Below are 49,921 nucleotides of genomic sequence, written 5' to 3' on the forward strand. Positions count from 1 at the left end.
CGTCGTACATGATTCCGGCGCAGGTCGTGCACCTGGACACCCTCCCGCTGTCGGTGAACGGCAAACTCGACCGCAAGGCCCTGCCCGCACCGGAGGTCCGCTCGGCCGCCGCCGAGTACCAGCCGCCACGGACCGCGGCCGAACGGGCCGTCGCCACAGTGTTCGGCGAGGTCCTCGGTATCGACGGGGTCGGAGCCACGGACAGCTTCTTCGACCTCGGCGGCAACTCCCTGATCGCCACCCGGGTCGCGTCCGCGCTCGGGTCCGAACTGGACATCGACTTCCCGCTGCAGTGGATGTTCACCGACCCGACACCGCGGTCGCTGGGACAGCGCATCCAGAACGCGGCGACCGACGGAGCACACGACGCCGGTGCCTCGCTCGACGTGCTGCTCCCGATCCGCACCCGAGGGACGGCGGAGCCGCTGTTCTGCGTCCACCCGTTCATCGGGCTCGCCTGGAGCTACGCCGGACTGAGCCGGGAACTGACCGAGGACCGGCCGATCTACGGGCTGCAGTCGCCGGCGCTGACCGAGGACGAGCCGCACCCGGCGACGATCACCGACTTCGCGGATCGCTACGTCCAGGAGATCCGCTCGATCCAGCCGCACGGCCCGTACCACCTGGTGGGCTGGTCGCTGGGCGGGGTCATCGCTCACGAGATGGCCGTGCAGTTGCAGGCGGCGGGCGAAGAGGTGCGTCTGCTCGGACTCCTCGACAGCTACGTCGGACTCGACCGCAGCGTGGAGAACACCGCGACTACCGCGGATCTCCTCGGCGGTGCCGGCCTGGACCTGCCCGACGACGGTGTTCTCGACGAACTCGCGCCCGGCGGGCAATTCGACGCCGAGCGGGCGGCCGCGCTGCTCCGGGTCGTCGGCGGTCCACTGGCGGCACTCACCGCCCCGGAACTCGACCGGATCTATGGCAACGCGCTGCGGGCCCCCGACCTCATCGACGGACACCGCCCGAGAATGTTCGACGGCGAACTGGTGTTCTTCACCGCCGCCCTCGACGACGGCTTCCACATCGACCCGGTGACCTGCTGGGGCCCGTTCGTGCGCGGAAGGATCGACGAGCACCCGGTGGACGCGACGCACTGGACGATGACGACACCGGACGCTCTCGCCGCGATCGCGCCGCACCTCGAGCGTTCGCGGCGCCGGCCGCGGCACGCCGCGCCAGACACCGGCAGGGACACCGACCCGGACGACAGCGAGAACCGGCCGCACTCGGTGCGATGACCGCACCCCCCGCCGCTCAACCGACCGCAAGGTTTGGTTTGGGCGGTGATGGGGAAATACCACGAAATGTGAGCGGCTGTCGTGGAAATGAGCGGTTGACCACCCGGAACATCGTGAACGCCGGACCTGCCGTGGTTTCAGGGTGCCGGTTTCATACCCTAGGTGTGAGATTTGCCCGAAGAGAAGACCAAACCCTTGACTCCGCCGTACCGAATAGTAGATTGAGAGCGGTCATGTGACCTACCTCTCACACGGTATGGAAGCCCGGGAGGTCGGTCATACGTGGTTTCTTCGACTGCGTGTTCGGGGCGTGACGCTCGGTGCTTGGTGTGCTCGGAATGTAACGCGCCCGCGTTCAGCAGATCGGAGTACTTGGATGAGTCCTGTCGAGACGGTGACCAGCCCAGTGGCCTACAGAAGCTTGTCCGTGTCGAACATCCCGTCCCCGCCCGACATGGGGTCGCAGACCCCCCGGACCGCGCCGAAGGCGGGGTCGCAGGCACCCCGGACCACGCCGAAGGCGGGGTCGCAGGCACCCCGGACGCGGCGAACGCCGCCCCGGCAGGGCCGAGACGGCGTTCGTACGGTTCGGTGGCCTGTGTCAGGCTCCGCGGCGCTTCGCCTTCAGCAGGTCGAGGCGCTCCTTCAGCAGCTCTTCCAGTTCCTCCTTGGAACGGCGTTCGAGCAGCATGTCCCAGTGGGTACGCGGCGGCTTGACCTTCTTGGCCTCCGGCGCCGTGCCCTCGACCAGGGTTCCCTCGAGGCCGTTGCGGCACAGCCACGTACCGGGGATCTCGGCGTCGTCGGCGAAGGGAATGTCGAAGACCTCACCGTTGTCGCACCGGTACTTGGCCATCCGACGGGGCGCGAGGTCGTGGTCACGGTCGGTCTCGTAGCTCACCGCTCCGAGTCGACTCCCTCGAAGTACGCGATCTGCCATGGTTGTGTCCTCTCCTCGTTCGTCTCCGCGCGAGCACGCCTGGACCAGCACCAAGCGTTCACACTCATCTACAACGCCACGGCCTCCCGATTGGTTCCCGCACGCCGCGCAGATGCAACCTCGACATCTTACCGGGCGGGCTCGGGGGCGCCGCGCAGTAAGGTGGTCGACCATGACCAGCGCCTCCCGCAGACCGGATTCCTGTGTGTGGTGCGGACGCGAAGTGGCGGAGACGGGGATGGGCCGGCGTCGCCGGTACTGCCGCCAATCGTGCCGTCAACGCGCGTACGAGCAGCGCAACCAGGTCAAAGGCACCAGCATCCCCGCCGATGCGGTGGTGCTCACCTCGGAGGAAGCCTCCGCCATGGTCGACCGGGTTTTTCAGGTTCGATGTGCCGCCGAGGACGTGGCGACAGCCGTTGCCGAAGGTGCGGCGGCCCATGAGGTGGAGTCGCTGTGCGCCGACCTCGTGCAACTCGCACGTGAGGCCGAACGCTTCCGCTGAGCCTCGGACAGAGGCAGGGGAGCGTGGGACGCACTCTGCTCGACCGGTCCGACCGTCGCCGATCGATGGCGATTCCGAAACGAACATCACGAATCGACGCACATCGGGCCCGCACGTACAGCACGATCAGTACAGCGTGGGAGACCGGCGTCGGTTGGTCCGTCTCACGCGCAGGACTTGCGCATCCAAGGTCTTCTACCCGCTGGGGGAACGAGATGACGAGTGTGAATTCGCCGCAGCCGAATAACGGCGCCGAAGATGTGAACGTTCCCGAAGGGGCCTTCCCGCTCTCCTCGGTGCAACGGAGCATGTGGTTCGCCCAACAACTGAGCCCCACGGTCCCCAAGTTCATCGCGCAGTACATCGAGTTGCGGGGCGAGATCGACCTGGACCTGCTGAGCGAGGCCGCCGTGCGGGCCGGTCAGGAGTTCCAGTCGCCGTTCCTGCGTCTGCTCGACGTCGACGGGGAGCCCTATCAGGCGGTCGATTTCACGATCGACCCGTCGATCGGGTTCCTCGACTTCCGCGGCGAGGACGAGCCGATGTCCGCCGCGCAGGCGTGGATCGACGAAGACTACGCGACACCTCTGCGGTTGACCCGGGACCGGCTCGTCGAGATGAACGTCCTGCAGGTCGGTGAGCAGCACTACCTGTGGTACACCAGGATTCATCACGTCGCCCTCGACGGGTACAGCGGCATGACCATGGTGAACCGGATCGCGGCGCTGTACACGGCGGCGATCGAGGGTACCGAACCGGAACCGAACCGTGCGCTGGACCTGCGCGAGCTGTACGCACTCGACCAGAAGTACCGGAAGTCGACCCGGTTCGAGAACGACCGGTTGTACTGGGCCGAACGGATAGTCGGCATCGAGCACGGGTCGACGCTCGCCACCCACGACGCCCCCGCGGCGGCGAAGAGCAGGCTCGAGAGCGCGAAGATCTCCGAATCCGCGCTGGGTTTCCTCGGCGAGTCGGATCAGCGGGTCGGTGCCACGTCGGCGGCCGTCCTGCTCGCCGGGTTCGCCTGCTACCTGTCCCGCATGACGGGCAAGCGGGACGTGCTCATCAACCTGCCGGTGTCGGCGCGGACCACGGCGCCGCTGCAGCGGTCCGGCGGCATGCTCGTCAACGTCGCCCCGCTGCGGATCACCGTCCGCCCCGAGGACACCGTGACCGAACTCGTCCAGCGGACGCAGCTCGAACTGATGGGTGCGCTGCGGCATCAGCGGTGCAGCCTCGAGGACATCCGCCGCGACGCCGGACTCGCGGGGACAGCGGAGGGTCTCGCCGGCCCGATGGTGAATGTCATGCTGTTCCACCAGGCGTTCACGCTGGGGTCCGTCAGCGGCGAGTACCACATCGTGACGTCGGGACCGGTGGACGACCTGCTGGTCAACATCTATCAGGGCGGTGACGGCGAGACACTGCTCGATTTCCGCGGCAACCCCAACCGGTACGGCGCGGAGGAGCTGCGCGCGCACCACCGCCGGTTCGTGGAGCTGATCGAGGAGTTCGTCACCGCGGAGCCGCAGGCGCGGACCGCCGACATCCACGCCGAGAGCGCGCGACTCGGCGCGCGGTTCCTCGAACGGGAGTCCCAGCTCGAGTTCTGGAAGCGGGAGCTGGCGGGCCTGCCCGAGGTCACGGCGCTGCCGCTGGACCGGCCGCGCCCGGCCGAGCGGGCCGGCGCGGGCGAGGTCGTCGGGTTCGCCGTCGACGCCGGCGTGCAGCACCGGGCGGCACTGCTGGCCGAGGAGGCGGGCACCGGGATCTTCACCGCGCTGCACGCCGCGCTGGCCGTGTTGCTGGGCCGGCTGGGTGACACCGACGACGTCGTGGTCGGAACACCGATCGTCGGGCGCGACACGACCGACTCCGAAGACCCGGAAGCCGGAGCGTTCTTCAACAAGGCGGTCCTGCGGTCGCAGGTGGACGGGGCGTCGTCGTTCGTCGACCACCTGGGCCGGGTCCGGGACGCCGACCGGGCCGCGTTCTCGCACGCGGCGCTGCCGTTCGACGATCTCGTCGCCGCCGTGGTGGCCGAACCCGACCCGTCGCACACGCCGCTGTTCCAGGTGATGCTCGAGTTCACCGACGGCGGCCATCCGCACGACTCCTCGGGGACCGTGACGGTCAGCCCGATCCAGCGTGAACATCGAGCTCTGGGGCTGGATCTCGTGTTCTCCCTCACCGAATCGGAGACCGGCGGCATCAACGGCCGGCTGCGGTTCGCGACGGACGTGTGGGACCGCGACAGCGCGGAGGCGATCGCCGCCCGCTTCGTCCGCATCCTGCAGTCGGTGACGGCGGATCCGGCCGCGCCGATCGGGGACATCGATCTCCTCGAACCGGCCGAATACGCGGAACTCACACCGGTCCGCGACGAGCCCGCGGTGGAGCCCCGCACGCTTCCCGCACTGCTCGCCGGTGCCGTTGCGGCGGGCGGCGACGGGGACGCCCTCGTCTACGAGGGGCGCACCCTGACCTACGCCGAACTCGACGAGCAGTCGAACCGACTGGCCCGCATGCTGATCGGGCACGGGGTGGGGCCGGGTTCCGTTGTGGCGCTGGCGATCGCGCGCTCGATCGAGTCGGTGCTGGCCACCTGGGCGGTCGCGAAGTCCGGGGCCGCGTTCGTCCCGGTCGACCCGAACTACCCGGCCGACCGTATCGAGCACATGCTCACCGATTCCGGTGCGGTCGTCGGTCTCACCGCTGCGGCGCACCGCTCGTCGCTGCCGGCGATCACGCCGTGGCTGGTGATGGACGACGCGTCGTTCGGGCGGGAGCTGGAACAGCACACCGCCGGCGCGATCACCGACGCCGACCGCCTCCGGCCGTTGCGGACGGCGGATCCGGCTTACCTGATCTACACGTCCGGCTCCACCGGTACTCCCAAGGGTGTGGTCGTCACCCATGTCGGTCTGGCGAATTTCGCCGAGGACGAGCGGCAGCGGTTCGACGTCACCGCGGGGTCGCGCACCCTGCACTTCTCCTCCCCGAGTTTCGACGCGTCGATCCTGGAACTGCTTCTCGCAGTGGGCGCAGGCGCCACGATGGTGGTGGCACCGTCGACGGTGTACGGCGGTACCGAACTCGCCGACCTGTTGCGCCGCGAACGGGTGACGCACGCGTTCGTGACGCCGGCCGCACTGGCATCCGTCGATCCCACCGGGCTCGACCACATCCGGTGCGTCGTCACCGGTGGTGAGAGCTGTCCTCCTGCGCTGGTGCAGCAGTGGGCGCCGGGTCGCGTCATGTTCAACGCCTACGGTCCCACCGAGGCCACCGTCGTTGCGAGCGTCGCGGGACCGCTGACGGTCGGCGAACCGGTGACGATCGGCCGCCCGTCCCGCGGTTGCGGTCTGCTGGTGCTCGATTCGCGGTTGCGCCCCGTCCCCGCCGGGGTGCCCGGCGAGCTGTACATCACCGGCGACGGTGTGGCACGCGGGTACCACAACCGGTCGGTCCCGACGGCCGAGCGGTTCGTCGCAGACCCGCACGGGACACCCGGTGAGCGGATGTACCGCACCGGCGACCTGGCTCGGTGGAACGCCGCCGGACAGCTGGAGTACCTCGGCCGCACCGACTTCCAGGTGAAGATCCGCGGATTCCGCATCGAACTCGGCGAGATCGACGCCGTCGTCCGCTCGCATCCGAGTGTGGCGTTCGCGACCACCGTCGGCCGCACCGCACCGTCCGGCGACACGGCACTGGTGACGTACGTGCTGCCCGAGGACGGGGCGCAGATCGTCGTCGGCGACATCCTCGAACACGCCGCCGCCGCGCTGCCCGCGCACATGGTGCCCGCCAGGGTGATGGAGCTCCTCGAGGTCCCGCTGACCCCGGCGGGCAAGCTCGACCGGAAGGCGTTGCCGGAACCGCAGTTCGAGGCGACGTCCACCGTCTACCGGGCACCGGTGACCCCGACCGAGATGCAGATCGCGGAGGTATTCGCGACGCTGCTCGGAGTCGAGCGCATCGGCGTCGACGACAGCTTCTTCGACCTCGGCGGCGATTCCCTCGTCGCGACCCGCGTGGTGTCCCGGGTCAACACTGCCCTCGGCACGGAGATCGGGGTGCTGGATCTGTTCGAGGCGCCCAGCGTCGCGTTGCTCAGCGCCCGCGTCGACGCCTCCGGGCCCCGCTCCTCCGCCCGCCCCGTGCTCGCCCCGCGGCCCGGATCCGGCCCGGTGCAGGTGTCGCTGGCGCAGCAGCGGATGTGGTTCATCAACCAGTTGGACACCGCGTCGCCCGCGTACAACATTCCCGTCGGCATCCGGCTGCGCGGCACGCTCGACGTGGAGGCGTTGCGGACCGCGGTGAGCGATGTCCTCACCCGCCACGAATCGCTGCGGACCGTGTTCCCGAACACCCCCAACGGTCCGATCCAGGTGGTGCTGCCGGTCGCGGAGGTGAGCCCGCAGCTCGACGCGGTCGAGGTCGCCGAGAGTGAACTCGAATCCCGCCTGATTGCCGACGCCGCAACCGGATTCGACGTCACCGTGGAACCGCCGATCCGGGCGGAGCTCTACCGGACCGCGACCGACCACCACGTGCTGGTGTTCGTGGTGCACCACATCGCCGCCGACGGCCTGTCGATGACGCCGCTGACCCGGGACGTGATGGTGGCCTACCACGCCCGCGCCGCCGGCGAGGCCCCGCAGTGGGCGCCGCTGGAGGTGCAGTACGCCGATTTCGCGGTGTGGCAGCGCGAACTGCTGGGCTCCTCCGAAGATCCGACGAGTCTGCTGTCCCGGCAGCTGGCGTTCTGGGCCCGCACCCTCGACGGTGCCCCCGAGGTCATGGATCTGCCGACCGATCGCCCGCGCCCGGCCCGGCAGTCGATGATCGGCGCCACCGCCGACTTCACGATTCCGGCACGCATCCACACCGCGCTGCTCGACATCGCGGGCGCGAACGACGCCAGCCTGTTCATGGTGGTGCACGCGGCACTCGCGGTCCTGCTGTCCCGGTCGTCCGGGTCGGCCGACGTGTCGATCGGATCCCCGGTCTCCGGACGGGGAGAACGGCAACTCGACGACGTCGTCGGCATGTTCGTCAACACCGTGGTGCTGCGCACCACCGTCGACCCCGATCGCAGCTTCCCCGAGATCCTCTCGCACACCCGCTCCGTGGATCTGGAGGCGTTCAGCAACACCGATCTGCCCTACGAGCGGCTCGTGGACGAACTGAAACCGACTCGCTCCGAAGCGCATTCACCTCTGTTCCAGGTGATGCTGGTGCTGCAGGGATTCGCGAACACCAGGCTCGAGCTGCCCGGACTCGACGTGGAGGTCGAGGCACTCGAGACCGGTGCCGCCAAGTTCGATCTCCAGGTCATCCTCACCGAGCACATCGAGGACTCCGGCGCCCCGGGCGCGATCGACGTCCAGTTCTCCTACGCGTCGGAACTGTTCGACCCGCCGACGATGACGGCGCTGGCCGAGCGGTTCGTCACTCTTCTCGAGACCATCACCGCCGGGTCGGACGCGAAGGTCGGCGACCTCGACCTGATCGGCGCGGACGAGACGCACCGGATGCTCGAGCAGTGGATCGCCACCGACGTTCCCGTCCCGGACTCGGCGACCCTGGTCAGCCTGTTCGAGTCGCAGGTGGCCCGCACCCCGGACGCCGTGGCCGTGGTGTTCGCCGAAGAGGAACTGCTTTACGCGGAGTTCGACGCCCGCGCCAACCGGCTGGCCCGTGAACTCCTCGCTCGCGGCGTCGGACCCGAATCCCGGGTGGCCGTCGCGCTGCGCCGTTCCCTGGAACTGATGATCGCGATCTATGCGGTGGAGAAGACCGGGGCCGCGTACGTGCCGCTCGACCCCGACCATCCGGCGTCGCGGATCGCGTACGTGATCGAGAGCGCCGAACCCGCCTGCGTTCTCACCGCCTCCCGCGATCGATGCGAGGGCGTCGACAGCGCGGACGCCGCCGTGATCGAGATCGACACCCTGAACCTGTCCCGGCGGCGCAGCACCCCGATCACCGACGCGGAGCGGGGCGGTCCGATCCACCCCGATTCGACCGCCTACGTGATCTACACGTCGGGGTCGACGGGCAGGCCGAAGGGCGTCGCCGTCAGTCACCGGGCGATCGCGAACCGGCTGCTGTGGATGCAGGACACGTACCGAATGGATCACACGGACGTGGTCCTGCAGAAGACGCCGGTCACGTTCGACGTGTCCGTGTGGGAACTGTTCTGGCCCCTCGAGGTCGGTGCGCGACTGGTCCTCGCCGCGCCGGACGGTCACCGGGACCCGACGTACCTGTCCCACATCATCGCCGACCACCAGGTCACCACCATGCACTTCGTGCCGTCGATGCTCGCCGTGTTCACGGCGGGCGCCGAACCGGAACTGTGCGGTTCGCTGCGCCAGGTGTTCTGCAGTGGTGAGGCGCTGCCGCCCGCCACTGCCGACAGTTTCCGCGAATTCGGATCCGCGGCGCTGCACAACCTGTACGGCCCCACCGAGGCCGCCGTGGACGTCACCTTCTGGGAGTGCACGGAAGGCGACCGCGCCTCGGTTCCGATCGGCGCACCCGTGTGGAACACACAGCTGTACGTCCTCGACTCCCGGTTGCATCCGGTGCCGGTCGGGGTGCACGGCGAGCTGTACCTGGCCGGCGTGCAGCTGGCCCGCGGTTACGTCGGTCGCAGCGACCTGACGTCGGACCGGTTCGTGGCGAACCCGTTCGGCGCACCGGGACAGCGGATGTACCGCACCGGCGACGTGGTCCGCTGGCGCGCCGACGGCAACATCGAATACATCGGCCGCCGCGACTTCCAGGTCAAGCTCCGCGGACAGCGCATCGAACTCGGCGAGGTGGAGGCGGCCGTGCTGGCGCACCCGTCGGTGGCGCAGGCCGTCGTCACGGTGCACCGCAGCGAGGCCACCGGCGAAAGCCTCGTCGGCTACGTGATCCCGGTGGCGGGCGCCGACATCGACACCGCGGTCGTGCGGGACGCGGCGGTGGAGGCGCTGCCCGCCTACATGGTGCCGACCCGGATCATCGTGCTCGACCGGTTCCCGCTCGGCGCCACCGGAAAGCTGGATCGCGGCGCGCTGCCCGAGCCCGAGTTCCTCAGCCCGTCAGCGGAATTCGTCACGCCGCGCAACCCGATCGAGGAGATCCTCGCGTCGATCTTCGCGGACCTGCTCGACGCACCCCGCATCGGCGTGTACGACAGCTTCTTCGACCTCGGCGGCAACTCGCTGGTGGCCACCCGGCTGGTGGCGCGGGTCAACGCCGCCCTCGGCAGCCGGATCGGGGTCCGGGAGATCTTCGACGCCCCGACCGTGGCGACGCTGGCCACCCGGATCGAGTCCGAGTCCGTGCAGGGCGCCGAACGTCCGCCGCTGGTGGCCGGGGTGCGCCCCGACCACCTGCCGGTCTCGCTGGCGCAGAAGCGCATGTGGTTCATCAACCAGTTCGACCTCGATTCGCCGGCCTACAACATCGCGCTCGCGGTGCGGTTGACCGGCGATCTCGACGAGGACGCGATGCAGGACGCCGTCGCCGACGTGATGGACCGGCACGAGTCGCTGCGCACCCGGTTCCCGATGGTGGAGGGCGAACCCCTCCAGGTGATCCTGCCGACCGAGGACGTGGTGCCGGATCTGTCGCCGATCGATTCGACGGAAGAGCAGCTGCCCGAGCATATTTCGCGGCTGGCGGGCGCCGGGTTCGACGTCACGGTGTCGGTGCCGGTGCGCGCAGCCCTGTTCCGCACGGATCCCGGCGACCACGTTCTCGTCATCGTCGTCCACCACATCAGCGCCGACGGCTTCTCCATGGCCCCGCTCGCGCGGGACGTGATGACCGCCTACGCTGCCCGCACCGGGGGCCAGGCACCGGACTGGACGCCGCTGCCGGTGCAGTACGCCGACTTCGCGCTGTGGCAGCACCGGGTGCTCGGCAACGCCGACGACCCGGACAGCCTGCTCGCCGCCCAGCTCGACTACTGGACGCACACGCTCGCCGGGCTTCCGGAACTGCTCGCGCTGCCGACGGACCACCCGCGCCCGACGCAGCAGTCGATGCGCGGCGGCATCCACTCCTTCAGTATCGACCAGCAGATCCACAGCCGGTTGATCACGACTGCCCGCGAACACAATTCGAGTGTGTTCATGGCCGTCCACGCCGCGCTGGCCGTGTTGCTGGCCCGGTTGGGCGACACGGACGACGTGGCAGTGGGCACCCCGATCGCCGGCCGCGGCGACGCCGCCCTGGACGACATGGTCGGCATGTTCGTCAACACCCTGGTGCTGCGCACCCCGGTCGAACCGTCCGGCACGTTCACCGACCTGCTGTCCACGGTCCGCGACACCGACCTGAACGCGTTCCACCACGCGGATCTGCCGTTCGAGCGGCTGGTCGACGCGATCTCGCCGGAACGCGCGACGTCGCATTCGCCGCTGTTCCAGGTGGTGCTCGAGTTCCGCAACAACGAGCGGCCGCGGCTGGAGCTGCCCGGGTTGACCGTCACCGGCCTCGACCTGGCCACCGACATCTCCAACTTCGACCTGCAGCTCACCCTGACGGAGGAATTCGGGGTGTCGGGGGAGCCCGCCGGGATCTCCGCGGCATTCACGTACGCGTCGAGTCTGTTCGACGCGTCCACGATCGCCGGTTTCGCCGACTACCTGCAGCGGATCTTCGACGCGGTGACGTCCGAGCCGGGCATGGCGGTCGGTGACATCGACCTGATGGTGGCGTCCGAACGTGCCGCGCTCACCCCGGTGATGGACGGGCCCGACGCCGAACCGCGGACCCTGCCCGAACTCCTCGCATCGGCGGCGTCCGTGGACCCGAAGGCGGCCGCGCTGTCCTACGAGGGCAGTGAGGTGACGTACCGGGAGCTCGACGAGCGGTCGAACCGGCTCGCCCGCCTGCTGATCGGGCGGGGCATCGGCCCCGAATCGGTGGTCGCGCTGGCGATGGCACGTTCGCCCGAGTCGGTGCTGTCGCTGTGGGCGGTCGCCAAGACCGGCGCCGCGTTCGTGCCGGTCGACCCGAACTACCCGACCGACCGAATCGTCCACATGCTCAGCGACTCCGGTGCGGCGCTCGCGCTCACCGTCGCCGAGTTCCGGCCCACCCTGCCGGACTGCACCCCGTACGTCGTGGTCGACGCACCCGGCTTCGACGACCAGGTGAGTGCGCACTCTGCCGCCGTCGTCACCGACGCCGACCGGACACACCCGCTGGCGCTGGAGAACCCGGCCTACCTGATCTACACGTCCGGGTCCACCGGCACCCCGAAGGGGGTCGTCGTCACCCATCGCGGCCTGGCGAACTTCGCCACCGACGAACGCGTCCGGTTCGGGGTCACCCCGCGGTCGCGGACCCTGCATTTCTCGTCGCCGAGCTTCGACGCCTCGATCCTGGAACTGCTGCTGGCGGTCGGATCCGGCGCGACCATGGTGATTGCCCCTGCCTCCGTCATCGGCGGCACCGAACTCGCCGACGTGCTCCGCGAGGGCCGGGTCACGCACGCGTTCATCACTCCGGCGGCCATGGCATCCGTGGACCCCGCGGGCCTCGACCAGCTCGAGTGCGTCGCCACCGGTGGTGACGTGTGCCCGCCGGAGCTGGTGGCGCAGTGGGTGACCGGCGGCAGGCGGATGTTCAACGCCTACGGACCCACCGAGGCGACGGTCGTGTCGAGCGTGACCGGACCCATGCTGCCCGGTGAGGGCGTCACCATCGGCCGTCCGCCGATGGGCACCGGTGAGATGGTGCTCGATTCCCGGCTGCACCCGGTGCCCAACGGGGTGACCGGCGAACTGTACGTCACCGGTTCCGGTCTGGCCCGCGGCTACAAGGACCGGGCGGGCACCACGGCGGAGCGGTTCGTCGCCAACCCGTACGGCGGCCTCGGTGCCCGCATGTACCGGACCGGTGACCTGGCCCGCTGGAACACCGACGGCCAGCTCGAGTACCTGGGCCGCAGCGACTTCCAGGTGAAGATCCGCGGGTTCCGCATCGAACTCGGCGAGATCGAGAACGCCCTCACCCGATACCCGGGCGTCGCCCGCTCGGTGGTGTCCGCGCACAAGGGCAGCACCGGCGCCAACCGGCTCGTCGGCTATCTCGTCCCCACGGCGGGCGCGGAACTCGACTCGGAGGCCGTCCTCGATTTCGTCGGCGGATTCCTCGCGCCGTACATGGTGCCGTCCGCGCTGATCGTCCTCGACGAGTTGCCGCTCACCCCGGCGGGAAAGCTGGATCGTCGCGCGCTGCCCGAACCCGACTTCGGGGCCCGGGTGTCGACCGGCCGCGCGCCGGTGTCGGAGATGGAGGCGGTGCTCTCGGGACTGTTCGCCGAGGTGCTCGGTCTGGAATCCGCCGGTGTCGAGGACTCGTTCTTCGCGCTCGGCGGCGACAGCATCATGTCGATCCAGCTGGTGGCTCGCGCGAAGGGCGCGGGCGTGGTGCTGACCCCGCGGGACGTGTTCGAGGCCAAGACCGTCGCCGGTCTCGCCGCGGTGGCGTCGTGGGTGGGCGCCGCCGATGTCGTCGTCCTCGACGAACTGCCCGGCGGCGGAGTCGGCGACATGCCGACCACCCCGATCACGAAGTGGCTGCTCGAACGGGGTGGCGAGTTCAACCGGATGTCGCAGTCCGCGCTGCTGACCGCGCCGCCGAACCTGCGCGAACTCGAACCGCTGATCGGCACGTTCCAGGCCGTCCTCGACCGGCACGACATGCTGCGCGCGCAGCTGATGGTCTCCGCCGACGAATCGCATCTCGCCGTCCGCCCGGTCGGTGCGGTGGACGCGCAGGACCTGATCCGCCGGGTCGCGGTGTCCGCCGCCCCGGGAACACCGGCGTTCGCGGCCACCGTGATCGCGGAACTCGACGCCGCGCTGGACCGGCTCGATCCGGCGGCCGGGGTCATGATGCAGGTGGTGTGGTTCGACGCCGGGGAGTCCGGCGGCCGCCTGCTCGTGGTCGCGCACCACCTCGTCGTCGACGGTGTGTCGTGGCGCATCCTCGTCCCCGACCTCGCGACCGCGTGGGCGCAGATCTCGGCAGGCCAGGAACCGGTCCTCGACCAGGTCGGCACGTCCATGCGCCGGTGGGCGCACGGACTGGTCGACGAGGCGGCGAACCGGGCGGGCGAACTGGATCTGTGGCAGCGCATCCTCGACTGCGAGGACCCGCTCGTCGGCAGCCGTCCGCTCGACCCCGACGTCGACGTCAATGCGACCGTCGGCCGGGTCACGGTGCAGTTGCCCGCCGAGGTCAGCGAGGCCGTCCTCACGGCCCTTCCGGAGGCGATCCACGGCAGCGTCAACGACGGACTGCTCACCGCGCTGGCGATGGCGGTCACCCAGTGGCGGCGCACTCGCGGCCACACCCTGCACGGACGGTCCGTCGACGGAACCCTGGTGAGCCTCGAGGGCCACGGCCGTGAGGACCAGGTCGTGCCGGGCGCCGATCTGGGCCGCACGGTCGGCTGGTTCACGGCCATGTTCCCGGTGCGTCTCGACCTGTCGGGCATCGACCTCGACGATGCGTTCGACGGCGGCCGGGCCGCCGGGTCGGCGATCAAGGCGATCAAGGAACAGTTGCTGGCCATCCCGGACCACGGCATGGGTTACGGCATGCTGCGGTACCTCAACGCCGACACCGCACCGCTGCTCGCGGCACGGTCGCTGCCGCAGATCAGCTTCAACTACCTGGGACGCTTCGCCGCGGACCTGTCCGAGGCGGCCACCCGCGCCGGCTGGACGCCGACCGGTGAAGTCGACATGGACCGGGCGCAGGACCTCGACACCCCCGTCACCTCGGCCATCGACGTCAACGCCGTCACCACCGAGGTCGACGACCGGCCGCAGCTGCGCGCCACCTGGGCGTACGCGGCCGGCGTCCTCACCGTCGCCGAGGTGCGCGAACTCGCCGAACTGTGGGTCCGGGCACTGACCGCGCTCACGACGTACGCGGCCCGCCCCGACGCCGGCGGTGTGACCCCGTCCGACCTCGAACTGGTCAGCCTCGACCAGGACGCCATCGACCGCATCGAATCGCGCTTCCCGGCGCTGTCCGACATCTGGTCGTTGTCGCCGCTGCAGTCCGGGCTGCTGTTCCATGCGTTGCTGGCCGACGAGTCGATCGACTCGTACACGGTGCAGGTGACACTCGAACTGCGCGGCGCCGCGTCGTCCCGCCTGCGGGTGGCCGGGCAGGCCCTGCTCGACCGGCACGCGAATTTGCGGGCGTCGTTCGTCTACGACGAGGGCGGCACCCCCGTCCAGGCGGTCCACGGGTACGCGGAACTGCCGTGGACGGAGATCGACCTGTCCGCACTCGACGAGGAGAGCCGCGAAGCCGAGGTCCGGGAACTCCTCGACACCGACCGCCGCCGCGGGTTCGACATGGCCACCCCGCCGCTGCTGCGGTTCATGCTGATCCAGGTCGGTGCGGACGAGCAGCGCCTGATCATCACCAATCACCACATCCTGCTCGACGGCTGGTCGATGCCGCTGCTGATCCGCGACCTCCTGACCCTGTACGCCACGGAGGGGGACGCCACGGCCCTGCCGCGGGTGCACCCGTACCGCGACTACCTCGCGTGGATGTCGCACCGCAGCACCGAGGACTCCCTCGGGGTGTGGCAGCGCGCCCTCGCCGGAGTGGAGGAGCCGACGCTGCTCGCCCCGGCCGACGCCTCGGCCCAGAGCGACACGCAGTCCAGTGAACTGGTCGTCGAACTCGACGTCGACCGCACCGATCAGCTCGGTGTGCTCGCACGCGAACACGGCCTGACCCTCAGCACCCTGATCCGCACCGCGTGGGGAATCGTGCTGGGCGGCCTCGTCGGCCGCTCCGACGTCGTCTTCGGCGGGACGGTGTCGGGTCGGCCCCCGCAGATCGCGGGTATCGAGTCGATGGTCGGCCTGTTCATCAACACGCTCCCGGTGCGGGTGACCCTCGACCCGCGGGAAACGCTGGGGGAGTTGCTCGAACGCATCCAGGGCGAGCAGGCCGCACTGCTCGATCACCACTACGTCGGGCTGACCGACATCCAGTCGGTGGCCGGTCCGGGCGCCGGCTTCGACACGCTGACCGTGTTCGAGTCCTACCCCGTCGACCGGGAGGGGCTTACCGAGCAGACCGACATCGCCGGCATGCACGTCGTCGACGTGCACGACAGCGCGAACGCCGCGCATTACCCGCTCGCCCTGATCGCCTCGGCACACGACAATCTGCAACTGAAACTCGAATACGTCGAGGACCTGTTCGACCGGGCCGCGGTCGAGCGGATCGGCGACCGGATCGTCCGCGCGCTGATCGCGCTCGCCGAGCACCCCGGGATGAAGCTGGCGCAGCTGCGCCTGCTCACCGACGCCGAGGAAGCGGAACTGGTTCCGGCCCGCGGCAGGCCCGGCCGGTCCGTGCGCACACTGCCGCAGATGTTCGCCGAGACGGCCGCCGCGTCGGGCGACGCGACCGCGCTGGTGTTCGGCGACCGCCGGATGTCCTACCGGGAACTCGACGAACGGTCCAACCAGCTCGCGCGGCTGCTCATCGGCCGCGGCGTCGGCCCGGAAGACATCGTGGCCCTGGGTATCTCACGGTCCATCGAATCGGTGCTCGCCGTGTGGTCGATCACCAAGACCGGCGCCGCGTTCGTTCCGGTCGATCCGACCTACCCGCGGGAGCGGGTCGAGCACATGGTCACCGACTCCGGGTGCACGTTCGGCGTGCGGGTGGCCGCCGATCGCGACCGGCTGCCCGCCGCGGTGACGTGGCTGACCCTCGATGATGCCGAGACCGAAGCCTCCGTCGCGGCGATGTCCACCGACACCGTGACCGACGACGAACGCGTCGTGCCGCTGCGCTTCGCGCACCCGGCGTACGTCATCTACACGTCCGGGTCGACCGGCAAGCCGAAGGGCGTGGTGGTCAGCCACCGCGGTCTCGACAACTTCGCCGAGGAGCAGCGCACCCGCTACGCGACGGATTCGGCGTCGCGGGCCCTGCACTTCTCCTCGCCGAGCTTCGACGCCTCGATCCTCGAATACCTGCTGTCGTTCGCCGTCGGCGCGACCATGGTGATCGTGCCCCCGTCCGTGTACGGCGGTGAGGAACTCGCGGAGCTGATCCGGGCCGAGGGCGTCACCCACGGGTTCGTCACCCCCGCGGCGCTGGCCTCCGTGGACCCCGAGGGTCTCGAGGTGTTCCAGAACGTGGTCGCCGGAGGCGAGGCCGTCCCGCCGGAACTGGTGACCCGCTGGGCGCCGGGGCGCACGCTGTACAACGGCTACGGCCCCACCGAGACCACCATCATGAGCAACCTCAGCGATCACCTGCAGGTGGGGGAGACCGTCACCATCGGTGCCCCCGTCCGCGGCGTGTCCGAGGTGATCCTCGACTCGCGGCTGCAACCGGTCTCCGTCGGCGTCGCCGGCGAACTCTACATTTCCGGTGAGGGCCTGGCCCGCGGCTACCACGCCCGCGCCGGGCTGACCAGCGAGCGGTTCGTCGCCAACCCCTACGGCGACCCGGGCGACCGGATGTACCGCACCGGCGACCTCGCGCGGTGGCGGCCCGATCACACGGTGGAATACCTGGGCCGCACCGACTTCCAGGTCAAGATCCGGGGATTCCGCATCGAACTCGGCGACATCGACAGCGCACTCGCCGGACACCCGTCCGTCGCGTTCGCCGTCACCCTCGGCCGTCCCGGTCCCGCCGGCGACACCGTGCTCGTGTCGTATGTGCTGCCGGAGGCCGAGTCGGTGCTCGAACCGCCGGAGCTGAAGGAGTGGACGGCGAATCTGCTGCCCGCGCACATGGTCCCGTCGAGCATCATGATTCTCGACGAGATCCCGCTGACCCCGGTCGGCAAACTCGATCGGGCGGGGCTGCCCGAACCGCAGTTCCTGCCCACGTCGGACGCCTTCCGGCCGCCGTCCACGGTCCTCGAACACACGATCGCCGACGTCATCACCACCGTCCTGGGCATCGAACGGGTCGGCATCGACGACAACTTCTTCGACATCGGCGGCAACTCGCTGATCGCGACCCGGGTCGCCGCACGCCTGACCGCGGAACTCGACACCGACATCGGCGTCCGCACCCTGTTCGAGGCGCCGACGATCCACCAGCTGGCCCGCCTGATCGAGTCGACGGCCTTCGCCCCGGCCCAGGACGGCGACCACGTCCGGCTGCCGCTCGGCCCGATGACGCAGCCGGCACACGTGCCGGTGTCGCTGGCGCAGAAGCGGATGTGGTTCCTCAACCAGTTCGACACGTCCTCGGCGGCCTACAACATCCCGCTGGCGGTGCGCCTCACCGGTCACCTCGATGTCGACTCGCTGCGCGCGGCGGTGACGGACGTGTTCGTCCGGCACGAGTCGTTGCGGACAGTCTTCCCGTCCCACGACGGTGAACCGACCCAGGTGGTGCTCTCACCCGGTCAGTGGACACCGAACCTCGAGATCACCGAGGTGTCCGAGGCCGAACTCCGCGAGCACATCGCCGTCCTCGCGACCGCCGGTTTCGACGTCACGGCCGACGTGCCGATGCGGTCGGCGCTGTTCGCCCTCGCCCCCGACGATCACGTGCTCGTCATCGTGGTGCACCACATCTGCGCCGACGGGTTCTCGCTCACCCCGCTCGCCCGGGACGTCATGACCGCGTACGCCGCCCGCATCGCGGGAAGCGCACCGCAGTGGAACCCGCTGTCGGTGCAGTACGCCGACTACACGCTGTGGCAGCTGCAACTGCTCGGCGACGAGAGCGACACCGAGTCGCTGATCTCTCAGCAGCTCCGGTACTGGACGGACCAGCTGGCCGACCTGCCCGAACTCCTGCAGCTGCCGACCGACCGGGCGCGCCCGGTCCAGCAGTCGTTCCGGGGTGCGCAGGTCGACTTCACGATTCCGGCGGACGTGCACCGGGCGCTGTCCGCGCTGGCGCGCAAACACAACTCCACCATGTTCATGGCCGTGCACGCGGCGCTGTCGGTGCTGCTGTCCGCGCTGTCGTCCACCGAGGACATCGCGGTGGGAACCCCCATCGCGGGTCGGGGTGACGCCGCACTCGACGACATGGTCGGCATGTTCGTCAACACCCTGGTGCTGCGGAGCGCCGTCGACCCGGCCGCGGGTTTCGGCGCCCTGATCGATCAGGTGCGGGCCACCGACCTCGCCGCGTTCCACCACTCGGACCTGCCGTTCGAGCGGCTCGTCGACGTCCTGGCGCCGGAGCGTTCCACCGCGCACTCGCCGCTGTTCCAGGCGCTGCTCGAGTTCCGGAACAACGAGACACCGCGCCTCGAACTGCCCGAACTCACCGCGGCCGCAGTCGATTTCGACCTCGAGGTCGCCAAGTTCGACCTGCAGCTCAGCGTCGAGGAAGGATTCGACGCGGACGGGGTGGCGTCGGGGATCACCGCGTCGTTCATCTACGCCACCGACCTGTTCGATGCCGGCACCGTGCGCACGTTCGCCGACCGGTTCCTGCGAATCCTCACCGCCGTCACCGCCGACCCGCAGGCCCCGGTCGGGGACATCGTGATCACCGACGCCGCCGAGCGGTCGGCGATGGCGACCGTGTGGAACACCGCCGGAGTGGAGGCGGGCACCGACACCCTCGCGGACCGGTTCGCGCAGAGCGTGGCCCGGTTCCCCGACGCCACGGCCGTGACGTCGGAGGACGTGGCGCTGACGTACGCGGAACTCGACGCCCGGGCGAACCGGCTGGCCCGGCTGCTCATCGCCCAGGGGGTGGGCCCGGAAACGCTGGTGGCCGTGGCGCTGCCACGCACCTGCGATCTGATCACCGCCCTGCTGGCCGTGATCAAGTCCGGCGGCGGCTACCTGCCCGTCGACATCACCTACCCGGCGGACCGGCTGGCGTTCGTGTTCGAGGACGCCGCACCGAACTGCGTGATCACCACCACCGGCGACGTCTCCGCCCTGCCGGACTCGGAGACCCCGGTGATCCTGCTCGACGACCCGGAGACCACCGCGGATCTCGCGCAACAGTCGCCGGCGACGATCACCGACGCCGACCGGATCACCCCGCTCGACGCCGCGTCGGTGGCGTACGTCATCTACACGTCCGGGTCCACGGGCCGCCCCAAGGGCGTCGTCGTCTCGCACCGCAACGTGCTGACCCTGTTCGCGAACACCCAGCCGCTGTACGGGTTCGACGAGAACGACGTGTGGACGATGTTCCACTCGTACGCGTTCGACTTCTCGGTGTGGGAGCTGTGGGGTCCGCTGCTGTACGGCGGCCGGCTCGTCGTCGTCGACTACTACACGGCACGGTCGCCGGAGATGTTCCACGAACTCCTGCGCAACGAACAGGTCACCGTCCTCAACCAGACCCCGACCGCGTTCTATCAGCTCGCCGAGACCGACCGCATCGTCTCGGAGATCGACGTGAACGCGGCGGCGCTGGCGCTGCGGTACGTGATCTTCGGCGGTGAGGCTCTCGACCTCGGTCAGCTCGGCCGCTGGTACTCCCGGCACGACGACTCCGCCCCGACCCTGGTGAACATGTACGGCATCACCGAGACGACGGTGCACGTCAGTTACCTCGCGCTGGACCGTGCGTTCGCGGAGTCGGCCTCGGCCAGCGTGATCGGCCGCGGCATCGCCGGGTTGCACGTGCACGTCCTGGACCGGCGCCTGCACCCGGTGCCCCCGGGCACCATCGGCGAGATGTACGTCTCCGGTGACCAGGTCACCCGCGGCTACCTGGGCCGGGCGGGGCTCAGTTCCACCCGGTTCGTGGCCGACCCGCTCCGTCCCGGGGCACGGATGTACCGCACCGGCGACCTGGCGCGCTGGAACACCGACGGCCAGTTGGAGTACTTGGGCCGCAGCGACTTCCAGGTGAAGATCCGAGGGTTCCGCATCGAACTCGGCGAGATCGAGTCCGCGCTGCTCCGGTACCGCGGCATCGCGCAGGCCGTCGTCCTCACCCGCGACGACGGGCACGGCGGCCACCGGCTGATCGGTTACGTGGTGCCGGAATCCGGCGCCACCGTCGAGGTGTCCTCGGCCCTCGAGTTCGTCGGCACCCAGCTCACCTCGTACATGGTGCCCGCCACCCTCGTGGTGCTCGACGTGCTGCCGTTGACGAGCAACGGCAAACTCGACCGCCGCGCACTGCCCGAACCCGACTTCGGCGCCCGGGTGTCGGCGGGCCGCGCCCCGGCGACGGAGATGGAGACCGTCCTGGCCGGCCTGTTCGCCGAGGTGCTCGGTCTGGAATCGGTGGGCGTGGACGATTCGTTCTTCGCGCTCGGCGGCGACAGCATCATGTCGATCCAGTTGGTGGCCCGCGCGAAGGCCGCCGGTGTGGTCCTCACCCCGCGGGACGTGTTCGAGGCCAAGACCGTGGCCGCCCTCGCCGAGGCCGCGTCCTGGGCGGGCGCCGCCGACGTCGTGGTCCTCGACGAACTGCCCGGCGGCGGGATCGGCGAGATGCCGGTGACCCCGATCACGGCGTGGTTGCTCGAACGCGGCGGCGACTTCCGCCGCTACACCCAGACCGCGCTGCTGTCGCTGCCCGCCGCGGCCGACGAGACGCTGCTGAAGCGCACGATCGCGGCTGTCGTCGACCGTCACGACATGCTGCGGGCGCGTCTGATCGGGGCCGCACCGCAGTGGCGGATCGAGGTGCAGGCCACGGGCGCGGTCGACGTGGACGACGTGCTGCACCGCGTCGAGGTCGCGTCGGTGGTCGGTGCCGCGTTCGCGGAGATCGCCACCCACGAACTCGACGCCGCCGCAGGGCGATTGGACCCCGAGGCCGGGGTCATGCTGCAGATGGTGTGGTTCGACGCCGGCGCCGAGGGTGGACGGCTGCTGGTCGTGGCCCACCACCTGGTGGTCGACGGCGTGTCGTGGCGGATCCTGGTGCCCGATCTGGCGACGGCGTGGGCGCAGGTCTCCGCGGGTCAGGAACCGGCACTCGAGCCGGTCGGCACGTCGATGCGGCGCTGGTCGCACGGGCTCGTCGACGCGACCCGCGAACGCGGCGCCGAGATCGAACTGTGGCGCCGGGTGCTCGAGGCCGACGACCCGCTGATCGGATCACGTCCGCTCGACGCCGCGATCGACGTGGCGGGGACTGTCGAGAAGGTCACCGTGGAGGTGCCCGCCGACGTCACGGACGCTCTGCTGACCCGTGTTCCCGAGGCGTTCCACGGCGGCGTCAACGACGGGCTGCTGACCGCGCTGGCGCTGGCCCTGGCGCAGTGGCGGCGCACTCACGGCGACTTCACGCGTGAATCGCTGGTGAGCCTCGAGGGTCACGGCCGCGAGGACCAGGTGCTGCCGGGCGCCGATCTGGGCCGCACCGTCGGCTGGTTCACGGCGATGTTCCCGGTGCGCCTGGATCTGTCGGGTATCGACCTCGACGACGCCTTCGCCGGTGGCAGGGCGGCCGGGTCGGCGATCAAGGCGGTCAAGGAACAGTTGCTGGCCATCCCGGACCACGGCATCGGGTACGGCATGCTCCGCTACCTCGACCCGGAGAGCGCCGACCGGTTGCGGGCGCTCGCGAAGCCGCAGGTCACGTTCAACTACCTGGGCCGGTTGGGCGGCGCCACGTCCACCGACATCCACGGGCACGCCTGGGTCCCGGTGACGGACACCAAGCTCGACGACATCCCCGCCTCCGACATCCCGGTGGCGTCGGCGCTCGACATCAACGCCGTCACCGGCACCGGGGTCGACGGCAACCGGCTGCGGGCCACCTGGGCGTTCCCGACCGGGGTCCTCACCCCGTCCGAGGTGCGTGCGCTCGCCGACCTGTGGGTGCAGGCGCTGACCGCGCTGACCGAGCACGTCGCGCGGCCCGACGCCGGCGGTGTGACACCGTCCGATCTGGACCTGGTGACGCTCGACCAGGACGCCATCGACCGGCTCGAGTCCCGGTTCCCGGCGCTGTCGGACATCTGGTCGCTGTCGCCGCTGCAGTCGGGACTGTTGTTCCACGCCCAGTTCTCGGACGCCTCGGTCGACCCGTACCTGGTGCAGTTGGCGCTGAAGCTGCGCGGCGACGTGAACGCGGACCGGTTCCGCCGGGCGGGGCAGGCCCTGCTGGACCGGCACCCCAACCTGCGGGCCGCGTTCGTCCACGACAGTGCGGGCGCCTCCGCGCAGATCATCCAGCAGCACGTGGAACTGCCGTGGTCGGAGTTCGACCTGTCGGCCCTGGGCCCCGAGGAGACGGCCCGCGAATACGAGCGGATCGTGGCAGGCGACCGGTCGGTGAAGTTCGACATGGCGGACGCGCCGTTGCTGCGCCTCGCCCTGGTCCGGCTCACCGGGGACGAGTACCGGCTGATCCTGACCAACCATCACATCCTGCTGGACGGCTGGTCGACACCGCTGGTCATCCGCGACCTGCTGACGCTGTACGCCCTGGACGCCGACGGCGGCCTGCTGCCGCGGGTCCACTCCTACCGCGACTACCTGTCGTGGATGAAGCGCCACGACACCACGGACTCCCTCGACGCCTGGCGCACCGCGCTCGACGGTGTCGAGGAGCCGACGCTGCTGGCCCCGCTGGAGCGGGGTGAGGCGCACTCCGCCGTCGCGGAGGAAACCGCGTTCACGCTGTCCGAGGAACACACCACCCGGCTGCGGGACCTGAGCCGCGAACGCGGGCTCACCCTCAACACCGTCGTCCAGACGGCGTGGGGAATCGTGCTGGGCGGCCTGGTCGGCCGCTCCGACGTGGTGTTCGGCGGGACGGTGTCCGGCAGGCCGCCGCAGATCGCGGGCATCGAGTCGATGGTCGGTCTGTTCATCAACACCCTGCCGGTGCGGGTCACCCTCGACCCGTGGGAGTCGCTGGGCGAGTTGCTCGAACGCGTGCAGCGCGAACAGGCCGCACTGCTCGATCACCACTACGTCGGGCTGACCGACATCCAGTCGGCGGTCGGCGGCGGCGGCACGTTCGACACGCTGACCGTGTTCGAGTCGTACCCGGTCGACGAGGCGGGACTGACCGAGCAGACCGACATCGCCGGGATGTTCGTCCTCGGCATCGACGGCAAGGACTCCGCGCACTACCCGCTCGCCGTGGTCGCCTCTGGCGACGCCCGGCTGAACTTCAAGTTCGAGTACCTCCCCGAGGTCCTCGAGGAAAGCGCGGTCGACGAGATCGCGGACCGGCTGCGGCGGGTGCTCGACGCCCTCGCCGACCGGCCCGAGATCCCCCTGGCCCACATGCAACTGCTCACCGAGGCCGAACTCGCCGAGTTCGCGCCGGTGCGCGGCCGCCCCGGGTTCTCCGTCCGGACGCTGCCGCAGATCTTCGAGGACGCGGCGGCGCTGGATCCGAACCGCACGGCGCTGACGTTCGAGGGCCGCAATGTCTCCTACCGCGAACTCAACGAGCGCTCCAACCAGCTCGCCCGGGTCCTCATCTCCCGCGGCGCCGGCCCGGAGACGTTCGTGGCGCTCGGCATTCCGCGGTCGATCGAGTCGGTGCTCGCGGTGTGGGCGGTGGCCAAGACGGGTGCCGCGTTCGTCCCGGTCGACCCGAACTACCCGATGGACCGGATCGAGCACATGCTCACCGATTCGGGGGCCACCATCGGGCTGACCATGGCCGCGTACGAGAAGTCGCTGCCCGACACGGTGCCGTGGCTGCAGCTCGACTCGCCCAAGTTCGAGAAGGCGTGCCAGGCGAAACCGGCTCTGCCGGTAGCAGATTCGGACCGTCGGTCGCCGATAAGCCTCGACAACGCGGCGTACATCGTCTACACCTCCGGGTCGACGGGCAAGCCGAAGGGCGTCGTCGTCACCCACGAGGGCCTCGACAACTTCGCCGAGGACCAGCGGCAGCGCTTCGCGGCCGCGCAGACGTCCCGCACACTGCACTTCTCGACACCGAGCTTCGACGGGTCGGTGTTCGAGTACCTGCAGGCGTTCGGGGTCGGCGCCACCATGGTCATCGCGCCGCCCACGGTGTACGGCGGAGCGGAACTGGCCGAACTGATCCGGTCGGAACACGTCACCCACGCCTTCGTCACCACCGCGGCGCTGTCCACGGTGGACCCGCAGGGGCTCGACGAATTCCAGCACGTGGTGTTCGGCGGCGAGGCGTGCCCGCCCGAACTGGTGACCCGCTGGGCGCCCGGCAGGCAGTTGTCCAACGCGTACGGCCCCACCGAGACCACGGTGATGGCCAACATCAGCGACCCGATGACGGTGGGCGACCCGATCACCCTCGGCGGCCCGATCCGCGGCGTCGGCGAACTCGTGCTCGATTCCCGGCTCCAGCCGGTGCCCGTCGGCGTCCCCGGCGAGCTGTACATCACCGGCGCGGGACTCGCCCGCGGCTACCACCGGCGCCCCGAACTGAGCAGCCAGCGGTTCGTCGCCAACCCGTTCGGGGAGGCGGGGGAGCGGATGTACCGCACCGGCGACATCGTCCGGTGGCGCGCTGACCACACCGTCGAATACGTGGGCCGCAGCGACTTCCAGGTGAAGATCCGCGGGTTCCGCATCGAACTCGGCGAGATCGACAACGAGATCGCCACGTTCCCCGGGGTCGGCTTCGCCGCGACCCTCGGTGCCCCCGGCCCGTCCGGTGACACGGTGCTCGTGACGTACCTGCTACCCGTCACCGAAGGAGGCGTCGACCCCGCCGAGCTGACCGCGTACCTGTCGACGCGACTGCCCGCGCACATGGTGCCGACGAGCATCATGTTCCTCGACGAGATCCCGTTGACCCCGGTGGGCAAACTGGACCGGTCGGCGCTGCCCGCGCCGGAGTTCCACGTCACCACCGCGGAGTTCCAGCCACCGACCAACGACCTCGAACGCAAGATCGTGGACATCTTCACCGACGTCCTCGGACTCGAACGGATCGGAATCGACGACAACTTCTTCGATCTCGGCGGCAACTCGCTGGTCGCGACGCGTGTCACCGCGCGGCTGCGGGACGCCCTGGACACCGACATCGGTGTGCGGGCGCTGTTCGAGGCCCCCGACGCCCGGTCGCTGGCCGAACGCGTCGCCGACAGCGTCAGCGGCGGCGCCCGACCCGCTCTCGCCCCGGTCGAACGCCCCGATCGGATCCCGTTGTCGCTGGCGCAGAAGCGGATGTGGTTCCTCAACCAGTTCGACACGTCCTCACCCGCCTACAACATTCCGCTGGCGGTGCGGCTGACCGGAACCCTGGACGAGAACGCCCTGCGCCTGGCGATGGCCGACGTCCTCGAACGGCACGAGACGCTGCGCACCGTCTTCCCGACGGTCGACAACGAACCGACCCAGCGGATCCTGGCCGCCGCCGACGCCCAGCCGGACGTCGACACGGTCGAGGTGGACGCGGCGGACCTGCCGCGGCACATCATGGACCTGGTGTCCCGTGGGTTCGACGTCAGCACCGACGTCCCCGTCCGGGCGGCCCTGTTCCGGACGGCGCCCGACCATCACGTGCTGACGATCGTGGTGCACCACATCTGCGCCGACGGATTCTCCCTGGCGCCGCTCGCCCGCGACGTCATGGTGGCCTACACGTCGCGGCTCGCGGGCGCAGGCCCGCAGTGGGCTCCGCTGCACGTGCAGTACGCCGACTACACCCTGTGGCAGCACGCCGGACTCGGGTCGGAGAACGATCCCGAGTCGATGATCAACCGGCAGTTGCGGTTCTGGTCGAAGACCCTGGCCGGGTTGCCGGACGTCATCCAGTTGCCGACCGACCGTCCGCGCCCGATCCAGCAGACGTTCGAGGGTGATCGGGTCGAGTTCGCGATCGACGCCGATCTCCATCAACGGCTGACGGCTTTCGCCCGGGCCAACAACGCCACCATGTTCATGGCCGTCCATGCCGCGCTGGCCGTGCTGCTGTCGCGGCTCGGCAGCACCGACGACGTGGTCATCGGTACCCCGGTCGCCGGGCGCGGTGAAGAGGCGCTCGACGAGATGGTCGGCATGTTCGTCAACACGCTGGTCCTGCGGAACCGGATCGATCCGTCCGCGACGTTCACCGAGCTGGTGCAGCAGATCCGGGAATCCGACCTGGCCGCGTTCCAGCACGCGGATCTGCCGTTCGAGCGGCTCGTCGAGGAACTCAACCCGACCCGGTCCACGTCGTACTCGCCGCTGTTCCAGGTGGCCCTCGAATTCCAGAACAACGAGAACGCGACGCTGGAACTGCCGGACCTGCGGGTCGAGAACGTGGACCTCGAGACCCGGGTGGTGAAGGAAGACCTCGAGGTGATCCTGGCCGAGCGGTTCGACCAGGACGGCGCGCCCGCGGGTGTCGCCGGCGGCCTGGACTTCGCCGTCTCCCTGTTCGACCCCGACACGGCGCGTTCGATCGCGGACCGGTTCGTGCGGGTCCTCGCGGCCGTCGTCGCCGACCCGGACCGGCCGATCGGCACCGTCCCGCTGCTCGACGAGGCGGAGATCGACGAGATGGTCCCGGCCCGCGGCAAGCCCGACGTGCGGCCCGAGGTGTGGCCGGATCTGCTGACGGCCGCCGCAGCCCTCGACCCCGACTCGGTGGCGCTGTCGTTCGAGGATCGGCAGGTCACCTACCGGGAACTCGACGAATGGTCCAACCGGCTGGCGCGGGTGCTGTGCGCCCAGGGTGTCGGACCGGAGACGTTCGTGGCCATCGGTATGCCGCGGTCGATCGAGGAAGTGGTGTCGATCTGGTCGGTGGCCAAGTCGGGTGCCGCGTTCGTGCCCGTCGATCCGACGTACCCGCGGGACCGCATCGACTACATGCTCACCGACTGCCGGGCTTCGGTCGGCCTGACCGTCGCAGGCAGGCGCGACAACCTGCCCGACACGGTGCCGTGGCTGGTGCTCGACGACGAGACGTTCGCCGAGCAGGTCGCGGGCGTGTCCTCGGCGCCGGTCACCGACGCCGACCGCACGACCCCGCTGCACCTGGCGCACCCCGCGTACCTGATCTACACGTCGGGGTCGACCGGGAAACCGAAGGGGGTCATCGTCACTCACCGCGGCCTGGCCAACCTCACCGCGGAGGAACACGAACGGTTCCAGGTCACGCACGAGTCCCGGGTCTCGCATCTGGCGTCCCCGAGCTTCGACGCGTCGATCTTCGAGCTGATGATGGCGTTCGGCGCCTCGGCGCGGGTCGTGATCGTGCCGCCCACCGTCTTCGGTGGCGCCGAGTTGGCGGACCTGTTCCGGCGCAACGAGGTCACACACGCGTTCATCACGCCCACCGCGCTGTCCTCCATCGAGGATGTGGGGCTCGAGTCGCTGCGGGTCCTCGCGGTGGCCGGCGAGGCCTGCCCGCCGGAACTGGTGGAGATCTGGGGCAAGCACCGCAACATGCACAACGGGTACGGGCCCACCGAGACGACCATCCAGGCGAGCGTCAGCGCCCCGATGCGTCCGGGCGGGGTCGTGAACATCGGCGCCCCCGCACTGGGCTTCGGTTCGCTGGTCCTCGACGAACGCCTGCAGCCCGTCCCGGCCGGCGTGCCCGGCGAGCTTTACATCACCGGCCCCGGACTGGCACGCGGGTACCACAACCGGTCGGCGCTCACCTCGGAACGGTTCGTCGCCTGCCCGTACGGGGAGCCCGGCCGCCGGATGTACCGCACCGGTGACGTCGTGCGCTGGCGCGGCGACCACACCATCGAGTACATCGGCCGCACCGACTTCCAGGTGAAGGTCCGCGGCTTCCGCATCGAACTCGGTGAGATCGACGCCGTCCTCGCCCGGCACCCCGCGGTCGCTTTCGCGGCCACCATCGGTCACACCGGTCCGTCCGGCGACACGCTCCTCGCGTCGTACGTGCGGGCCGCCGAGGGCCACGACCTCGAGCCGGCGGAACTGCGCACCCACGCGTCCGACCGCCTGCCCGCGCACATGGTCCCGTCGGCCGTGGTGGTTCTCGACCAGATCCCGATGACCCCGGTCGGCAAGCTCGACCGCAAGGCGCTGCCCGCGCCCGAGTTCGGCACCACCGGCGCGGCCTTCCGGGCCCCGACGACGGCGACCGAGCGGATCATCGTCGAGGCCTTCGCCGAGGTGCTGGGCGTGGACCGGGTCGGCACCGCCGACAGCTTCTTCGACCTCGGTGGTAACTCGATCGTCGCCACCCGGGTGATCACGGTGCTGCAGGAGCGCCTCGGACGGCAGATCCCGTTGCAGTCCATGTTCCTGGATCCCACGCCCGCGGGGCTGGCTCTGCGGGTCGACACCGAGAACGCCGCCGGGTCGCCGGTGGACGAGGCGCTCGGCGTCGTCATCCCGCTGCGCCCGACGGGGGAGAAGCCACCGCTGTTCTGCATCCATCCCGGGATCGGTCTGTCGTGGGGGTATGCGGGACTGCTGCAGCACCTCTCGCCGGACCGCCCGGCGTTCGGCCTGCAGCTGCCGATCATCAGCGGCGGCCCGGCCGTCGACTCGATCGAGCAGCTGGCGCACCAGTACGTGCTGGAGATGCGCAAGGTCCAGGCGCACGGCCCGTACCACCTGCTGGGCTGGTCGCTCGGCGGCGTCATCGCGCACGCCATGGCCGTCGAACTGCGGCGGGAGGGGGAGGCCGTCGACACCCTCGCCCTCATGGACAGCTACGTGGCGAACGGGACCGATCAGGGCCCGGAGAGCCTCACCGTGCCCGAGTTGCTGCACGGTCTCGGGCTGGACCTCGAGTCCGTGTCCGGGGAGGAACTCACGTACGAGCGGGCGGTCGAGTTGCTGGACGACGCGTTCGGGCAGAAGACCGGACTGACTCCTCGGCACCTCGAGCGGATCAGCGCCGGGTTCACGAACTCCTCGCGGATCATGAACAACTTCCGGCCCCAGGTGTTCGATGGGGAACTGCTGTTCTTCACCGCCGCCGGGTCGGCGGCGACGGGCGAGCATTCACCGGAGGAATGGCGCGATTCGGTCACCGGCGGCATCCGGGAAGTCAAGATCGAGTGCGAGCACAACCAGATGATCGAACCCGAGGTCCTGGCCGTGGTGGGGCCTGTCCTCGAGGACTATCTGGGCACGCACTGACCCGCTTTCTCCGCGGGCGGGCCCGCCGTCGATTGCAGTGCAGTAACGGGCGGGCCCGAATCGCGATATCTCCTCCGAACTCGGTAACAATCGATCTCTACCCACACCAGGAGGCGACATGAAGCGCTCACGTATCACGAGCCTCACCGCGAGCGCTCTGTGTGCCGCATTCGTCGCCTGCACCGCGGTCGCGAACGCCGGAGTTGCCGCCGCCCTGCCGATCTATCCCGCCTCCGACCCCGATCCCTTCTACGGGCAGCCGCAGGGTCTGGCGGAGGCCGCGGTCGGTGAGCCGCTCGCGGTCCGTCCGATGCCGCCGCTGCTGGCCTTTCCCGACACCGACGTCTGGCAGGTGAAGTACCGCACCACCAACTCGGAGGACCACCCGATCTCGTCGGTCACCACCGTGCTGGTACCCCGCAACCGGCCGGTGAACGGGCCGTTGCTGTCGTATCAGCACATCATCAACGCGCTCGGGCCGCGGTGCGCACCGTCGCGGACGCTGTACTCGAACGATCCCGACCTCCAGATCAAGGAGGCACCGGCACTGAACCTCGCGTTGCAGCGCGGCTGGACCGTCGCGCTGCCCGACCACCTCGGCCCGAACAGTGCCTACGGCGCCGCCCGGCTCGGCGGAACCATCACGCTCGACGGCATCCGCGCGGTGCAGCGGGTACCGGAACTGGCGGTGGCGGAGAGCCCGGTCGCGCTGGCCGGGTACTCCGGCGGCGGCATGGCCTCGGCGTGGGCCGCGGCACTCGCACCGACCTACGCCCCCGAACTGAACATCGTCGGCGTCGCCGAGGGCGGTGTGCCCATGAACATCGGCAAGATGGCCAACGGTCTCGGCATGCAACCGCATCCGGCGTTCGGTCTCGCGATGGCGGCGGCGCTCGGACTCGAGCGGGAGTACCCGGACAAGCTGCCGATCAGCGAGCAGCTCAACGACCGCGGTCTGGCGATGCGCGACGAGATGGTCAACGCCTGCACCAACGGCATTCTCGCGGCCGGCGCCGGCCGCAGCGCCACCGAGGTCGCCAAGACCACGGATCTGATGAGCAGTCCGCAGGCCTGGGAGGTACTCAACGAGAACAGCGTCGAGTTGTACCCGGGCGTTCCGACTGCACCGATCTTCGAATGGCACAGCCCGACCGATGTGCTCATCCCGGTCGATTCGATCGAGGCGACCATCGCCCGGTACTGCGCCGCGGGCGCCACGGTGCAGTCGGACCTGTTCCCGAGTCCCGATCACCTGACCACGGCCGTTCTGGGTCTGCCGACCGCCCTGGATTACCTGGACGCTCGCTTCCGCGGCGACCCGGCGCCGTCCAACTGCTGACCCGGTAGGTGCCGATCGGCGGCGGGCCACCCAGGCTCGTCGCCGGATTGTGTTCTGCCCGTGCACAGTCCGAAATGTTGAGCGTTTGAGCAGATCTACCAGGGGGTATTCCGAACCCATGCACCCCAGCACACGCACCGCAGTCGTGACGGGATCTGATTCGCCGATGGGCCGCGCCGTCGCCCTGGCACTCGCGGGAGACGGTTTCGACGTGGGCCTCGCCTATGCCGCGGACCGGGCGAGCGCCGAAGCCACGGCCGCCGACGTCGAATCCAGATCGGTGCGTGCGGCCGTGCAGCGCATGGACCTGGCCGACCTGCCCGGCTCCGCTGCCGCCGTCGACGAGTTCGCCCGGGACCTGGGCGGAATCGGCGTCCTCGTCAGCTGCCCCGGCAGCACCGCGGTCGAGTGCATCCAGCGCGCCGTGCGATACATGATCGCCGGCGGCGGGGGCGGACGGATCGTCAACGTCACCACCTCCGCGTCCGGTCTCGGCGGGCTGACGGGTCTGCTCGCCGCCGAACTGGCGCGGTACTCGATCACCGTCAATTCGGTGGTGGTGCCCGCGGTCGAACCGGACTTCGCGGCGCCCGGCCCCGACGATCGGGAAGTCGCCGACGTGGCGTCGTATCTGTGTGCGCCGGCCGGAATGTTCGTGACCGGTGCCGCGTACGTCGTCGACGGCACGAGGATCGCGATGATCCCGCACAGCCTGACCGAGGCCGGTGCGTTGCGTCCGCCCCGCCGGGCCGGCCGCATCCGGTCCTACACCGGCCGCTGGGCGCCCACCCGCTGGACGCGGTGATCCCGACCGCGGGTCCATTCGAAACCCACGGACGCGCAGCCGAAAACACGGACGCGGAGCCGAAAGCGTCGTTGCCCCCGCACACCGGGAGTACCGTGTGCGCAGGGGGCTGCGAGTCGAGAGTGACGGTGTGATGCCGGCGGCAGTGAAGGGCACAGTGGGAAACCTGCCCCACGAACTGACGAGTTTCGTCGGCCGTCGCCGTGAGGTGACCGAGGCGCGACGCCTGCTGTCCGTGTCCCGTCTGGTGACTCTCGCCGGTATCGGGGGTGTGGGGAAGACCCGGCTCGCGTTGCGGGTGGCCGCCGATGCGAGCCGCGCGTTCGAGGACGGTGTGTGGCTGGTCGAGTTGGGAGAACTCGATGACGACACCACGCTCGTCGACGCCGTGTCGTCGGCGCTGCGACTGCGGGAGCAGCGCACCGGGAACCCGGAAGTACTGCTGATCGAGTACCTCGCCGACCGGCAACTGCTGCTGGTGCTCGACAACTGCGAGCACGTGGTCGCCGCGGCCGCGGCGCTGTCGGAGACGTTGCTGCGGAGCTGTCCGGAACTGCGGATCCTCGCGACGACCCGCGAACCCCTGGCGATCGGCGGGGAGGCGGTGCTCCGGGTGCCGCCGCTGACCGTGCCCGAACCCGAACGCACCTCCCTGCAGGGCCTGCCGCAATACGAGGCCGTGACGTTGTTCGTCGAACGGGCGGCCACCGCGGTGCCGGAGTTCGAACTCACCGAGGACAACCATGTGGCGGTGGCCCGGATCTGCCGCCAGCTGGACGGGTTGCCGTTGGCGATCGAGCTGGCGGCGGTGCGGCTGCGGGTGATGTCGGCGGAGCAGATCCTGCAGCGCCTGACGGACCGCTACCGGTTGCTGACGGTGGGGTCGCGGGGCGCGCCGAGCCGCCAGCAGACCCTGCGCTTGTGCGTCGACTGGAGTCACGAACTGTGCACCGACGAGGAACGCGAACTGTGGGCGCGACTGTCGGTGTTCGCGGGCGGCTTCGAACTGGACGCGGTGGAGGGAATCTGCGCCGGCGACCTGCCCGTCGAGAACGTCCTCGACGTGGTGGCGTCGTTGATCGACAAGTCGATCCTGATCCGGGAAGAGGTCGGGCCTTCGGTGCGGTATCACCTGCTCGAGACGGTGCGCGACTACGGCCGGGAGAAACTGCAGGAGACCGGCGAGCTCGTGGCGCTGCGGAGGCGGCACCGTGACTGGTACGAGCAGTTGGTGGTGCGGTGCGAGGCCGAGTGGATCGGACCCCGGCAGGTGATGTGGATCGGCCGGCTCGACGCGGAGAAGCTGAACGTGCGGGCCGCCCTGCATTTCTGCCTGACCGAGCCGGGGGAGGCCGAACCGGGACTGCGGATCGCCGCGGCACTGTACCCGTACTGGCGTGCCCGGGGATTGCTCCGCGAGGGGCGCCGCTGGCTCGGTCAGCTGCTGGGGCGGCACCCGGGAGGAGGGAGCCGGGAACGGATCGAGGCGCTGTACGTCGACAGTGTGCTCGCGGGCATGCACGGCGACCGGGAGGCCGCGAAGGCGCTGGTCGACGAGGGGGCCGTTCTCGCCGAGCGGAACGGTGACACACTGCTCGGCGCCCTGGTGGTCCACGCCGCCGGGTGCTGCGCCATGTTCGCCGGCGACCTGCCGCGTGCGCGGGCGTGCTTCGAGGAGGCCCTGCCCGTGTTCCGCGACCGGGGCAGCCTGCTCCAACTGACGTGGGGACTGCTCGGGGTGGCATTGGTCAGCGGCATGCAGGGCGACGGGGCGGTGGCGAAGATGTGCGGATCCGAGATCTTCGCGCTCACCGAGGCCCACGGCGAATCCGTGTATCGCGGCTGGTCGCTGTGGGCTGCGGGAATGGCGGCGTGGCAGCGCGGGCACCTCGCCCTCGCCGACGATTACGTCAAGCAGGGACTGCGGCTGTCGCACCTGGTGGACGACCGGATCAGCGCGTGCGGGGCGCTCGAGGTGCTCGCCTGGGTGGCCGTCGGCTCCGGCCGGGCCCGGAACGCCGCCGAACTGATGGGTGCCGCCGAGGCCGTCGCACAGGCCGTCGGCAACCCGAGCACCGTCTACCCCAACCTGCTCGTCCACCATGCGGAATGTGAACAGCAGGCACGCGCCGTGATCGGGGACCGCGCGTTCGATGCGGCGTTCGACCACGGCATGCACACGTCCTTCGACGACGCGGTCGCACTTGCACTGGACGAGCGGCGACCCGACGCGGCGTCGTCGTCCAACGGGACGCCGCACCTGACGCGACGGGAATCGCAGGTGGCCGAACTGGTCGCCGACGGGCTGACCAACAAGGCGATCGCGGCGCGGCTGGTGATCTCCCAGCGCACGGCGCAGGGGCACGTCGAGCACATTCTCGCGAAACTGGGTTTCACCTCACGCACCCAGATCGCGGCGTGGATCGTCGAACACGCACAGGACCCGCACCCCTGACCGGGCACCCGCACGGGGCGAAATAGGTATGTCCCCGGGTCGTTCAGCCGCTGTACTTCCGCGCTGCGGACGGGATGCTCATACACGTCCCCCACTCCGGCTCCAGACCGAGGCCCCCGATGTCCACTGATCCCCGAATGCACCGAAAGCCCGACCCCCAACTTCCACTGCCCCCGCTTCTCCGTCGGGTGCACACCGTCGACCGGTGTCTTGTGTGGACCGGGGGAAAGCTGGTGGCACACGACGCGGTGGGGCAGGAACTCGCGGGGGTGGCGGCGTGACCACGGACGGTATGACCCGCTGGCAGGGAATCGCCCAGAAGTGCGAACTGATGATCCAGCGGTGCCTCAACTGCACGACCCTGCTCGCGCCGTTGATGGCCACGTGCTCCGCCTGCCAGGGTTCGAACCTCGAACGGGTCCCGTCCTGCGGTGTCGGGTCGATCGTGTCCTCGAAGGTGGTCGACCGAGGGCACAGCGGCGGCGACCGTGGCCGCGCCCCCTGCACGATCGCGATCGTCGAACTCGACGAAGGTCCGTGGGTGTACACCTGGATCGACGGCGACGTCCCTGCACCGTCCGACTGCCCGGTCCGGGTCGAGTTCCGTCCCGCGTCGACGGCGGAACAACTGCCGGTGTTCGCCGTCCGCTCCGGTGATCCGCGATGACCGCCGTGGCCGAGACCGACGGCGAACCGGAAGAAGCGTTCGGCACCGAATGGCTGCGCCTGGCGCTGCGCCGGTGCGAGTTGCTCGCGCAGATGCACTCGGTGAGCTCGGATGCACGCTGGATGATCAGTTTCGCGATCCAGTGGGCGCCGTTCGGCGGTGCGAGCGCCGCGGACCTGCTGGAACGATTCGGCGTCAACCGCCGGCGTTTCATGGAACTCGTGCTCGACGGACTCGCACCGAAGGCCACCGACATCCAGAAGATCCGTGCGATGAAAGGTCAGCTGCGGACCTCCCTCGCGCAGGCGTGGGGCGTGCAGTAGGCCCGGCCGGTCACCCCGGCAGCAGATCGTCCAGGTGGATCGGCACGTTCCGCACCCGGACCCCGGTGGCGTGACGCACCGCGTTCGCCACCGCGGCCGCGGCCCCGACGATGCCGATCTCGCCTGCCCCCTTCGACCCCATCGGGCCGGCGTGCGCGTCGACGTCGTCGAGGCACACCGCGTCCAGATACCTGATGTCGGCGTGCGTGCTGACGTGATAGGAGGCCAGGTCCTGGGTCACGACGTGGCCGAATCGGGGGTCGTTCACGCTGCTCTCGTGCAACGCCATCGACACCCCCATCGTCATGCCGCCGATGAGCTGCGACCGCACCGTCCGGGTGTTCACGACCCGGCCGATCGCGAACACGCCGAGCATGCGTTCGACTCGGATCTCGCAGGAGTCGCGGCGGACGTGCGCTTCTGCGAAATGGGCGCCGAACGAATGGAGCGCGAACTTCTCGGCCTCCGGATTGCGGAGGGTCCCCGCACTGGCCTCCGCGCCCGGGGCCGGGGTGGTGCCGTGCTCGTCCCGGAACGCGCGGGCCGCCGCGACGATCGCGCTGCCCCAGGACGTGGTTCCCGTGGAGCCCCCGGCGACGGTCGCCGGCGGAAGGTTCGTGTCACCGATCTGCAGGACGATCGAGTCCAACGGGCACCCCAGCGCGTCGGCGGCGATCTGGGTGAGCGCCGTCCACGCACCGGTGCCGATGTCGACCGAGCCGATCTGCACGGTGTAGGTGCCGTCGGACTGGTACACGATCCGGGCCACCGATCCCGGCATGGTGTTCGCGGGGTACGTCGCGGAGGCGACGCCCAATCCCACCTGCCACTCCGAGTCCGACCGCGCCCGCGCCGTCGCGTCCCGGTCCGCCCACCCGAATCGTCGGGCACCCTCCCGCAGGCAGTCGGTGAGGCGCCGCCCCGACCACGGGCGCCCCGTACTCGGGTCGGCGTCGGGCTCGTTGCGGATCCGCAGTTCGATCGGGTCGAGTCCGCAGGCCGCGGCCAGTTCGTCCATCGCCACCTCGGCCGCGAACATGCCCGGCGTCTCGCCGGGCGCACGCATCCAGGAGGGGGCGGGCACGTCGAGGGCCGCGAGACGGTGGGTGGTGCGCCGGTTCGGTGTGGAATACATCATCCGCGACGGGACCGCCGACTGTTCGGCGAACTCCTTGATCTTCGCGGACTGTTCGATCGCCTCGTGGGAGAGCGCGGTCAGGCGTCCGTCGGCGTCCGCGCCGAGCCGGACGCGCTGCACCGTCGCGGTGCGATACGCGGAGAGGGCGAACATCTGCTGCCGGGTCAGCGCGAACTTCACCGGCCTGCCTGCCGCCCGCTGGGCCGCCAGCACCGCCAGCACGTTGTGCGCGTGCGGCAGTCCCTTGGACCCGAACCCGCCGCCGACGTACGGGGCGATCACCCGCACCTGCTCGACTTCGAGTCCGAACAGCGGTGCCAGGGTCTGCCTCACGGAATGGACGCCCTGCGTCGAATCGTGCAGCGTCAGAACCGGTCCGCTGCCGACCGGGGTCCACCGGGCGATGGTCGCGTGCGGTTCCATCGGATTGTTGTGTTCCATCGCGGTCGAGTACACCTGATCGACCGTCACTGCCGCTGCGGCGAGTGCGGCGTCCACGTCGCCGTCGTCGGTGTCGGTCGGGAACCCGGCGTTGACGTCGTCGGGCGCGTACAGATCGTCTCGGCCGGAACGGAAGTCGGTGTCGTGGGATGCCTCGTCGTAGTCGACGCGGACGAGGCCCGCGCCGTGCCGGGCGACTTCCGGTGATTCCGCGACCACCGCGCCCACGAACTGGCCGCGGAAGTGGACCTCGGGGTCCTGCAGGATCGTGAGTTCCCCGTCCGAGGTGTCCACGAGACGGGGCGCGTCGAAGACCGTCAGGACCGCGAGCACCCCGTCCAGGGCTTCCGCGTCCGCCGTGTGCATCGCGGTGACCCGGCCGCGGCCGATCGTCGACAGGATCGGGTACAGATGCGCCGGGTCCTCCACCGCGTGCTCGAACGCGTACGACGCCGTCCCAGTCACCTTGTCGTGGGCGTCGAGGCGCTCGGCGGGGGTTCCGATCACCTTCGGCTCGACGAGCGTCATGGGCGTGCCTCCTCGGCGAGTGACCGGAGTACCGACACGAGTACCCGTCGGGTCAGCACAACCTTGAACTCGTTACCCGGAAGCGGCTGTGCGGCGGCGAGTTCCGACTCGGCCGCCGAGGTGAACGTGTCCTCCGTGGGCGGCGACCCGAGCAGGATTTCCTCGGCGCGCGTGGCGCGCCACGGCCGGTGCGCGACACCACCGAGCGCGACCCGCGCCGACGTGATCGCCGCGTCGCCGATCGTCAGCTCGGCGGCCACCGACACCACCGCGAACGCGAAGGACGCCCGGTCCCGCACCTTCCGGTACGCGGACCGGTTCCCGGCGGGCGGCTCGGGCAACTCCACGGCGGTCACGAGGTCGCCGTGCCGCAGGACGGTGTCGTGGTCGGGCCGGTCCCCGGGAAGCGGGTAGAACTCGCGCAGCGGGATCCGCCGTTCCCCGCCGGTATCGCGCACCACCACGACCGCGTCGAGGGCCGTCATCGCGACGGCCATGTCGGACGGATGCACGGCGACGCAGTGCTCCGACGCACCGAGAATGGCGTGGTAGCGGGCATACCCACCGAGCGCGGAACACCCGGTGCCGGGCTCGCGTTTGTTGCACGGCGTCGTGACGTCCTGGAAGTACACGCAGCGGGTCCGCTGAAGCAGGTTTCCCGCGGTCGTCGCGAGGTTGCGCAGCTGTCCCGACGCACCGGACAGGAGCGCGCGCGACAGCATCGGGTACCGGGCCCGCACCACGTCGTGCGCGGCGAGGTCGCTGTTGCGGACGGCCGCCCCGATCCGGAGCCCGCCGCCGGGAAGTGCCTCGACGCCGTCGAGGGGGAGACGGCTCACATCGACGAGGAGATGCGGCGCCGCCACCCCGAGTTTCATGTGATCGACGAGGTTGGTGCCACCGGCGAGGAACGCCGCCCGCGGATCGGCCGTGACGGTGGCGACGGCGCTGTCGACGTCGGTGGCCCGCTCGTAGTCGAAGGGAATCACGCTTCCGCCGCCTGCCGGATCGCCGCGAGGATGTTCGGGTAGGCGCCGCACCGGCAGAGGTTGCCGCTCATCCGTTCCCGGATCTCGTCGTCGGTGAGTTCGGGCGGAGCGGTCAGGTTCTCGGTGACGGCACTCGGCTGCAGGGCCAGGAACTCGTCGAACATGCCGATCGCCGAACAGATCTGACCGGGTGTGCAGTAGCCGCACTGCAGTCCGTCCTGCTCGACGAACGCCTGCTGAACGGAGTGCAACACGTCGCCGTCGGCCAGTCCGTGCGCGGTGACGACGCGGGCACCGTCGTGGGCGACGGCGAACGTCAGGCAGGACGTGGCGCGCCTGCCGTCGAGGAGGATGGTGCACGAACCGCACTGGCCGTGGTCGCAGCCCTTCTTCGGCGCGGTGACCCCGAGGTGGTCGCGGAGCGCGTCGAGCAGAGTGGTGCGGGTGTCCACGTCGAGGGTGCGTTCCTCGCCGTCGACGGTGAGCACGATTTTCCGGTAGCGGGGGCTGTCCGCGGCATTCATGGCGGGAGGTTACCCGCGGTGACCGCTCCCGAATCGCTGTCCGCGGTGGTTCCGCCGACGACTCCTGGAGGATGGCCGCACCCTCGGTCGCCGCGGCGGAAGGGCTGAGCTGACCGGTCGGCTCTCTCACTGTTCGGGCAGGCTGCCGGTCTCCAGGAAGATGACGCGCCTGCCGATCTCCACGGTGTGGTCGCAGAACCGCTCGTAGAAGCGGCCGAGCAGGGTGATGTCGACGGCCGACTGGACACCGTGCGGCCAGTCTTCCGCCTGAGTGATCGTGAACAGGCTGCGGTGGAGGTCGTCCATCGCCTCGTCCGCCGTCAGCAATCCGCGGGCGCGCTCGGGGTCGCGGTGCTGCAGCACCTGCTCGGTCTCCCTCGCCTGTGCGACGGCGACGGTGCCCATCTCGGTGAACACGTCCCGCACCTCGTCGGGGACCACGTGGTCGGGATGCCGCCGGCGGGCGATCTTCGCGATGTGCACCGCGAGACCGCCCATCCGGTGCAGATCCGCGGAGATGTGGAGACCGCCGACCATGAATCGGAGATCGTGGGCCACCGGAGCCTGCAGCGCCAGGAGTGCGAACGCACGCTTCTCCCAGTGCGCCGCGGCATCGTCGAGCTCGCCGCTCACGTCGATGACGTGCTCGGCGAGCTCGAGGTCTGCCTGCAGCAGTGCGTCGCTCGCCTCCGACATCGCGGTGACGGACAGCCGGCACATGGCGGCGAGGTCGCCGGACAGACTGTCGAGATTTTCCGCGAAACGAGTACGCATCGGCTCAGCCTAGGGGTGTTCTGGGACAAGTGCCTCGCTCTACCGGGGGTCGGCGTGGGCCAGCTTCCGGTACCCCTGGGCACCCGCCCGGTCGACCGCCGTCTTGACCAGGCCGAAGACGATGCCCTGCACGGCGGCCGCGATCAGCACTTCGCGGGTGCTGCGGGACAGATCCTTGGGGTCGGGAGCCTCGGATTCGCCTGCGACACGCTTCCACACCTGACCGAACACGGCACTTGCCGCTATTCCACCGGCGACACTCGCAGCGAGCGCCAACGGCTTGTACATCGCCTTCGATGCGGCGCTCATGTTCCCGCCCTTCGCATTCGATCCCGTCGATCGATCTCCGCTGGTCGAGTACCCGGATTCGACGTCCTCACACGCCGCGGTCGTGACCGGGGGATTGTTTCGTTCGGGGCGTGGTTGGCGAATGCGTTCCGTATGACCCACGAATCAGCCGGAGAGCCGACGCCCGCGTCATCATGATCTCGCCCCACGACTACATGTTCTACACACCGCTCCTGCCCGAGGTGGCGTGGGACCGGGTGGTGCTCACCCCCGGATCGGTGACCCGGCTGTTCGACATTCCTGGACTCGCCGAGCACGCCAGGGGACTGAAGACGCCGGCCGAGGCACTGTACTCCCGCGACCAGCTGCTTACCCAGATCGAACTCGCCGAGCGGGACACCGACCCCGCGTCGCCGACGCCCGCCGGACGGTCGTCGTGGTCGGTGCGTCCTACGCGGGCACCGAACTCACGGCCCAACTCCGCGCCCTGGCCGACGAAGCAGCGTCCCGGCGCAACCTCGACCCCGCGAAGATCCGGTTCCTGCTGCTCGACGCCGCCGACAAGGTGATGCCGGAAGTGGGGGAGAAGCTGGGCGACAAGGTGCTGGAGGTGCTGCGCTCCCGCGGCATCGAGGTGCGACTCGGCACCACCCTGACGGAACTCGGATCCGAATACGTCACTCTCGACGACGGACCGTCGTTCCCACCCGCACGGTCTCCTGGGTGACGGGTGTGACAGCCGGCCCCCTCGTCGACACACTCGGATTGCCCACCGAGAAGGGCAGATTGACGGTGCGCCCCGACCTCTCGGTCGACGGGCATCCCGACGTCTTCGCGGGCGGCGAGCCTGGGCGTCGGCGACGCGAAGCCGCACACCCATCGCGACATGGGTCTCGTCGTGGATCTGGGCCCGGGGTTCGCCGTCGCCAACCCCCTCTGGATCCGGCTGTCGGGGTTTCTCGCGAAGGTAGTCACGCGGGCATATCACCTCTACGCCATGCCGAACACCGCCGATCGCTGGGCGGTCGCGCTCGCCCACCTCACCGACCTGATCTTCCCGCGTCCACTCGGGTCGATCGGGCTGGTCACCGATTCCGAATCACGGTTCGCGGCCGGTGAGGAAATCGGAGCGCAGACCTGAAGTCGGGCATTGCCGACGCGACACGGCTCACGTTTTCGATGCGGTCGGGGAGGGTAAGCGCGGAGAGTCCGTCAGGTACCGATCGAGGGAGTGGTCGTCATCGAGGCACATCGCGACACGTCGGCGTCGGCTTCGGATGTGTGGGCAGTCCTCGCCAACGGGTGGCTGTACCCGTCGTGGGTGGTCGGCGCGTCCCGGATGCGTGCCGTCTCCGCCGACTGGCCCGCGGTGGGAAGCCGACTGCACCATTCCGTCGGCGCCTGGCCCGCACTGATCGACGACTCCACCGAGGTTCTCCTCGCCGAGGAGAACAGTGAACTCCGGCTGCTCGCGCAGGTGACCCCCACGAAGGCGATCGTGCGGCTGCGGCTGGAGCCGCGTGGATCCGGGTGTCATCTCCAGATGTCGGAGGTCGCGGCCTCCGCTCCGTTGTCCTGGGTTCCGCGGATTGCGCAGGACCTGGCGGTGCTCCCACGCAATCTCGAATGCCTGCGCCGACTGTCGTTCCTCGCCGAGCGAAACACCAAAGCCTGACATCGTCGCAGTACAGACAGTCGGCGGCGTCGTCATCGGAACCGGGCGCCGCGACACCGCTGGCGGTCAGGAACTTTCGGCGTCGATGCGGGCAAAGAGCCATCGCGGGCCGACCGTGACGGCCCCGAGTGCCTCGACCCTGGCTCGAAGGCCACGATCGGCGGTGACGACGGTGATCGGCCGGTCGCCGTCTTTCTCGGCGGCCACCACGTCGACGATCGCGTCGTCGCCCGAACCGTCCGCCGACACCACCCGCAGACCGTCGAATTCCCGATCCTGCTCCCCGGCAACCGCGGCCTTCGCCGCACCCTCGATCACGACCACCACCTCGGCCGGTGGGTCCAGCCGCTGGTCCAGGGCGCCCAGTTGGACGAGCAATCGCCGGGCCGCACCGGCACGATCACGCCACCAGCCGTCGGGCCGCGAGCCGACGACGTTCGCCGCATCCACCACGATCAGTGCAGTCCTGTCGTCAGTCATTTCCACAGTTTCCCCTCTCCGGAGACCGGATTCACCGGGTCTCCCGAACCGGGCAGCTGTGGGTGCTAAGACAGTGGTGACAGTGCGTCAGGGCGAGGAGGCCGAAATGGACGTCCGCTTCATCTCCGACGACGGTGTGCGTTCGTGTGCGGCGACCGAGTTGAAACAGTTGCTCGACCGGCCCGACGGATTGGTCTGGGTGGACATCCCGACCTGGGACGAACAGGCACACGACGCATTGACCACAGTTTTCGGATTTCATCCTCTCGCCGTGCGCGATTCGGAGCACCGCAATCAGGTTCCGAAGGTGCACCGGTACGTGGACCACTTCTTCGTGGTTCTGCACGCGCCGCAGTCGGGCGCACACGGGCACGTGCACTACGTCGAACTGGACCAGTTCATCGGTACCCGCTACCTGGTGACGGTGCACGGCCCCGTGAATCCGGCGATCGACCCCTCGACGGCGATGGTCGAGGTGAATGTGGTGCTGGGCCGACTGGAGTCGGGCAAGTTGCGGCCCGGCACGGCATTCGAGTTGTCGTTCGTCCTCCTCGCCGCATTGACGGCACGGATGCGGGCTTACACCGCCGAACTGACCAAGGACGTGTGGAAGCTCGAGCAGCAGGTCACCGGCGGGCACCTCGGTGATCCGGAGACGTTTCTCGACGAGATGTTCCGGGTCCGGCACGGTCTGCTGACGGTCGGCACCATGGCCGCGTTGAGCGGGGAGGTGTACGGCAGGATGGTCACCATCGAGGCGTTCGGCGCCGGTAAGGGGCAGGACCTCCTGCTCGATGCGGTCGATCAGTTCCAGCACCTGACCGTGATGGCCAGGGGACAGAAGGATTACCTCCAGGGCACGATCGAGTTCTACCAGGCCCGCACCAACACCAAGATGACCGTCGCCGCGGAACGCCTCGCCGTCATCGCGGCTGTCACGCTGCCAATTACCGCCCTGTCCTCGATCATCGGCATGAACGTGATCGTGAACGAACGGACGCAATGGCCCTCCGTCGCCGTGATCGTGCTCGTCATGCTTGCCATGTCCGGGGCACTGCTCGTCTGGGCGAAGCGCAAAGGCTGGTTCTGACGCGAACGTGTGACCGCCTTCTGCGAGTCGGGGGACCGTGGCCATCGGTCGAAACCAGTCGTGAGTCCACCACGCGTCTGGCGGGTCGGCTGTGTGACTGGAGGGACGCCGGTGGCGACGGGGAGCGCCTTCGAGACGATTGGGGATTTCAGCCACTGGCGCGAGGGGCCGGTTGTGATGTACAACGTACTCGTAAGTTTGTGACTCAGGTCACTCGATCGCTATTACGGGGTACGCCAGCACATGACCCGCACCACGGTGCAACAGCACGATCTGCACACGATGTCGCCGCCCTCCACTGAGGAGCAGTCGACTCGGCGCACACTGCGCCCGACCGTGTACATCGCTTCCGTCTCGGCCGCGACAGCGACCGCGCCCGCCATCGTCGTGACGGGCTCCGTTCTCGTCGCGGTGGCCACTTCCGTGTCAGTGCTCGCTGCCGTAGCGCTCGCCGCGCTCTTGATCTGACCGTCGTCCGCATCGCGGACGCACCCTTCGACCATCCCGCGGCTCTCGCCGACGCGGAAGACAGAAAGCACTGGCAATGAACACCTTCACGCCCACCTCGGCTCGCAATCGTGGCTTCGCCCCTTCCCGTGGTTCGATGAGCACGGCGGAGATCAAGAACCGCATCGAAGCGATGTTCCGCGAGGACGACGAGCGCGAGTCGATTGCAGTTCGGGCGGAGTAGGGCCGACGCCGGTTCTCACGAACTTTCGCCACGCACTTCGTCGCGAAGTTGTGAGTCGAGGGAGACCCGCACGAGGGCGGCTGCCAGTTCCGCGACCCGGCCCTGCGGGGCGAGGTCGGACAGTGCGTCGGAATCGCCGGCTCCGATCACCTGTGCGCGATCTTCTCCACCCTGTCGAACGCGTCGTGAACCGTGCTGCACGCGGGAATGGTCGCGCTCAGCCCGATGGCCTCGATCGGGCGCAAGACCGCCCGATTCCCCGCTAAGGCCCACGTAATATGCTGCCGCCGAGCAGATTCCGCGAACTCGGACAGAATTGACAGTCCGGACGTCCCGACGAAGTCGACCGCGGTCATGTCGACGACGACCCGTGAGAACGAGCCTCCGTCGGTCAGATGTGCGAGAGCAAGCGCGAAGGACGGTGCGGCGAGCACATCGATGTCGCCCGAGATTCGTCCCACGGTGGCGTCTGCGTACGGTGCGAATTCGACGGTCATGCGCAGCCCGCGGTCGTGGGTGGGTATATCCGGAGAGCAATGGATGGTCGGAGACACAGGCGGGGGAGTGGCGTGGAACGACGTGCGTGATGTCTTCATGACCCTCCGATCGCGTGCACCCTGTCGGTCGCAGTGCGCTATCGGTGGAAGGAACGCACTGGCAGGAGGATCGCAGCGGCATGGGAGTGCGCGCAAATCCGTCCACCGCGCACTGCTGCGGCCTCCAAACAATCTGCGGCTGTGTTCTCAACCACGCGCGATCAACACTACGGCCCTACCAGGTGGGCATCAACCGATTGTCAACACATTCCGACCTCAGTCGAACTTCGAATTGTGATGCGCGATGACTTCCCGCGCGACACCGGTGAGCTTGATGTTCATGTCCTGCGACGTCTTGCGCAACAGGTCGAAAGCCCGGTCCTCCGAGATGTCATGGAAGGCCATCAACAGCCCGATGGCTTTCCCGATCTCGCGGTTGCTGGCAAGGCCGTCGCGAAGCGTCTGCGCTTCCTGGTGTTCATGGAGCGCTGTCAACGTCACCGCCGCGAACGCCGTGATCAGAATCGCCTGGTCGATCGATTCGTCGGTGAGTTCTCCGGGGTTGTCCGCGAATAGGTTGAGTGCGCCGACCTTCCGTCCACGGATCATGAGCCGGAACCCAGCGGCGCCTCGGACGGGAGTCTCGGCAATCGTCCGCCGGGCGAGCCGCGGCCATTGCGTCGAACGCGCGAGTTCGGTTTCTACCTGCGGTGCGTCATTCTCGATCGCATCGAGGCAGGGTCCTTCCTGCTCAGCTCGCTCGAGTGCGTCGACGTGCGCGGCGACCTCGTCGCTCGCCGCCACGGTGATATGACGATCATTCTGCTTCAGCATGAGGCTGGCGTGCGCACACCCGGGGACCAGGGTCGCCGCGGCATCGCAGATGGCCCGGTAGACGTGATCGAAGTCGTCGCCGTTGTACACCATCTCTGCCAACTTCGCGAAGACGACGCTGGGACTGGCGCCTCCCATACGTGCCGTCCCCGAAGGATCATTCGGCATGACTCGCCTCCCGAGGTGCGACAACGCGGCGTGAACCGGGCGCCGCAGTTCGAGCGACGTCCGCACAATTCTGCCAGAACGGCGACCCCTGCCGGTGGATCGAGCCGACGGTGGCCGACCTGGGACCGACCCGGTTCGACTATTGCCGGCGTTGCGGCCGATGGGTACTATCGAACGTATATTCGAATTACCTCAGGGGAGGGCTGGTGGTGGGGGATGTGGTGGCACCGGATCTGGAGGAGTTGCGGGCGTTCACGGCGCGGTTGCGGTGTGTCGGGCCGTGTGGTGAGGCGGGGTTGGGGATCGAGTGGCTCGCTGCGGTGGAGACGTTGAAGTCGGTCGGATGTGCGGTGCAGGCGGTCGTCACCGATGATGTCGCCACCTGCATGCGGGAGGACCGCAAGGCCCGGGGTTGCCGCGGGCGGAGTGGGGCCGCGGTATCGCCTCGCAGATCGCGTTGGCGCGCAGGGAGTCCCCGAGCCGTGGTGGCCGGCATCTGGGGTTCGCGCAGGCGGTGGTGCACGAGATGCCGCACACGTTGGCGTTGTTGCGGTCGGGTCGGTTGAACGAGTGGCGGGCGACGTTGCTGGTGCGGGAAACGGCGTGTCTGTCGGCGGCGGATCGCGCGGTGGTGGATCGGCGGTTGTGTTCGGACCCGGACGTTCTCGACGGGGTCGGGGACCGCGGCCTGGTCGCGAAGGCGAAGGCCCTGGCGGTGGAACTGGATGCCGCCGCGGTCGTCCGGCGGCATCGTAAGGCGGTGTCGGAGCGGCGGGTGACGACGCGGCCGGCGCCGGATTCGATGGCCTATCTCAGCGTGTTGATGCCGGTCGAGCAGGCCGTGTGTGTGCAGGCCACGCTGGGGCGCGATGCCGACAGTCTCATCGCGACCGGCGAGAGCGGTGGCCGCACCCGCAATCAGCTGATGGTGGATCTGTTGTTCGCACGCGGCACCGGAGCCGACGTGGGGTCGGGTGTTCCGGTGGCGGTGAATCTGGTGGTTTCCGACGAAACACTGCTGGCGGGTGAGAGTGAGGCGGCGGATGTGGCGGGGTTCGGGCCGGTGCCGGCGGGGATCGCGCGGCAGCTGGTGGCGGACGCCCTGGATGGTGATACCACGGTGACCTTACGAAACGTCTACGCGTGCCCGTTGTCGGGGTCGTTGACGGCGATGGAGTCGCAGTCGCGGACGTTCCCGAAAAGCTTGCGAAAGTTGATCGATCTCCGCGATCGGACGTGCCGGACGCCGTGGTGTGATGCGCCGATCCGCCATCATGATCACATCCTCTCGCGCCGAAACGAGGGTGCCACCACGGCACATAATGGGGCCGGGTTGTGCGCGGCGTGCAATTACGCGAAGGAGGGCGACGGCTGGACCGCCCGCCCCGTCAGGAGGTATGGCCGAACGCATCTTTTCGACCTCGGCACCCCGACGGGGCACCGCTACCGGTCCGCGGCCCCACGCCTCCCGTCCGCGGCGCGGCGGTCGGAGATCGAGGCGATTCTGATCGCGCATCTGCGAGCGTCATGAAGCGACTCTGCCGGAGCACCGTGTAACACCGCTGCGGCGTTGGGCGACTTGTCTGTTAACGCGTTGACACCTACTCGGGTGTCGGTACGCGCCACGAACGGATGGGGTAGACCATGAAACGTCGCGTTTCAGCACGCAAGGTCGCGCAGCGACGGAGGATCGCAGGCAGTCTGGTCGCCCCTGGCGCACTGGGACTGGCGGCACTGCTCGCGACACCATGGTCGAACCCGGGCTCACCCGCCACGACGGCGACAGCCTTGACCGCAGCGGCCTCGAATGCGTGCTACGACATGGTCAGCATCGCCGTGGCCGGCCGCGGCGACAGTCCGAGGCCGGGGACCCACCAGATGCTCGTGGCACCGGACGGCACGCCGCTTCCCGCGTCCTACTCCAGCAACTACACCAGTCCCTGGATCGACGAGGTGGTGAACGCGCCGCAGCAATCCGTCGGCGGAGGCTCCTACGCCGCGGTGTACATCGAGTACCCGGCGAACATGAACTCCTACGAGGACGCCGTGAACGCCGGCGTCGACAACACCGAAACCGTCATGCGCTCCATTCACGCGTCGTGCCCCGACACGAAGTTCTCGATCGTCGGCTACAGCGAAGGCGCCGACGTCGCGAGACGCGTTGCGATGGAAGTCGGGAACCAGGACGTCCAGGACGGCTCGTACGAGATTCTCGATCCCGCTTCCGTTGTCGGCGTCGTCATCCTGGCGGATGCCGGCCGCAATCTCGGCGAAGGAGCATTTCCGGGCGCCGAGAACGAATTCCGCAATCCCGACGGCTTCGATCTCGCCTACCAGTCAGGTCAGACCGGCACACCCGGGCGAGGTGCTCTGCCCGGGACGTCCGGCAGCTTCGGGGCGTTGGACGGCAAGGTGGCATCGTTCTGCTCGGAAGGCGATCTGACCTGCTCCGCTCCCGAGAACATTGCGCTGCTGCAACTCGCGATCAACGTGGGACGCCAGTTGAACGTCGACGCGTTGCAGAAGGAGGGGCTGACCCCGGCGACGGGACAGGATCTCGCAGTGGTGATCGGGCAGATCGCTCTCGCCGCGTTCGCGGACATCCAGTCGCAAGACAATTGGATGCAGTCCGACGAGACGTTCCTCGACGTGTTGGTCAAGGTGTCGGATCCGGCGTACAAGCCCACCGATCCCGTTGCGGCGCAGTCCGACACGCCGGCTGGTCCGATCTCGTCCAACCAGGCGGTCGACCTCGTCTACCTGCCCGCGAAGGTGCGGAACGAAATCATCGGGTTCATCGCGGATAACCAGAACACGATCCAGGTGGCGATGAGCGATCCGTACCAGCAGACGCTGGGGGAGGGGACGGGTCACCACTTCGACTACTGGCGTGACGCGAACGCCGGAAACGGGAAACCTCTGACGTCTGCCCAGTACGCAGCGGCCTGGCTGACGCACCTCGCGCAGGAAGCGGAGAAGGGCGAGGCGCGCACGGCTGCGCCGCAGCAGTCGACAGCGAAACTCGCCGCCGCCTCGACGAAGGATGTGGAAGCAGCGCAGGTTGCACCCACCACACCGGCCGCCGCGAAGAAGCCCGCGTTGGCCGCCAACACGGTGAGTGCAGCCACGACGACCACCAGCTCACCGGCACCCACGACGGTCGCCTCCACGACGTCGCCGGAACCCACGACCGCAGTGGAGGTGGCCGCAGTAACCACGACGTCGCTGTCTGTGCCGCAGGCCGTCTCGGAATCGTCCGCTGTGGCGACCACCACCTCGGAACCCACGACGATCACCGCGGCGGAGTCGGTGACCACCACCACGCCGGTCGTCACCACGACGACTGTGCAACCGGCGGCCGGGTGAAAGTCGTCAGCCTCGGCCGGCATCCCGTGCCGCCCGTTCGACGCGGGACCGGTAGTTCTCCCACCACGTGCGCTCTGCTGTAGGCAGGTTGTCGTTGTCCGCTCTCAGCCCGGCGGTTCCGTCGACGAGTTCCCGGACGATGTCGGCGTGGCCCGCGTGCCGGTGAGTCTCGGCGATCACGTGCACGAGAATCCGATGCAGTGTGACGTCGCGGCGGTCTTCCGGCCAGTGCGGTATCCGTCCGGGCGCGTCGAGCGGCAGCGTCCGGACGGTGGCGTCCGTGTACTCCCACGCCCGGCGGTACAGGCCGACGATATAGTCGCGTGACTCGTCAGCCGTCGCCCACATGTCCACATTGTCTTCGGCGTCGTCGGTCACCCACGGTGGGAAGTCTGCGGATCGGCCGAAGGGCTGCCCGAAGTAACCGATCTCGACGCCGGTCAGGTGTTTGACCAGCCCCAGCAGGTTCGTGCCGGTTGCGGTCATCGGTCGGCGGATGTCGTACTCGGACAATCCGTCCAGCTTCCACAGCAGCGCGTCGCGTGCGGCCTGGAGGTAGTCGTGGAGGTCTGCCTTCGGATCGGTCAATGCCCCTCCTGATCGGTCAGCGGCAATGCGAGATGGTCAGTCGCCCGCAGAACATCACCAGCGCGGCAGCGGTGGCGACGAAGAGACCGGGCCTGCCCATCGTGTGATGGGCAGGCCCGGTTCCGGAATGTGGGCGTCTAACGTCGCCCGGTCACGAGTTTGACCAGGAACAGGAGTATCACCGCGCCGAGGAGGCAGGTGAAGAAGCTGAACCACAGACCGCCGCCTTCGACGTCTGTGCCGAAGAGGCTGAGGATGAAGCCGCCGAGGAGTCCGCCGACGACTCCGACGACGATGTTGAGGATGATCCCCATCTGGGCGTCGGTCTTCATGATCTTGCTGCCGATCCACCCGGCGAGACCGCCGATGATGATCCAGCCCAGAATTCCCAGTCCTAGGGCATGTCTCCCAATAGTTTGAGCCATTCGACGATGCCGGCGAGCAGGAATCCGGCCCGGTAAGTCAGGGCGAGTTTGTCGTACCGGGTTGCCACCGCTCGCCACTGTTTTGCCTTGTTGAAGGCCCTTTCCACCA

The 49,921-nt window shown here is 69.2% G+C and carries 25 protein-coding genes and 3 pseudogenes; 15 read left to right on the forward strand and 13 right to left on the reverse strand.

The annotated features are described in order from the left end of the window. A partial coding sequence (locus P3H15_RS40110; protein ID WP_276142357.1) for an alpha/beta fold hydrolase occupies positions 1-1,244 on the forward strand: 1,244 nt, incomplete at its 5' end. A gap of 601 nt (positions 1,245-1,845) precedes the next feature. Here P3H15_RS40110 and P3H15_RS40115 read toward each other — a convergent pair. Beyond that, entirely contained in the window at positions 1,846-2,184 is a 339-nt protein-coding gene (locus P3H15_RS40115; RefSeq protein WP_005255751.1) for an RNA polymerase-binding protein RbpA, read from the reverse strand. Between the two features lie 172 nt (positions 2,185-2,356). Between P3H15_RS40115 and P3H15_RS40120 the strand changes: the two genes are divergently transcribed. From P3H15_RS40120 to P3H15_RS40150, 7 genes are all read left to right on the forward strand, one after another. After that, complete coding sequence (locus P3H15_RS40120) at positions 2,357-2,689, forward strand: hypothetical protein (RefSeq protein WP_124393462.1); 333 nt, start codon at positions 2,357-2,359, stop codon at positions 2,687-2,689. Positions 2,690-2,904: 215 nt separating this feature from the next. Continuing rightward, positions 2,905-29,688, forward strand: coding sequence for a non-ribosomal peptide synthase/polyketide synthase (locus P3H15_RS40125; protein ID WP_276142358.1), 26,784 nt, complete (start codon positions 2,905-2,907; stop codon positions 29,686-29,688). 118 nt (positions 29,689-29,806) lie between these two features. Beyond that, positions 29,807-31,027, forward strand: coding sequence for a lipase family protein (locus tag P3H15_RS40130; RefSeq protein ID WP_276142359.1), 1,221 nt, complete (start codon positions 29,807-29,809; stop codon positions 31,025-31,027). Positions 31,028-31,172: 145 nt separating this feature from the next. Then, the gene (locus tag P3H15_RS40135; RefSeq protein ID WP_276142360.1) at positions 31,173-31,832 is read left to right on the forward strand and encodes an SDR family NAD(P)-dependent oxidoreductase; all 660 of its coding nucleotides are present in this window, start codon (positions 31,173-31,175) and stop codon (positions 31,830-31,832) included. Between the two features lie 97 nt (positions 31,833-31,929). Then, entirely contained in the window at positions 31,930-34,287 is a 2,358-nt protein-coding gene (locus tag P3H15_RS40140; protein ID WP_276142361.1) for a LuxR C-terminal-related transcriptional regulator, read from the forward strand. Positions 34,288-34,564: 277 nt separating this feature from the next. Next, entirely contained in the window at positions 34,565-34,954 is a 390-nt protein-coding gene (locus P3H15_RS40145; RefSeq protein ID WP_072946215.1) for a Zn-ribbon domain-containing OB-fold protein, read from the forward strand. After that, on the forward strand, positions 34,951-35,277 hold the full coding sequence (locus P3H15_RS40150) for a hypothetical protein (protein WP_276142362.1): 327 nt from the start codon (positions 34,951-34,953) through the stop codon (positions 35,275-35,277). The genes P3H15_RS40145 and P3H15_RS40150 overlap by 4 nt, the downstream gene beginning before the upstream one ends. 10 nt (positions 35,278-35,287) lie before the next feature. Here P3H15_RS40150 and P3H15_RS40155 read toward each other — a convergent pair whose 3' ends face one another. The 5 genes from P3H15_RS40155 to P3H15_RS40175 form a co-directional block, all read right to left on the reverse strand. Further along, positions 35,288-37,384 carry a xanthine dehydrogenase family protein molybdopterin-binding subunit gene (locus tag P3H15_RS40155; RefSeq protein ID WP_276142363.1) on the reverse strand — a complete coding sequence of 699 codons (2,097 nt, stop codon included), beginning with the start codon at positions 37,382-37,384 and terminating at the stop codon, positions 35,288-35,290. After that, positions 37,381-38,373 (reverse strand): xanthine dehydrogenase family protein subunit M, encoded by a 993-nt coding sequence (locus P3H15_RS40160; protein WP_276142364.1) that lies wholly within the window; start codon positions 38,371-38,373, stop codon positions 37,381-37,383. Before P3H15_RS40160 ends, P3H15_RS40155 begins: the two co-directional genes overlap by 4 nt. After that, entirely contained in the window at positions 38,370-38,897 is a 528-nt protein-coding gene (locus P3H15_RS40165) for a 2Fe-2S iron-sulfur cluster-binding protein (RefSeq protein ID WP_276142365.1), read from the reverse strand. The genes P3H15_RS40160 and P3H15_RS40165 overlap by 4 nt, the downstream gene beginning before the upstream one ends. A 126-nt stretch (positions 38,898-39,023) precedes the next feature. Then, positions 39,024-39,671, reverse strand: a complete 648-nt coding sequence (gene phoU / locus P3H15_RS40170; protein WP_160093812.1) for a phosphate signaling complex protein PhoU — start codon at positions 39,669-39,671, stop codon at positions 39,024-39,026. 39 nt (positions 39,672-39,710) lie between these two features. After that, positions 39,711-39,980, reverse strand: coding sequence for a DUF4235 domain-containing protein (locus P3H15_RS40175; protein ID WP_276142366.1), 270 nt, complete (start codon positions 39,978-39,980; stop codon positions 39,711-39,713). 173 nt (positions 39,981-40,153) lie between these two features. Here P3H15_RS40175 and P3H15_RS40180 point away from each other — a divergent pair. Continuing rightward, positions 40,154-41,100 (forward strand): annotated as a pseudogene (locus P3H15_RS40180) (NAD(P)/FAD-dependent oxidoreductase). A gap of 90 nt (positions 41,101-41,190) precedes the next feature. Continuing rightward, positions 41,191-41,634: an SRPBCC family protein gene (locus tag P3H15_RS40185; protein ID WP_276142367.1), complete on the forward strand. Its 444-nt coding sequence runs from the start codon at positions 41,191-41,193 to the stop codon at positions 41,632-41,634. Between the two features lie 66 nt (positions 41,635-41,700). On the opposite strand, the gene P3H15_RS40190 is transcribed toward P3H15_RS40185, so the two are convergent. Continuing rightward, positions 41,701-42,114, reverse strand: a complete 414-nt coding sequence (locus P3H15_RS40190; protein ID WP_276142368.1) for an NYN domain-containing protein — start codon at positions 42,112-42,114, stop codon at positions 41,701-41,703. Between the two features lie 106 nt (positions 42,115-42,220). On the opposite strand from P3H15_RS40190, the gene P3H15_RS40195 reads away from it, so the two are divergent. The 3 genes from P3H15_RS40195 (at position 42,221) to P3H15_RS40205 (ending at position 43,895) form a co-directional block, all read left to right on the forward strand. After that, positions 42,221-43,204 carry a magnesium transporter CorA family protein gene (locus P3H15_RS40195; protein WP_276142369.1) on the forward strand — a complete coding sequence of 328 codons (984 nt, stop codon included), beginning with the start codon at positions 42,221-42,223 and terminating at the stop codon, positions 43,202-43,204. A 243-nt stretch (positions 43,205-43,447) separates the two neighbouring features. Next, the gene (locus P3H15_RS40200; RefSeq protein WP_276142370.1) at positions 43,448-43,672 is read left to right on the forward strand and encodes a hypothetical protein; all 225 of its coding nucleotides are present in this window, start codon (positions 43,448-43,450) and stop codon (positions 43,670-43,672) included. A gap of 76 nt (positions 43,673-43,748) precedes the next feature. After that, positions 43,749-43,895 carry a hypothetical protein gene (locus P3H15_RS40205; protein WP_179377706.1) on the forward strand — a complete coding sequence of 49 codons (147 nt, stop codon included), beginning with the start codon at positions 43,749-43,751 and terminating at the stop codon, positions 43,893-43,895. Between the two features lie 15 nt (positions 43,896-43,910). Here P3H15_RS40205 and P3H15_RS40210 read toward each other — a convergent pair whose 3' ends face one another. The 3 genes from P3H15_RS40210 to P3H15_RS40220 all read right to left on the reverse strand — a co-directional run bounded on the left by P3H15_RS40210 (position 43,911) and on the right by P3H15_RS40220 (position 45,433). Beyond that, positions 43,911-44,045, reverse strand: coding sequence for a hypothetical protein (locus tag P3H15_RS40210; RefSeq protein WP_276142371.1), 135 nt, complete (start codon positions 44,043-44,045; stop codon positions 43,911-43,913). Then, positions 44,042-44,392, reverse strand: a complete 351-nt coding sequence (locus P3H15_RS40215; protein ID WP_276142372.1) for an STAS domain-containing protein — start codon at positions 44,390-44,392, stop codon at positions 44,042-44,044. Before P3H15_RS40215 ends, P3H15_RS40210 begins: the two co-directional genes overlap by 4 nt. A gap of 315 nt (positions 44,393-44,707) precedes the next feature. Continuing rightward, entirely contained in the window at positions 44,708-45,433 is a 726-nt protein-coding gene (locus P3H15_RS40220) for a GAF and ANTAR domain-containing protein (RefSeq protein WP_276142373.1), read from the reverse strand. 209 nt (positions 45,434-45,642) lie between these two features. Between P3H15_RS40220 and P3H15_RS40225 the strand changes: the two are divergent. Together P3H15_RS40225 and P3H15_RS40230 are read left to right on the forward strand one after the other, a co-directional pair. Continuing rightward, positions 45,643-46,964: pseudogene (locus tag P3H15_RS40225) on the forward strand (DUF222 domain-containing protein). A 113-nt stretch (positions 46,965-47,077) separates the two neighbouring features. Continuing rightward, the gene (locus tag P3H15_RS40230) at positions 47,078-48,799 is read left to right on the forward strand and encodes a cutinase family protein (RefSeq protein ID WP_276142374.1); all 1,722 of its coding nucleotides are present in this window, start codon (positions 47,078-47,080) and stop codon (positions 48,797-48,799) included. A 6-nt stretch (positions 48,800-48,805) separates the two neighbouring features. Here P3H15_RS40230 and P3H15_RS40235 read toward each other — a convergent pair whose 3' ends face one another. From P3H15_RS40235 to P3H15_RS40245, 3 genes and pseudogenes are all read right to left on the reverse strand, one after another. After that, positions 48,806-49,387: a DinB family protein gene (locus tag P3H15_RS40235; protein WP_276142375.1), complete on the reverse strand. Its 582-nt coding sequence runs from the start codon at positions 49,385-49,387 to the stop codon at positions 48,806-48,808. A 137-nt stretch (positions 49,388-49,524) separates the two neighbouring features. Then, positions 49,525-49,812 (reverse strand): GlsB/YeaQ/YmgE family stress response membrane protein, encoded by a 288-nt coding sequence (locus P3H15_RS40240; protein WP_276142376.1) that lies wholly within the window; start codon positions 49,810-49,812, stop codon positions 49,525-49,527. Next, positions 49,782-49,921: pseudogene (locus P3H15_RS40245) on the reverse strand (IS5 family transposase); the annotation flags it as partial. The gene P3H15_RS40240 and the pseudogene P3H15_RS40245, both read right to left, overlap by 31 nt.

Origin of the sequence: Rhodococcus sp. T2V (assembly GCF_029269925.1) — a bacterium.
Classification (GTDB): Bacteria; Actinomycetota; Actinomycetes; order Mycobacteriales; family Mycobacteriaceae; genus Rhodococcus_F; species Rhodococcus_F koreensis.

Excerpts from the sequence above, each read along its gene's own strand:
- P3H15_RS40115 (WP_005255751.1), bottom strand. The coding sequence starts at position 2,184 with ATGGCAGATCGCGTACTTCGAGGGAGTCGACTCGGAGCGGTGAGCTAC.
- P3H15_RS40120 (WP_124393462.1), top strand. The coding sequence starts at position 2,357 with ATGACCAGCGCCTCCCGCAGACCGGATTCCTGTGTGTGGTGCGGACGC.
- P3H15_RS40125 (WP_276142358.1), top strand. The coding sequence starts at position 2,905 with ATGACGAGTGTGAATTCGCCGCAGCCGAATAACGGCGCCGAAGATGTG.
- P3H15_RS40130 (WP_276142359.1), top strand. The coding sequence starts at position 29,807 with ATGAAGCGCTCACGTATCACGAGCCTCACCGCGAGCGCTCTGTGTGCC.
- P3H15_RS40150 (WP_276142362.1), top strand. The coding sequence starts at position 34,951 with ATGACCGCCGTGGCCGAGACCGACGGCGAACCGGAAGAAGCGTTCGGC.
- P3H15_RS40155 (WP_276142363.1), bottom strand. The coding sequence starts at position 37,384 with ATGACGCTCGTCGAGCCGAAGGTGATCGGAACCCCCGCCGAGCGCCTC.
- P3H15_RS40165 (WP_276142365.1), bottom strand. The coding sequence starts at position 38,897 with ATGAATGCCGCGGACAGCCCCCGCTACCGGAAAATCGTGCTCACCGTC.
- phoU (WP_160093812.1), bottom strand. The coding sequence starts at position 39,671 with ATGCGTACTCGTTTCGCGGAAAATCTCGACAGTCTGTCCGGCGACCTC.
- P3H15_RS40175 (WP_276142366.1), bottom strand. The coding sequence starts at position 39,980 with ATGAGCGCCGCATCGAAGGCGATGTACAAGCCGTTGGCGCTCGCTGCG.
- P3H15_RS40190 (WP_276142368.1), bottom strand. The coding sequence starts at position 42,114 with ATGACTGACGACAGGACTGCACTGATCGTGGTGGATGCGGCGAACGTC.
- P3H15_RS40195 (WP_276142369.1), top strand. The coding sequence starts at position 42,221 with ATGGACGTCCGCTTCATCTCCGACGACGGTGTGCGTTCGTGTGCGGCG.
- P3H15_RS40200 (WP_276142370.1), top strand. The coding sequence starts at position 43,448 with ATGACCCGCACCACGGTGCAACAGCACGATCTGCACACGATGTCGCCG.
- P3H15_RS40205 (WP_179377706.1), top strand. The coding sequence starts at position 43,749 with ATGAACACCTTCACGCCCACCTCGGCTCGCAATCGTGGCTTCGCCCCT.
- P3H15_RS40215 (WP_276142372.1), bottom strand. The coding sequence starts at position 44,392 with ATGACCGTCGAATTCGCACCGTACGCAGACGCCACCGTGGGACGAATC.
- P3H15_RS40220 (WP_276142373.1), bottom strand. The coding sequence starts at position 45,433 with ATGCCGAATGATCCTTCGGGGACGGCACGTATGGGAGGCGCCAGTCCC.
- P3H15_RS40230 (WP_276142374.1), top strand. The coding sequence starts at position 47,078 with ATGAAACGTCGCGTTTCAGCACGCAAGGTCGCGCAGCGACGGAGGATC.
- P3H15_RS40240 (WP_276142376.1), bottom strand. The coding sequence starts at position 49,812 with ATGGCTCAAACTATTGGGAGACATGCCCTAGGACTGGGAATTCTGGGC.